Raw genomic sequence first — 56,101 nt, 5'->3', positions numbered from 1 at the left:
GACCAACAGCTGTATCTGGCGCCCGAGCAGCGGGTCAAGATCTGGTAAGTGTTGGTGCCGGTCGTGAAGCGGTGATGTAACCACAACTGTCAGCGTGCCTGCCATCATCGGACGGTCATACTGCTCAATCGGCCATCGCCCACAACGCGGCCCGTGTAGTGGGTTGCAGTGTCGGCCTGATGTCGGCCCGACATGCCTGGCGTTGTCGCCCCACGCGCGCTGTTGCCTCACCCAAACGCATCTCTCGTTGGGAGAGGGTCTTCGCTGCCGATTGCTCTTTACTGGCGTTGTCGCCCCACGCGCGCTGTTGCCTCACCCAAACGCATCTCTCGGGGGAGAGGGTCTTGGCTGCCGATTGCTCTTTACATGCAGGTCAATCACCGCGAGAGAAAACGTTGCAGGCCGCTCGCTCGGGCACGCCGCAGGTCAAATCGCTGCGTGAGACAAACTTGGTGCCGGATGCGCAGACACATCGCAGGTCATTCACTGCAGGATTGATCGGTTATTGCAGCCTTGCGAGAAGGCGCCGCAGACAAGCCCCTCTCCCACCGGGAGAGGGGTTGGGGTGAGGGTCGGTAGTCGTGGCGATGTAACCGCACCCGCAGCACCATGCAGCACTAAACCAGTACGCAAGCCACACACAAATCCCACCTGCCAAACCGCTACTCAGGCCACTGCAGCAACGTCGCCGGTTCCAACTGCATGCGCCGGCAGGCACGGGCCGATAAGCCGTCGCGCAACGCGGTGCGGAACAACGGCGACAGGCTACGCAGCAGGCGGGCGGATGCGCGTGCCTGTGCGCGCTGGGTGGTGGTGCGGCCCAGCATGTCGCTGGCCCAGCCCGGCAACAACGCAGTGCCGGCACCGAGGAACACGCCGCGCGACAGCCCTGCCGCAGGCACCGGCAGCTGGATGCTGGTGAGGATGTCGAGCACCTCGCGCGAGCGTGCGTCCATGCGCAGCTCGCCGCGCACCGACGCAAAATACGCCTCCACCGCGGCCTCGCTGGCGGGCACATCGGTCGCGCCGAGGGCTTCGGCCACGCGTCGCGCTTCGTCGTAGTAGCGGTCGGCAATTGCGTCCGGTACATCACGGCAATAGCGCCGGCAGCCCTGCAGAAACCCGTAGGCTTCGGTGACATGCACCCAGGTCAGCAGCGCAGGATCGTTGGCCTCGTACGGCACGCCGTCGGCGGTTTGGCCGCGGATATGCGAATGGATACGCCGCACGCGCGCGATCAGCTGTTCGGCTTCGGCCTGCGGCGCGTAGGTCGTGCCGGCGACGAAGTTAGTGGTGCGCCGCAGCCGACCGACCAGATCGGCTCGGAAGTTGGAGTGATCGTAGACCCCGGCCAGCGCGCGCGGGTGCAACAGTTGCAGCATCAATGCGCACAACCCGCCGGACAACATGCCGGGAAATTCGGAGTGCACGCGCCAGGTGACGCTGTCGGGCCCGAAAATGCCGGGATCGCCGAGCGGCTGATCGTATTCGATGGTGCTCTGGCCACGCGGAAACGCGCCCAGCACCCAGCGGCGGATCTGTTCGGCGGCGGGGGCAGTGAGGGTACGCAGGACGGCTGACATGCCACCATGATACGGATGCGCCTGCACGATCACGTCAGTGCGGGACTACCCTCCCACAGCTGCCTCATCCACCGGTCAGCCACAGCGACGCGCCGTCGTTCTTGTTTAGCCAGCTGCGGGGGCGCAGCGCCCGCACTTGGAGCCACCATCACCTAATAGCGCAGTCGTCAGGTGGACGCGGACGGCGCGGGCGAGCCGTCTCGTCCGCAGGGGAGTTCCGATGATGAGCACCGGCCGCGCCCACCCCGAGGCCGCGCCGTCGTTTTGGTAGCCGCGTGCCCACCCCCGCCGACGCGTCCCGATCCCCAGCCTGGCTAAGCCAAGTCACGCGCGGGATCGCCGCAGTAGCAAGTGTGCAGTGCAACAAGAGTGGCGATGCAATGCGCGCGCGATGCCATGGCATTGCAGACAAACCGCCTGAATTCAGCGTTTTGTGCGCAAGTGCGCAACTTTGCGCGGCCACAGGTTCGCCGCAGGCATTGCCATGCACAGCGAAAGTGCTAGAACTAGAGCCGTCCGACCTTGTCATGCAGCGCAAGGCGCGTCGGTCGCTCCAGGGCACCAGCAACCGCCGGTGCAGCAAGTCGTTCGTACCAGTCATCCGTTAGGAGCTTGTCATGATCGCTTTGTTTCAGGGTTTAGGCCTGCTATTGCAGGACAACGCACTCCATCGACGCTCCTTCGACGAGCAGGTCGTCTACTGGCGCGACAAGACCGACACGCAGCTCGACGAAGAGCTCGATCTGCTCAAGGTGGCCAAGAAGCAATGGGTGATCGCCTCGATCATCGGCTGGCAGGCGATTTCGCTGGTGCTGCTCGGCGTGATCACGCATCAGCTGTGGCAGAACGACTACCACCTGACCTTTAGCCGCGTGGTGATCATCTTTACCTCGTGGGCGTCGATCCTGTTCATCATGTGGTACATCGCCGATCTGTTCGATCACAGCGCCGGTTTCGAGCGCTGGTTGCGCGCCTTCAACAGCCGCGCGCGGGTGGCGCCGGATGCAGACTCGGTCGAGTGCGTTGCCGACGCGCTGGACATGACGCGTCGCTACCCGGAAGTGCTGCACTACAAGCAGGAAGTGACCTCCAAGCGCGAACTGCGCCACGAGGACATCGTCAATATGCGTGAGATGGGCCGCCTGCGCCGCTACACCGAATTGCTGCGCGACCTGGACCGCTTCGATGGCGCACCACGGTTGGTCGTCAACGCCTAAGCGACCAGCGCACCGCTGCAGCGATGGATGTTGCTGCAGCACGCCGTGGGTAGACGGTGACTACTCCAAACAAGAACGGCCGGTGCGCAGTGCACCGGCCGTTTTTTATGTCATCGGATCGTGGCGAATATTCCAGTGCGATCGGCTGGCAACGTCATCGCAGGCGGGAACCCCGCTACGATCAAGCTCCATCTGCACTATCTGCTGCGCGCAGCGGTCTCCAACCCGCATTCCGCTGACACGCCCCACTCAAGCCCGCGCCACCGCCTGCTCCACCGACGGGGTGCGCCAGCCGCTGCGGACGCCCCAGATGTAGAACACCACGCCGACTGCGGCGACCACCGCCAGGTCGGTACCGTAGCTGAGGTAGCCATGGCCGCCGAAATCGCTGCTGCCGGCCCAGGACAGCAGCGCAATGATCGGCAGGTAGCAGATCATCCAGGCCGCGCCCTTGAGATTGCGGCGCAGATCCGGCCAGCCCTGCTTGGCCTGGTAGTAGCAGTACACCGGCAGCGCCACGACCATCAGCAGGATGATCTCGCCGGTCAGCGGCCAGCGCGCCCAGTACAGCAGCTCGGTCGCCATCACGAACGCGACGCCGGCCAGCACCGGCAAGGCGGCGATGCGCAGCGGGCGATGCAGTTCCGGCGCGTGGCGACGCAGCGCCATCGCACTGATCGGCCCGGTGAGATAGGAAATGATCGTCGCCACCGAGATCACCGCCGCCAGCGTGCCCCAGCCGCGGAAGAAGAACAGGAACACGAACGACACCGCCAGGTTGAAGAACATCGCCATGCGCGGCACGCCCCACACCGGGTGCAGCTTGCCCAGCGCGGCCGGCATGGTGCCGTTCTTTTCCATGCCATAGACCATGCGCGCGGTGGTGGCGGTGTAGGTGATGCCGGTGCCGCTGGGGCTGACGAACGCATCGATGTACAGCAGCATCGCCAGCCAATGCAGGTTGACGATGATGGCCAGCTCGGCGAATGGCGAGCGGAAATCGATGCCGTGCCAGCCGGCCTTGGCCAGCAGATCCGGCGGCACCGCGCCGATATAGGCCACCTGCAGGATCACATAGACCACCGTGGCCAGCGCGATCGAGCCGAGCACCGCGAACGGAATGCTGCGGCCCGGGTTACGTGCCTCGCCGGCCAGATTCACCGGGCTCTGGAAGCCGTTGAAGCTGAAGACGATGCCTGCGGTGGCTACCGCAGTGAGCACTGCCGCCAGGTCGATCACGTGGGCATCGCCATGGATGCCGACGCTGAAGTTTTCGCTGTGGAAGCCGCTGGCGATCAAGGCCACGCCGGTCGCCGCCGGCACCACCAGCTTGAACACGGTGATCAAGGTGTTGGAGCGCGCAAACAGCTTGACGCTCCAGAAATTGAGGAAGAAATACACCAGCACCAGCACCGCCGAAATCAGCAGCCCGGGCACCGACAACTCGCCAGCTCCGCCAGGTGCCTGCACATACAGACCCTGCGCCCAGGCCCACGGCCAGGAGGCCATGTACTGCACCGAGGCTTCGGCTTCGACCGGGATGACCGAAACGATCGCGATCCAGTTCGCCCAGCCGGCGATGAAGCCCACCAACGAGCCGTGCGAGTAATGGCTGTAACGCACCATGCCGCCGGATTCGGGGAACATCGCGCCCAGTTCGGCGTAGGACAGCGCGATGGTGGTGATGATCGCCGCACCCAGAATCCAGGCCCAGACGGCGCCCGGACCGGCCAGCCCAGCCGCGCGCCAGGCGCCGAACAACCAGCCGGAACCAATGATCGAGCCCAGCCCGGTAAGCATGAGCGCAAAAGGGCCGACGTCGCGGCGCAACGAATGTTCGGACATGAAAAGCCTGACAGTGAGGGCGCCGCAAACCGGCAACAAGCCGACAATGATCGCAGAAGCGGCCGCTTGTCGTCAGTGCGTATTCAGGCTCTACGCGACGCCGCGATGCGACGGCGCGCGCACCCGTGCGCCCGTCGCAGTTGTTGCTTGCACTACGCAACACTGCCGCGCTGCCGCGCTGCCACGCTGCCACGCGCCGCGGCTTACCCGTGGCACTCGGCAGCGGGCACGCTGCGGTCCACGCAGGTGTGGGCTGCCGCCGGAAGACCGCGCAGCGCGCGAACCTGACCGGGCAGCAGCGCAAAGCTGTCCAGCGTCTTGCGCGCACACACCGGCGCCGGCGTGCCGCCGCTGGCCGTGGCGGCGGTCGTGGCAGCCGGGCACTGCTCTTCATAGATCAGGTAATGGCACTGGCCGCTGCTGCTGGCCAGGCAATGCACATTGGTCTCGGCGTCGGTGACCAAGGTTTTGCTGAAAAGCACGTCGCGGCCATCGCTGGTGGCGCGGGTGATCGAAGTGGTGCCGTTGCGTTCGTGGCAGCCGGCCAGGGCGAGCAGGCAATACACCAGGGAGGCGATCAGGCGCATGGAAGCAGTCCTTTCTTGTCGATGCGGTATGGGGGAGACGGGGGATTACATGCCGCGGAACAGGGTCATGAACGGCTGGCTGACGGTGAGCGTTTCGCTGCGCCCGCGCAGGGCCAGCCGGCCCTTGCCGGTGTCGTCGCGCACTACCGAGGCCACCGCCTTCATGTTGACGATGGTGGAGCGGTGGATCTGCTTGAACACCTGCGGGTCGAGCACATCGAGCAACTCGCGCAGCGGGGTACGCAGCAGCGCCTCAGCGCCGGCCGTCATCACCGTGGTGTATTTCTGATCGGCCTGGAAATACGCCACCTCATCCAGTGCGATCAGACGCGTCTCGCGGCCGCTGGTGGCGGTGAGCCAGGCCAGTGGTGGCGCCACGCCGGGCGCTGCCGGGCGTGCAGAGAGACGCTGCAAGAGCGCTTCCAGCAGGCTGCCGTCCGGCTGACCGGCGGCGGCGCGTTGCTGCACGCGTTGCCAGGTGGCCTGCAGACGTTCGCGGTTGATCGGCTTGAGCAGGTAGTCCACCGCACCGTGTTCGAACGCATCGATGGCGTACTGATCGTAGGCGGTGACGAACACCACCTGCGTGCGCGGGCTGACCTCGCGCATCGCGCGTGCCACCTCGATGCCGGTGAGGCCGGGCATGCGGATATCCAGAAACACCACATCCGGCTGCTGAGTGGCGATGGTCTCCAGCGCGCTGGCGCCGTCTTCGCATTCGCCGACTACCTGCAGTTGCGGGCATACCTCGGCCAGCAGCGCGAGCAAGGATTGCCGCAGCAGCGCCTCGTCTTCGGCAATCACCGCACGTAGCGCGCTCACGCCTGCACCTGCTCGGTGGTGGTGGCGGCGTCAGGCAGCGGCGGCGGGCGCGGCGCGGCCGGTTGCGCCGGCAAGGGCAGCGTGAGCGTGGCCGCCACGCCGCTGGGGAAATTGGACACGATGGCAAAGCTGGCGGTGCCGGCATAGATCAGCTGCAGCCGCTCGCGCAGATTCTTCAGCCCGATGCCGGTGCCGTGGCTATGGGTGTTGAACCCCTGGCCGTCGTCGGCCACGGTCAGCGTGGCCTGGTGCTCGTCCAGGCGGCGCGCCAGGATCCACACGGTACCGCCGCCGGGCTTGGGCTCCAGTCCATGTTTGATGGCGTTTTCCACCAGCGTCTGCAACATCATCGACGGCACCTGCAGGCCGCGCAGCTCGTACGGCACTTCCACCTGCAGCGCCAGCCGCGCGCCCATGCGGATGCGCAGGATTTCCAGATACGCCTGGGTGCGTTCGAGTTCTTCGCCCAATGTGGAAGTGGCATCGTCCGCGCTGGGCAGCGAGCGGCGCAGGTACTGGATCAAGTGGCCGATCATGATGTCGGCGCGCGGCGGATCGGTGCGCGCCAATACCTGGGCGCTGGCCAGCGTGTTGTAGAGAAAGTGCGGCTCCACCTGCGCATGCAGCAGGTTCAAGCGCGCCACGGCCAGTTCCTTCTCCATCACCGATTGCTCGGCGGCAGCCTGCTCGTCGCGACGCTGCTCACCGACCCGGCGCACCACCGCGCGATTCATCGCTTCGGCGTTCTCGAAGTTACTGCCTTCGTCCACCGCAAACAGGTCCACCCAGGCGCCGGCATCGGGCTCGCACAACACGGTGACGCTGCTGGTGCCCTGCCCCGGCGCAATCGTTACCAGCACCTGGTTATGGGTGATGGCAAAGCGCGCAAACAGATTCCAGCGCGAAGGCTTGCGGCCTGCGTATGGGTCGAAGCGGCGGATCTTGGCACGGATCAGCAGGCTGCCCGGCGCGCATTCGACATCCTGCACGCGAGGCAGCGCACGCACTGCCTCTTCCACCACAGCAAAGCTGGCCTGCGCCTCCAGCGGCACTTCGATCTGGCGGCGCTGACGCGTAGACAAGGTGTCGTGGTCCAACCGTCCGGCGATCAGGCGGACGCGCCGCACATGGGTGATCGCGCTCATCAACGCCAACGTCAACAGCACCATGCAGATCAGGCCGAAGAACGCGCCGGTAGAGCCGAACAGCTGCGCCCACATGCTGCCCGCCACCACCAGCGCGGCAGCCCAGGCGAACACGATACGCACGATCAGAAAGACGCTGGCAGACACGGTAGGGACTCGTCGGAGATGGGACGGGAGCGAGCATAGCCGGCACGTGCCGCTGCGAAAGCCCTGGGCGACGAATGGCCGTCAGCGCTACCTCAAGTGCCGGGATCGCAGGACGAAACCCGACCTGGCTGGTCGGCAGGCCAAGCCCTGCGCGGTATGCTCGACACAGGCAAGCAACAGACCGCTTGCCTGGTTGCCGTAAGGCAGGCGGCCTAGCACGCTGTCGTGCCAGGTCGGCGTGCGTTGCCATCGGGTGGCCCCGCTGTGTTGCTGCGGGACGGCGGCGCGTCTTACATCGCAGTCGGTTGACCACCCTCCACACCACCGCGCAGGAGTCGCATGCACCGCCGTCATTTTTTGCACAGCGCAGGCCTTGCGCTTGCGGCCGCTTCGACCGGCAGTTGGGCTGCCACCGGCAAGGCGGCCATTGCGCCGTCCACACCGTTGCCGCCGCCCGATGCATTGCCGATTCCCTTCGCTGCCGCGCCTGCACTGACGCCGATGCGCGCATCGGTCGATCGAATCATCGCCATCGACGGCTGCACGCGGCCGTTCCGTGCGCAGGGTCCGCGCATCGAGGCAGAACGCATCGGACGCAAGACCGTGGTGCACAACTACGGGCACGGAGGCAGCGGTTGGTCGTTGTCGTGGGGCGCGGCCGAACACACGTTGCGACTGGTGCGCGCGGCCGATGCAAACGTGCGCGAGCTGGCAGTGATCGGCTGCGGCGCGATTGGGCTGACCACGGCGGTGGCAGCGCAACGCGCCGGCCTGCGCGTGCGCATTTATGCCCGCGAGCGGCTGCCGGACGTGCGCTCGTTCTATGCCACCGGCGTGTGGTCGCCGGATTCGCGCGTCTGCACCAGCGAGTACGCCACAGCCGATTTCAAGACGCGCTGGGAAGAGATGGCGCGGATCTCGTTTCGCCGATATCAGACCCTGCTTGGCTTACCCGGCGAGCCGATCGAATGGCGCGATGGCTATGCATTGTCGGATGTGCCGTTCGATCAACCGGTCACCTCGGCCGAGGCGCACGAACCAGACTACCCGCCACTGGAGCGCACGCTGCTGCACGACCTTGGCCCGCGCTCGCAAGCACTGACTGCCGGCAACCACCCGTTCCCGGTGCCGTTCGTGCGGCGCTACAGCCAGCTGACCTTCAACATCAGCGCATATGCGCGGCTGTTGCTGCAGGATTTTCTGCAGGCGGGCGGCGAGCTTTACACGCGCAGCTTCGACGATCCGCGTCAGTTTGCCGACCTGCGCGAAAAAATCGTGATCAACGCCACCGGCTACGGCGCGCGTGCACTGCTGGGCGACGACAGCGTGATTCCGGTGCGTGGCCAGACCGCACGCCTGATCCCGCAACCGGAGGTCACCTACGGTCTGGTCTGGCGCGGCCACAATCTCAATGTGGTGCCGCGTCGCGACGGGCTGCTGGTACAGGCGCAGGGCGCCAACGACTTCAATAATGCCGATGCAACTCCCGACCGTGCCGCAACCGAAGCGGCAGTGCGCACGCTGGCGCAGTTGTTTCCGAGGACCTGAGCCAAGCGGGTCGTCGCGGTGCTATGCACGGCGCCTTGAACGCCTCACCCATCGCCGAGCGAAGCATTCAAGGCGATGGCCAGTGCGGCATCGCCGTTGACCAGCGCGTCCCAGCGCAAGTCTACGCCCTTGCGTTTTCCTTTCTCGACCAGCTTCAACCCGTCGGGGTCGATGATCAACGTATATGCCTGGTCGCCGATCTGTAGCTCACGACGTAACGGTTTATCCAGCGGGGTCATAGGACATCTCGTGCAGGCGTGTGAACTGCGTTGTAGCGCATCCGTCTATGCCGCATGCACACACGCCACCGACATGCATGCCATCGCCGATACGTTGCCTGCGCATGGCCTGTCGTTATCTCAGTAAGACGGCATCCGTAGTAATGCCGCGTCGCATCTGTACAGCCCGATGCAGGCGACCGCGATGCACGCACGCTCACGTAGAAACATCTGTCCGCCAGCTCTTGGCGTGCTCTAACGCGCGCCCACGTGAGCGATGCGTGCACGCACTCGTTACGGCACAGGCCGCCATCGCATCGGGATCACCGTTTCCACCAATCGCGCTAACACTCGCAAGACTAGCTTAGCGATCACGCGGTAGGGCCTAAGGCCAGACGCCTTGGCCGGCTGGCTAATCACGTATCAGAAAACCATCGTGCCCGCGTTTGTCGAACGCGAGCAACCAAAACGCGTTAACGCCAGGCGGCGAACGCGACATTTCAAACCTCTGACCAATAACGGGAGCCACCCATGGCGATCAAGACGATCGAAGAACTTTTCATCCACGAGCTGTCGGACATCTATAGCGCCGAAAAGCAACTCACCAAATCGCTACCGCGTCTGGCACGTGCGGCGACTGAGCCGAAATTGAAAAACGCGTTCGAAACCCATCTGGAAGAAACCCAGGGTCAGATCGAGCGGATCGACCAGGTGGTCGAGGTGCTGGGCATCAAACTCAAGCGCATCAAGTGCGCGGCGATGGAAGGCCTGGTGGAAGAAAGCCGCGAAGTGATCGATGAAATCGAAGCCGGCCCCGTGCGCGACGCCGCACTGATCGGTGGCGCACAGAAGGTGGAGCATTACGAGATCGCTTCGTACGGCACCATTGCGGCAATGGCCAAGCAACTCGGCTACACCGATGCGCTGCCGCTGCTGCTGGCCACACTGGAAGAAGAAAAGGCCACCGACGAAAAGCTGACCCTGCTTGCCGAACAAGGCGGCAACCAGAAAGCAGCCAGGACCAGCAAGGCGGCTTGATCGACTATGCGGGGCGGCGCTATTGCTGGGACGGCACTGTGGATCAAGGACAGCACCGTACCGCCAGTGGAATCGGCCCGCGCTCGATACCACGGCACGCGCGCGCTTCAGCGAGCGTGCCGTGGCCGGGTTTGCCATTTGGCGGCGTAGCACGGCCAGGGTGCGGATCGTTCGGTGTCCATCGCTCTTCGTTTGGCGATAGAAACGCTTTACTGGACGATTCAATCGCTTGGCTGGCGTCACACAGCTCTTCGAGATTGACTGCAAACGTCCGTGGGTCATACCCAGCTCGTTTCCAGTATCTGCACAAAGTCACTATCTACCAATGCATAGCGCGGACAGGCGAGCTTCCGCACGAAGGGTGCTTCCATGTCCTGACACAGCACCACCTCGCCACGCGAAACCTTCGACTCCGAAGGGCGGTTATACGAGTAGGGCCACCGCTGAAGCATCGATGGGCTTGTACCTCTGGATGCACTTGCATCTGCACGCGCAGCGCCTCCGCATCGACACGACTGCTAACCATTACCAGATCGCAGACCCAGCACACCCAGTCAGAAGAGCACGACGGATCAGTGGTCGTCGGGTGGCGATGCTGTCGGCGATGCCTCGGGGTGCGGGTCGTCGGCCAGCTGCTGGGCACGCTCTTGCTCGCCCAGCTGGTTGAGCAATTCAGTGGCGGACTGATGCGCGTTACGCAGCGTCTCCATTGGCTTGGAGGTGTCGTTGCGCAAGGCATACAACGCAAAACCCATCACGTTGAGACGGTTACGCAACTGATGCAGCAGCTCGCGCTGCCGTCCCTGCAATGCAGCGTCCGTCACTACGCGTCCTTGTCGCTCAACCGGTTGTGCAGCGTCCGCACGCTGATCCCCAACTCGCGTGCCGCCGCCTTCTTGTTGAAGCGCGTCCGTGCCAGGGCCGATTCGATCATGGCGTCCTCGGCCTGACGCATGGTCCAGCCGGCCGGAATCAACAACCCTTCTTCGTCGGCCTGCGGCACGGTCTGCTCCACATCCGGCGCAGTCAGCAGATCGCCGTCCGAGCGCAGATACAGATAGTGGATGAACGAGCGCAGCTCGCGCACGTTGCCCGGCCAGGTGTGATACGCCAGATAGCGCAGCAGCGACTTGGTCGGCAGCTTGCGCTTGCCGTATTTGACGTTGAGTTCGTTGATCACGCGCAGCCCCAGCACCCGCGCATCGCCGCGGCGTTCGCGCAGCGCCGGCACCTGAATCGGGTACTCGTTGAGACGGTAGAACAAATCCTCGCGCAGCACCGCGTGCTCGCGCTGCACATGCTGATGCGTGGCCGCAACCACGCGCGCATCCAGCGCAATCTCTTCGTTGCCGCCAATACGCATGAAACTGCGCGATTCGATCGCCCGCAGCAGATAGACCTGCAACCGCTTGGGCATTTCGCCGATCTCATCCAGAAACAGCGTGCCATCGGCGGCCTGTTCTAGGAATCCGGCGTGACGACGGTCGGCGCCGGTGAAGCTGCCGCGCTCGTGGCCGAACAGCTGGCTGGCCAGCAACTCTTCCGGAATCGCGCCGCAGTTGACCGGCACGAAGCGACCGCGACGGCCGGACACCCGGTGGATGGCACGGGCGACCAGATCCTTGCCGGTGCCGGTCTCGCCGGTCACCAGCACATTCAAATCGGTCGGCGCCACGCGCACGATGTCCTTGCGCAACAGTACGATGCTGTCGCTATTGCCAATGATGCCCAGATTGCCCTGCTGCGCCTCACGCAGGCCACCCAGCACGCGCTCCAGGCGCTCCGGCGCGAACGGCTTGGTCAAGAACTCGCTGACGCCGAACTGCTGCGCGCGGCCCTGGGTTTCATAGGCGTAATCGCCCGACACCACCACGATCTTCGGTGTGTGGTCCGGGTCCAACCGTTCGATGAGATCGAAACCGCTGCCGTCGGGCAGGCCAACGTCCACGACCAATAGATCGGGGAAATTGCTGTCCAACCAACGGCTGGCTTCGCCAAGAGTGTGAATGCCCTTGGCACGGAAGCCGCTATCGGTGGCTAACTCCACCACCTGATCGCAGAACTCCACGTCGTCGTCGATGATGGCGCAGGAAAGACGGTCCATGAGCGCTTCTGTCCGCAATGACTAGTACATGTTCAGTTGAGAATTGTGACGGCGGCGCGAAGAGTGCGCCTGCGTATCACCACGAGATTGCACGCTGCAGTCACGACCATCGTGATCGAACGGCGCCCTTCCCCCTAAGTCGAGCTCGCCGCGTCATACGCGAAGTACGCACGGCTGGGCCTGAATTTGCCAGTGCCAAGCGTCATGGTCGGGGTCGGTCGCCGCGCCGGGCATGCCGAAACGCCAAACAGTGCAAGGTTTGCCAGCACGGTTGCCGCGCATTCTTGGAGTGCGCAGCCGGGCTGAACTCAATAGATCAGTTCGCTTGTGCTGTTGCATCGCAACCGGTGGTTTGGCCGGAAGTGATGTGAGCTGATGCCGACAGCTGTATTAAACCAGTCGGCCAGTGAACGTAGTGGCCTGAGACGCGATCCACTGCCGGCGCGTGCCGTGTGGAGACGGCGTGCAGGCCATCCTCACAGCAACGTACTTTCAACGCGCAAACATTGCTCCCTGACCTAGCCGAGCGAGGTGTCTCATGCATGCAGTGTCGGTACATCGCCACGCCGATGTGCAAAACGAATTGACGTATTGGCGGGACCAGCATCGGCGTGGCCAATTGGGCTATCACTCCTTCGATGGCATCCCCGAAAGCACTGTGCGCGCCGTCTGCGATGCCTACAACGCGCAGCCGGATCTGACCGAACATCAGGCGATCAAGGCAGTGCGCGACGCACTGTGTCTGACCCCGGGTTCGACCAATGCGGCCCTTGCCGACTGGCTGGCACCACGCTGCCTGCGGCATTTACGCAGCGCGTAGTCGGCGCGCCGTTGCAGGCAACGCTTCGGCCGGCACGGATAACGGGCGCGGCAACGCGGCACTGCCACCTTGCAGTTGCGCTCGCTACGCCGGATCACCCTTTAGTGCCGCATGCGCACACGCTTGCGGTCCGCAGCATGACGAGGCGCAACGCGATAGCGCAGCGCTTTCCCGAGATGCTGACGTTGTACGTCAGCCCCGATCCACGATCACGATCACCAATGACCATCACCTTTGCCACGCCAGTGTCGCCGTGAACGTACCCACGCTCGTCCGGCACTAGGGAGATCCCTGTGGAAGCGCTGTTGTTGTCCCGCATCCAGTTCGCCTTCGTCATTTCGTTCCATGTGTTGTTCCCCGCCTTCACCATTGGCCTTGCGAATCTGCTGGGCTTTCTGGAATGGCGTTGGCTACGCACGCACGACGAGGGGTGGAAGCGGCTGTACTTTTTCTGGTTGCGCATCTTCGCCGTCTCCTTCGGCATGGGCGTGGTCAGCGGCATCGTGATGGCGTTCCAGTTCGGCGCCAACTGGCCGGAGCTCAGCCGCATTGCCGGCAGCGTGATCGGGCCGCTGCTGAGCTATGAAGTCCTCACCGCGTTTTTTCTGGAAGCGAGCTTTCTTGGCGTGATGCTGTTCGGCTGGGGTCGCGTGTCGGAGAAGCTGCACTTCTTTGCGACCTGCATGGTGGCGATCGGTACGCTGGTGTCCACCTTCTGGATCCTGTCGTCCAACAGCTGGCTGCATACGCCGCAGGGCTACGCGATGGTCAATGGCATCGTGCATCCAGTGAGCTGGATGCAGATCATCTTCAACCCATCGTTTCCGTATCGGCTTGCGCATATGGCGCTGGGCTCGTTCATCACCACCTGCTTCGTGGTGGGCGGTGTGGCGGCGTATTACTTGCGCAAGGGCGTGCATCTGACCGAGGCGGCGCGCATGTTGCGGCTGTCGGTGGCCTTTGCGGCCATCGTGCTGCCTATCCAGGTCATGGTCGGCGACCAGCACGGCCTCAACACGCTCGAACATCAGCCGCTCAAAGTAGCGGCAATGGAAGCGCACTGGCATAACGAAAAAGCCGGCGCCGGCGTGCCGCTGGTGGTGTTTGCGTTGCCCAATGCCGAGGCCGAGCGCAACGACTATGAAGTCGCTATTCCGCGTCTGGGCAGCCTGATCCTGACCCACAGCACCGATGGCGAGATCACCCCGCTGACCTCGGTGCCGCGCGATCAGCGGCCACCGGTGGCGCCGGTGTTCTTTGCGTTCCGCATCATGGTCGGCCTGGGTATGGCGATGCTGTTGCTGTCGTGGATTTCCGCCATCGCCTGGTGGCGCGGCCGACTGCATGCAAAAGCGCTGATCCTGGCCTGGAACGTGATGCTGCCGGCCGGCTTTATCGCCCTGGTCGCCGGCTGGTTCGTCACCGAGATCGGGCGACAGCCGTGGGTGGTGTATGGACTGCTGCGCACCGCCGACGCGGTGGGCCCGCAATCGACAGCCACCGTGGCGGTGTCGCTGCTGGTGTATGTGCTGGGCTACGCGTTCGTGTTCGGTTTCGGCATCTTCTATTTGACCAAGCTGGTCCGCGCCGGCCCGCAGCCCAGTCACGACGGCCCGGACGTGGCCGGCGGCGAACACACCCCAGCACGCCCGTTGTCGGCAGCAGACACCGCGTTGGAGCAGGAGAACGCACCGTGGAACTAAGTTACTGGTTGCCGGTGGCGTGGTTCGGCGTCATCGGCTTTGGCGTGCTGATGTACGTGGTGCTCGATGGCTTTGTGTTGGGGTTGGGCATGCTGGCGCCGTTCGCACGCGACGAGCAGGAAGTGGACCTGATGATGAACACCGCCGCGCCGATCTGGGACGGCAACGAGACCTGGCTGGTGCTCGGTGGCGCAGGCTTGTTCGCGGCATTTCCAGCGGCGTACGCGGTGATCCTGTCCGGGCTGTATCTGCCGGTGCTGTTGATGGTGATGGCGCTGGTGTTCCGCGGCGTGGCCTTCGAGTTCCGCTTCAAGGCGCATCGCTCGCGACGGCTGTGGACGCTGTCGTTCATCGCTGGATCGATCCTTACCGCATTCGCGCAAGGCATCATTCTGGGCGCGCTGGTGGAAGGCATGGCGTTGGAGAATGGGCGCTATATCGGCGGAGTATTCGGCTGGTTCAGCCCGTTCACCATGCTCACCGGTGCGGCCTTGGTGTTTGGCTATGCGCTGCTCGGCAGCACCTGGCTGATCCTCAAGACCGAGGGGCGCACGCACACCCTGGCGCGTCAATTGACCAAGCCGCTGGTCGGTGTGGTGGTGACTTTCTTGGTGCTGGTCAGCGCGTGGCTGCCGTTCCTGAGTTCGCACGTGATGGCGCGCTGGTTTGCGCATGGCAACTTCTGGTGGTTGTCGCCCATTCCGGTGGTGACCGCGGCAGTGGCAGTGGCGCTGTGGCGCAGCAGCGACAGCTCACGCAGCGATGCATCGCCGTTCTTGCTGACGCTGGCGATCTTCGTGCTGGGCTTTATCGGGCTGGTGCTGGGCATGTGGCCGTATCTGGTACCGCCGAGCTACACCATCTGGCAGGCGGCCGCGCCACCGTCGTCGCAGATCTTTCCGATGGTTGGCCTGGTCGTGCTGTTGCCGCTGGTGTTGGGATATACGGTGTGGTCGTATCGCGTGTTCCGCGGCAAGATCGCGGCGGATGTGGGCTATCACCATTGAGCCTGCTCCAGCGCTGCGCGGCGTGGAGTGCGGGCATGACATCGCAACGCGGCAGATAGCACAACGTCAGCATTTGCGGGCGTTGTGCTATCCAATTGCGAGAAATCTCAGCTCTTTTCCGATCCATCCGGTCGTTCGTAATCGTGCTCCGGGTCGGCCTTGTTCACGTCACGGTCCTCGTCGGGCATGTCGTGCACTTTCCAGTCCGCATCTTCGTTGCGTCTTTCCTGCGGCGTAAATGGCTTGCTCTGATCGGCGTCAGGGCCCCATGGTTTTTTCGGTTCGGTCCCCATCTGCATCTCCTGCGTCACGGTGTGATGTCACGCTAGGCAAAGGCACATTGCAGTGCGGTGAACGACGTTGTGTGATGGCGTGAAGTGCTCTCTAGCGGGTCCGCCTAGTATCTGCGCAGGGGCTTGCCACCACCATCATCCGCCGGTTTGCGAATGTGGCGCCTCGACTGGTTTGGATTGTGGCGAGTCCTTCTGGCGCAGCCAGATCGTCAAGACCACCAGTGAAAACACCGCCAGAAATTCGCTTTGCCAGTTTTGCATCGACTCGAACCAGAACCCGGCATCGGTGAAATGGTCGAGCATGCTGATCGGTGGCAGGCCCTTCTGTGCACGTTCCAGCAGCTCCAGCCGCCAGCTGCCGATCAGATGCAACACAAAACTCATCAGGAACAGGATGCCAAACGCGATCGCCAGCGAATGCTGGTACAGGCGCAGCCACAGTCCACCGGCACGTACCGGCCACGGCGCAGGGCCTGGCTTGATCGACGTGTGCTCTTGACCGGGGTCGAGCGGGCGCGATTCCGCGGACCCCACCTGACGCAATTTGACCGTCAGCAACACGTACATGCCCATCTGCAAAAATTCGCTTTCCCAATTCTCGAACAACGCAGACATGAAGTGCGGGCTGTGCAGATAGGCAGCCAGCTGCAGCGTCGGCAATCCATGCTCGCGCAGCTCCGTGTTGTAGGCGTGGAGCCCGGCATAGATCTGGCAGCCGATGAAAAACAAGGTCAGCGCAAGCAGACACAACGACAGCCCGTTACGGCGCAAAAACATGGTGGGTCTCCTGACAATTCGCTCAGTATCGAATGCAGTGAGCAAGAACACATGAAGTTCGCAACGACGCGCACGCCGATCAATGCAACGCCGTAACCGAACAGATAGCTGCGCCACCCACGCGTGGGTCGCCAGCACACGCGCTGCCGACATCGCCTAGTCCTGATGTTTACGTTTGCATGCTCACACTGGCTTTCACCGCAGCACTCGCGCGCTGCACGTCAGCGAACCCAATGTCAGGAGACGATCATGCCCGTACCCAATTACCCGCGTCCGCCATTCAAGCCCCAGCAGCAAAGCTTCCCGGGCCGCACCGAAAAGATGGACCCACGCCCGGACCACGGCGAAGACAGTTATGTCGGACATGGGCAATTGAAGGGCAAGCGTGCGTTGATCACCGGTGGCGACAGCGGCATCGGTGCGGCCGTTGCGATCGCCTATGCACGCGAAGGCGCCGATGTGGCCATCGCATTTCTGCCTGATGAGCAGGAAGATGCCGCCAAGATCGGAGCACTGATCGAGAAAGCCGGCGTCAAGGCATTGCTGGTGGGGTGCGATATCAGCGACCCTAGTCAGGCAGCCGCATTGATCGACAAGGTCAACAGCACCTTCGGCGGCCTGGATATCCTGGTCAACAATGCCGGCTATCAGAAATATTTCCAAAACTTCGAAGACATTACGTTGGACGAGTGGCGCAAGACCTTCGACACCAACGTACACGCCGTTTTCAATCTGGTGCAACTGTCTGCGCCCTTGATGAAAGATGGTGGTTCCATCATCAACACTGCATCGGTGCAATCGAAGAAGCCGACCCCCAACATCCTGCCTTACGCGGCCACCAAGGGTGCCTTGGCCAATCTCACCATCGGCCTAGCCGGTGTACTTGCCGAAAAGAAGATCCGCGTCAACGCAGTGCTGCCCGGCCCGATCTGGACGCCATTCATTCCCTCCGGCATGGACGAAGAATCGGTGGAGAATTTCGGAGCGCAGACACCGATGGGACGTCCCGGGCAGCCGGTGGAATTAGCCTCGGCCTACGTCATGCTCGCAGCCGACACGGCCAGCTACACATCGGGCACGCTCCTGACGATCTCCGGCGGCGCTGTCACGCTTTAACGCGCGTTATGTGATCGCGCCCGCGCCATCCGTAGGGGATGCGGGTTTGTTCGACCGAGATAGGGTTGCCGCTTGCTTGGAATCAAGCCGGCACCTGCGCGACAGCATGAAAAACATACTGTTCGGCTTGCCTATTCAATCCAACGCAAGACCGCACTGCGTCGGTTGCGCCAGGTGACTACAGTGCGCAATCGCGCACCATACTTCAGTCAAAAAGACAGGCAGCTTTGGCTGCCTGTCTTATCTACGTTGCGCGATGATCAACTTGGAGTTCAACGTTCGCGCCCACCAGACACATCACCCAGTATTCAAGGCGCCCGCCTGAGTCCCTGGTCAAACATCACGTTGTTGCTGGCACTAGAGCGGCTAGCAGAGTGTCACTGACTTATGTCAGATGGGCGTAGAAAGTACTTTCAAAATCGGTTGTACGAGTGGTACATGCCTCATTGAGCGGCGATCATGTCCACCTGCCGGCAGCGCAGCCGTTTATTAGCTGCTCTGCACTACTGCTAGCTGATCTCAGTGCGGCTGGGTCTGCTTCGCGCTGAGTGCCTTGGCATGGTCCAAATGCTCGGCGATGGTTTCGCGCGTGCGCTGCAGCTCCTTACCCAGATCGCTGGAGCCCGGCTCGCTGCTCAATTGTTTATCCAGCAGTTCCAGTGCCTGCGCGTGGCTGCGCACGGCACTTTGCAGATACTGCGTTTCGAATGCCTGCCCGTGCAACGCTTGCAGCTGGTCGCGTGCGCTCTTCGAACGCGCAGATGCGGCCTGCCCCAGCGGACCGCTGCGGTCTGGTGCGAAACGGCTGAGGTCGGTCAATGCAGCGCTATGTGCTTCATCCATCTTGCGTGCGAAATCCAGCAGCTCGCCTTCGACGCCCTTGACCACGGCCAGCTGCGCTAGCGTGCGCTCCTGCTCGTTGAAGATGGCCAGCGCGCCCAGCGCCTGCTGGCGGTCGCGTGCATCACCAACACTGGCGCGCAGCGGGTCGCCATGCGGCGGCGTGGTCCCGATGGAGGATTGCGCGGTTTGGCGATCCTCGCGTGCGCCCTGCTCGACTTGCGTGTCCGCTGCCAGACCCTGACTACGCTGCCAAGCCTTATATGCCACATAACCCACGGCGCCGGCCGTCACCATCTTGAAAAGTCCCATGCCTGTCTCCTGAGTGATCGCACGTGGCGATCATGAATTGTCGGGGTTGCATCACCGCATCCGCGTTGCAACGCAGTGCTGCGCGTGAAATCAGACTGCGAGCGCGCGGGTTATCCAGACGTGACATGCGCATCAACGCGATGTCGTCGAGCAAGCGCGTGCACACCGTGCGCACGCACCGTGCTGACTGGCTTAACGGCCAGATGCAAACACTGCTCTGCATTGCCGCGCCCCGTCGGCCTTCAGGAGATCCACATGCTTGCCCTCAACTACCACGGCTCACGCGACGTGCGGGTAGAAACCGTACCGGACCCGGTTCTGGTCGAACGCGATGATTTGATCTTGCGCGTCACCGCCACGGCAATTTGCGGCTCGGATCTGCATCTGTACCGCGGCAAGATTCCGGACCTGCGCCATGGCGATATTCTCGGCCACGAGTTCATGGGCATCGTTGAAGAGGTCGGCCCGGACGTTACCGCAGTCACGCCGGGCGACCGCGTAGTGATTCCGTTCGTGGTGGCGTGTGGGCGCTGCTTCCACTGCATGCTGCAAGAATTTTCTGCGTGCGAAACTACCAATACCGGCAAGGGCGCCGCGCTGAATCACAAAGACATGCGCCCGCCTGCGGCTTTGTTTGGTTTCAGCCATCTCTACGGCGGCTTGTCTGGCGGGCAGGCCGAATTTGTTCGTGTGCCCAAGGCCAACATCGGGCCGCTGGTGGTGCCGGATGCGCTGCATGACGAACAAGTGTTGTTCCTGTCCGACATCTTGCCCACCGGGTACCAGGCTGTCGTCGATGCGGGCGTCAAGCAGGGCTCCACGGTGGCGATCTTCGGCGCCGGCCCGGTGGGCCTGATGGCTGCAGCGTGCTGCCGCATGCTGGGCGCAGAACGCATCTTCATGGTCGACCGGCATGCGTACCGTCTGGACTTCGCATCCAAGGCCTACGGCGTGATCCCGATCAACTTCGACGAGATCGACGACCCGGCAGACGTGATCGTGTCGCAGACCGACGGCCGTGGCGTGGATGCCAGCATCGAGGCGGTGGGCTTTGAGGCCGAAGGCAGTGCAATCGAAACTGCGCTCACCAACCTCAAACTGGAGGGCAGCAGCGGTGTGGCGATCCGCCAATGCATCGCGGCTACACGGCGCTGCGGCGTGGTCAGCGTGCCCGGCGTGTATGCCGGATTTATTCACGCTTTTATGCTGGGCGATGCCTTCGACAAGGGGCTGAGCTTCAAGATGGGCCAGACGCACGTGCAAAAACATATGCCGTCTCTGCTGGAGCGTATCGGCAACGGTGAGCTCAAGCCCAATGCCATCATTTCGCACCGCATGCCGCTGGCCGATGCAGCGCAGGGCTACGCATTGTTTGACAAGAAGCAGGATGACTGTCGCAAGGTGGTCCTGACGCCTTAAGCGTCGTATCCAACTACATGAACCAGGAAGGCCCGGTCAGTGACCGGGCCTTCCTGGTTTTGATCGCCACCAGCGTTCATCACTCCTCGGCAGCTGGGGTGTCGTAATCGCCGCGCTCAGTCCAGCGGTTTGGCCGGCACGAACGGCGATACCGGGTCGCTGGCCGGGAAGGTTTCTTCCACCGCCTCGTCCTGCAGCGCGTCCTGCTTCTGCTTGGCGCTGTGGTCCTGGTCGTGACCTGCGGGCTGGTCGTGCGCGGATGGAGGCTGCCTGGATGTGTTCATTGCGGTACTCCTGATGCGTGCTACGGAAACCACCACGCTACGGCGCGCCATCAATGGCAGGGGTGAAACCCGTCTTCGCACCGGCGTGACAAAGGCAACGCGGCGCGGGCCTATTCTTCAGGCCAGTTGCTCAGCGACCGGGACGACCAAGGTCAGCACAGCGAGTCACCTGCATCGATCAAGCGGCGCGTCCAGGCGCCAATGCTGCCAGTCATCTCGGTGCATCCGCGCTTTGCCGAGTCGCGGGCGTGCGTTGCTGCCGGCGGGCAACTCGCCGAGACGCGCCGCTCAGCCCGCACGTCCCTTGGTGCGCGTTCATAGCGGGCCCTGCGGGCGCCGGTTCACATCCGACCGCGTGCAGGGTGTATGGTGCAACTGCGGCCGGAGCCCGGTGTCGCCTTCACTTCAATCTGGCCTTTTCCATCAAGAATCTCTGCGAACGCTGCGATGCCGTCTGTTGCCGGCTCACCGTCATGGTCGATCCAACCGACCGTATCCCCGAGCATCTGACCAGCGTGACACCGCAAGGCTGGCACGTAATGGCGCGCGATGAGGAAGGTTGGTGCGTGGCGATCGATTCCGCGCGCATGTGCTGCTCGATCTATGAAACGCGCCCGGCGATCTGTCGGCGTTTTGTCATGTCCGGCCCGTACTGCCGCGACGTGCGTGCCACCTACGACGATCAGCGCCGGCGGGGCATCCCCTTGACGCTCTACAACGCATGAGGATTCGCGATGAATAACTCCCGCCGCCAGTCGATGACCGTGAGCAACCAACCGGGCAAGCCGCGTTTGTCCGAACAGCGTCTGGCTGCCGACCTGGAAGCGTTTCAGCAATCCGGTGGCGCGATCGAGCGCCTGGGCGACACGCCGCTGCGCCGTGAGAAGAAGCGCGGCGCGCCAGACAATGCCGTGGTCACACCGGCCAAGGCGCCCGCCGACGCGGAGTAAGCATCACCTGCCAAGCGCGCGGTATTGCGTTTGCCTTTAACGCCGCGCATTCGCTGCGGATGTCGCACCACATGCACACCCGCGAATCCTTGAGTCAGTGAATCGACCGCGCCTTGTCTAGCGCCCGGCTGCCGTATGCACGCGACCGCACCATAGCGAACGCGCTGAGCGTTCTCCGCCTCGCCAACAATGTGTGTCCTACGCAGAAAGCGGCGCACTCGGCCGGCGCTAGCGTCATCACGCCAACGCCGTCTTCGCACACCCGTCGGGCAGGTCTACGTCCTTGCCTGCAGCGGCTTGCTGCCGCCGTATCGCCAGATAGCGACGCCATTGCGCACCCAGCGCTGCACACACTTCATCTGCCGCCAGCGCCCCATGCACGCAAGCCAGATTGAGCTCACGGTGCCAATGAATGCCGGATTGGCCGCCCGGCCAGGGCGTCATGCGATACCCCGCCGGCAGCATCACGCCCGGCAATGACGTGCCACATAGCATCTGCCCATCGTGCGGGCCACCGACCAGATGCACACGCACGCCTTCGACTGTTTCGCTCACACCTTGGCTCCTCAACAAGGTGCCGGATCACCGCATCCGGCACGGGTTGGGGGCACTGCTGCACTGGCGGGCAACGCAGGCGCGTCGCATCTCCACTGCCCAGCGCATTGCGATAGCGCCCCGACCGACACTGCGTGATCAGCGAAGATCACGAACGTGCCATCGATGCGCCAACCGTAAAAATGCGCACAGCAGGCGTGCGTGAAAACGACAGAAAGATGAGGTGAGCACGCGGATCCTCACGCATGCGACGGTGGCACAACGTGCACGGTGCAGTGGCGGCAGCCGCACGCCAGCACCAGACCGCGAGAGGCAGTTACAGCAGCTGCGCGCGATCGATGGCGCCGAGCCCTTGTGCCAGTGAGGCCATTTCGTTGGCCAGATTGATCATGTTGCCGCCGGCCTGCGCCGCCACGCCCATGATGCGTTGATAAGCGTCCCAGAAGTCCGGTCCACTGCCATAGGCGTCGTGGAACCCTTGCAGCTCCAAGACCAGCAGATCGGACACTTGCATGTCGGAGTGGTCCATTGCGTTCCTCGTTGGGGTGTTCCCCGGCCGGCAGCTTATACCCGTTCACCTTACAAAACAGAAGTAATTCGGTGACAGTGCGCGACAACCTGAATTGGTTAGAGAGACACGTACAGAGGCAGCTGGAACAGTGTATCCATCGCGCCCAGGCTCGCCCAACGGCACGGTTTTTATGCTGCGTAGATCAGTGCACAGCTCAACTGCACGGTCGTGCTCGTTAGTGTGCGATCACAGGCAAGAGGTCGTCAGAGACGCACATGACAGGTGATCTTGCGCTGCCCGACCTGCATCCGTATCGATGCGAAAAACTTCCAATCAGAGCGACTAACACCACATCGCGAGCAGTCGTCAGGTGGTTGCGGATGGCGCGCTCAGAACCGCAGTGTATGAGGGCCACATGCGCACCGAGCACGGGCCGCGCATGCCTGGCGATGAGCACCTTAAGTTTTGTTAGCAGCACGCAGTGTCAGGTGCGCTCAATCGCACGCACAGCAGCTAGCACATGGATGCATGCGTCCGCGGCTTGATGCATCGCCTCCATCGCCAACCCAACGCGCGATGGCTCGCTGACGGGCATTGGCGCCGGTGCATACACCGGCCGGCGCCACACCGCCTTTTTACTGCTGCACTTACCCCGCTCTGCGCGGCAGCTGCGCCAGCAGCTTGTCCAGCGTGATCGGATAGTCGCGCACGCGGATACCGGTGGCGTTGTAGATCGCATTGGCCAGCGCCGGCGCCACGCCGGTCAAGCCCAACTCGCCCACGCCCTTGGCCTTCAATGGCGACATGGTGGGGTCCACCTCGTCGATGAAATGCGCCTCCAGATGCGGAATATCCGCATGCACCGGCACTTCGTAGCCGGCCAGGTCGTGATTGACGAACAGGCCCAGCCGCGTATCCACCGCCATCTCTTCCATCAACGCCGCGCCCACGCCCATCACCATGCCGCCGATCACCTGGCTGCGCGCGGTCTTGGGATTGAGGATGCGTCCGGCGGCGCAGACCGCCAGCAGCCGGCGCACGCGGATTTCGCCGGTGTCGGCATCCACCGCCACCTGCGCAAAGTGCGCGCCGAAGGTCTGCTGCGCGTACTGCTGCTTGAGCGTGCCGTATTCCATGGCGTCCTCGGCCACCAGCTCGCCATGCTCGGCGGCCTGCGCCAGCGGGATGGCGCGGCCGCCCACATGCACCATGCCATCGGCAAACCGGGCCTGGTCTGCGGCAATGCCCAGGCGCTGCGCCACTGTCTCGCGCAGCTGCATGCAGGCGGCATACACGCCGGCAGTGACCGACGCAGCGCCCTGCTGCCCGCCCGAACCGGGCGTTTCCGGAAAGCTCGAATCGCCCAGCCGCACCACCACCTGCTGCAGCGGCACGCCGAGCAGTTCGGCTGCGGTCTGCGCCACGACGGTGTAACTGCCGGTACCGATATCGGTCATGTCGGTTTCGATGGTCAGCGTGCCACTGCGGTCCAGTCGCGCACGCGCGCCGGCCTTGGAGATCGGCGCGCCGCGAATGGCGCTGGCCATGCCCATGCCGATCAGCCACCGGCCATCGCGCACGCTGGCGGGGGTGGGATTGCGTTGCGACCAGCCGAAGCGCTGCGCGCCGCTGCGCAGGCAGGCCACGAACGGCCGCGTGGAGAACGGGCGCTGCGGCTGTTCCGGGTCCACCTGGGTGTCGTTGACGATGCGCAGCTGCACCGGATCCATGCCCACGCGTTCGGCCAGTTCGTCCATCGCCACTTCCAGCGCCATCATCCCCGGCGCCTCGCCGGGTGCGCGCATGGCGTTGCCTTCGGCCAGATCCAGCACCGCCAGCCGAACCGCAGTCATCCGGTTGGCACCGGCATACAGCGCACGGGTGGACAAGGTGGCGGGCTCGCTGCGACCGCCGCGCAGATTGCCCGACCAACTCTCATGCCCGATCGCGGTCAGCCGGCCGTCGGCGGTGGCGCCCAGGCGCAGGCGTTGGATGGTGGCGGGCCGGTGAATGGTGCTGTTGAACATCAGCGGACGCTGCAGGGCCAGCTTGACCGGCCGTGCGGTGATACGCGCGGCCAGCGCGGCCAGCACCAGATCCGCCTGCGCGGTGCCCTTGCCGCCGAAGCCACCACCAATGAACGGAGACAGCAGCCGGATGCGCTCCTTCGGCACGCCCAGTACCTTGCCCAGATCGCGCGTGCCCCAGTTCATCTGCTGGATGGCGGTGTGGCAGATCAGCTGCTCGCCTTCCCAGCGCGCGATGGTGGCGTGCGGTTCCAGCATCGCGTGTGCCTGGTCGGGGGTGCGGTAGGTGGCATCCACGGTGAACGGCGCGGCGGCATAGGCGGCGGCGAAATCGCCTTGTGCGGTCTGTGGCGGCCCACCGAACGGGGCCTGCGGCGCCACCGGGGCGCTGGCCTGCTGGGCGGCCAGGTCGTACTGCCCGCGCTCGCGCGCGTAACGCACCCGCACCAGCGCCGCACCCGCACGGGCCTGCTCGAAGGTGTCGGCCACCACCACGGCCACCGCCTGGTGGTAGTGGTCCACCTGCGGCGCTGCCAGAAACCGCTGCACGTAGAACTCGCCGGTGCCCAATGTGGGCACGTTCTGGTAGGTGAGCACAGCGATCACCCCGGCCGCCGCCCGTGCGGCGGCGGTGTCCATCTCGGTGATACGGCCCTTGCCGATCGCCGCGCCGACGATGTAGCCGTACGCCATCTGCCCGGGCTGGTCGTGCCATTCATAGGCGTAGCGGGCCTGCCCGGTCACCTTGAGCGGCCCGTCCACGCGGTCGACCGGTTGGCCCAGCACCTTGAGTTGGTCGCTGGGGTTGGGTCCTGCGGGAGTGTCGAACTTCATGCGGATGCTCCTGAGGGGTGCGGGCGGCCTGCGCCGCAGCGGCAGGTCTGCGATGGCGCCAGATCCGGCGATAGCGAGTGCCTGGGCGCGATGGCTAGTGCCTGGCGCGCGACGACAGCCCTGCATGGCGGGCGCCGGCTGCTCTGCTGTGGTTGTAGCAAACCCGCGCGCCGCGCGATGCCATGTAGGCGGCATGCGGTCATGAATGTCATTCATGAATCGGCGCAAGCGCAGGCGCCGCAACCGTCTCACCTGACGCTGCCGGCTCGACCGATTGCAGCGGCCGTCTGCGCTGACAACGCTCCGGCCAGTCACCTCCCGCCAGAGCCCGACTCCCGAATGACACCCTGACCGCAGTTCTGCCCAACCATGAACGTCACCAGCCACCGCAGCGCACGCCCGGTGTCGCCGGCCGACCCGCTGTCATTCCCGTGTAAAATGCGCGGTCTTTGACCGGAACAATGGCGAAAGCTGCTCCACGGGCGCCCCTCTCGGGCCCGGCGTTCATTCGCCTGCTCGCACGCCTCAGCGATGTCCGCGTCGCCCAGTCCAACCATGCGCTGGCCGACCGGCTGAGCCAGTGGATCGACTGGACACGCGCCGTGGCCGTGTCCAAGGCGCTGGATGGCAAGCTGCCCGAGACCGACGACCTGCCAGAACCGCGTCCGCTCGATGCCGACGCCTGCGCCCGCGTGCGCGCCGGCCTTGCGACCAGCAGCGTGGCCGATCTGGATGCGCTGGTCGCGCGGTTGCGCAGCGAAGCGCGCGCTACGACGGACACGGAGGCAGCGCCGCCCGTGCCCGACTACGCGCCGTTCCGGCAGCACTACCTGGCGATGCAACGTGCCATGCGCACCGCCACCGGCGATCTGCGTGGGCGGCTGCGCGACCTGCTGGCGCTGGTGTCCAGCGACATGGCACGGCTGGCCGAAGTGGATGCGGTGATGGAGCTGACCTTGAGCCCGCGCGAGCAGACCTTGTTGAACACCGTGCCGGGCCTGCTGGGCACGCATTTCGACCGCCTGCGCGAGGCCGCGTACGCGCACAGCGCGCCAACCGATCAGGAGATCGCGCCGCGCGCGGTGTCCGATGGCTGGCTGGATGTATTTCGCAAAGACATGCAGAGCGTGTTGCTCGCCGAACTGGATGTTCGTTTTCACCCGATCGAAGGCCTGCTTGCAGCGCTTCGTACCCGCTAACTGGGACGTCATGTTCAAAACTCTTGTACACGTGTGTGTGTTTCTTGTCGGCCTGTTGGCGGTTTGTTGGGTCGGGCTCGGCTATCTGGGTAACAACCCGTTGGGTGCCTGCGTCGCGGCGCTGATCGGCGCGTGTTATCTCGCCGGTGCGCTGGAGCTGTATCGCTATCGTCAGGCCAGCGCCACGCTGGATACCGCAGTGACCGGGCTCACCGCCGCGCCGTCGGCGCTGGACGCGTGGCTGGAGCAGCTGCACCCGAGCCTGCGCAATGCGGTGCGTCTGCGCATCCAGGGTGCGCGTGTGGCGTTGCCGGCGCCGGTGCTGACGTCGTATCTGGTCGGTCTGCTGGTGTTGCTGGGCATGCTCGGCACCCTGCTCGGCATGATGGCCACGCTCAAGGGCACCGGGTTTGCGCTGCAAAGCGCCACCGACCTGCAGGCCATTCGCGGCTCGCTGGCGGCACCGGTGGAAGGCCTGGCATTCGCCTTCGGCACCTCCATCGCCGGTGTTGCCACCTCGGCCATGCTGGGCCTGTTGTCGGCGCTGTGCCGCCGCGAGCGGCTGCAGGCCGTGCAGCGGCTGGATCTGAAGATCGCGTCCGAATTGCATCCGCATTCGGACGCGCACCAGCGCGGTGAAGTGTTCAAGCTGCAGCAGCAACAAAGCGCGTTGATGCCGGCATTGATCGATCGCCTGCAGGCATTGATGGGCAGCATCGAGCAGCAGAGCATTGCCGCCGACGAACGTCTGGCCGCACAGCAGGCCGAGTTCCATGCCAGAACCGAAGCCGCCTACACGCGGCTGGCCACCTCGATGGAGCAATCGCTGCAGGCCGGCGTTGCAGACAGCGCGCGCGCGGTTGGCGCGGCGTTGCAGCCGGCGATGGAGACCACCATGGCCAGCATCGCGCGCGACACCGCCGCGCTGCACGCGCAGCTGACCCAGGCTGTGCAACAGCAGCTGGACGGCATCAGCAGCGGATTCGATCGCAGTGCCAGCAGCGCCGCGCAACAGTGGACCACCGCGCTTGCCGCGCAGGAACACGCACAGCTGGCGCTCGACACGCAGCTGCAGACCACGCTGACGCAGATCGCCCAGCACACCACTGCATTGCAGGAGGGCGTGAGCACAGCGGTGCAGCAGCAACTGCATGGCCTCGACACCGGCTTCAAGGACAGCGCACGCACTGCGGCCGAGCACTGGCAGGCCGCACTGGCCGCGCAGGAGCGTACGCAGCAGGCGCTCATCGAGCAGATGCAGGCCATGCTGGCGCAGGTCGAGCAACGCAGCACCGCCCTGCAGGACAGCGTCGGCACCGCCGTGCAGCAACAGTTGCGCGCACTCGATGACGGCTTTGCGCGCAGCACCGCCGCCAACGCCGACACCTGGGCGTCGGTGCTTGCCGAACAACAACGCACCACCCAGTCGCTCGGTACGCAGTTGCAGGCCACGCTGGAACAGCTTGCCGAGCAGACCACCACCTTGCAGCATGGCGTGCAGCAGGCGGTGCAGCAGCAGCTGGACGGCTTGACCAGCGGCTTTGAGACCAGCACCGCCGCCACCGCAGCCACCTGGACCGCTGCGGTGACCGAACAGCAGCGCGCCAATCACACGCTCACGCACGACTTGCAGAACGCACTGACGCAGTTCGCCAGCACCTTCGATGCGCGTTCGAACGCGCTGGTGGATGCGGTGTCCAAGCGCATGGAGCAGTCCAGCAGCGAGACCGCCACTGCCTGGAGCGACGCGCTGGCACAACAGCAAGACGCCAGTGCCGCGTTGGCCACCCAGCACCAGAACGCGCTGGCCGCCGCAACCGCCAGCTTCGATACGCATGCCGCGGACCTTGTCGGCACCTTGCAGCACTCGCACACCGAGTTGCAGGCCGCGCTGGAAGCGCGCGATGCGCAGCGTCTTGCAGTGTGGAGCGATCGCTTCACCGCGATGAGCGCCACCTTGGCCAAGCAGTGGGAACAGACCGGCGAGCGCGTCACCCAGCAACAGCAGGCCATCTGCGACACCCTGGCCAGCACCGCCAGCGAACTGTCCACGCAGGCGCAGGCGCAAACCAGCGCCACGATTGCCGAGGTCTCGCGCCTGATGCAGATCGCCTCCGAAGCGCCCAAGGCCGCGGCCGATGTGGTGGCCGAGCTGCGCCAGAACCTGTCGGAAAGCATGGTGCGCGACACCGCCATGCTGGAAGAACGCAGCCGCCTGTTGGCCACGCTGGACACCTTGCTCAACGCGGTCAATCACGCCTCCACCGAACAACGCGAAGCCGTCGATGCGCTGGTCACCACCTCGGCAGATCTGCTGCAGCGCGTGGGCAGCCAACTCACCGAACAGATCGGCAGCGAAACCGGCAAGCTCGGCGCGGTGGCCGCGCACGTCAGTGGCAGCGCGGTGGAAGTGGCCAGCCTCGGCGAAGCCTTCGGCATGGCGGTGCAGTTGTTCAGCAGCTCCACCGGCGAGCTCAACGAACGTCTGCAACACGTGGCCACCGCACTGGATGCTTCGCTGGCGCGCAGCGACGACCAGCTGGCGTATTACGTGGCGCAGGCGCGTGAAGTGGTCGACCTCAGCATGCTGTCGCAGAAGCAGATCATCGAAGAACTGCGCCAGCTTGAGGGCCGCCGCAGCGATGCCGGCGCAGCGGAGCCGGCATGAGCGACGAGATCGAAAGCGATGGCGAATCGGGCACCCCGATCTGGGCCGCATTCGGCGACCTGATGTCGGTGCTGCTGGGCGCGTTCGTGCTGATCCTGGTCGGGGTGATCGGCGTGCAGCTACAGTTGTCCAGCCGTCTCGATCAGGAGGTCAAACAGCGCCAGGCCGAAGCGCAGCGCCGCAAGACCCTGGAACAGGCGCTGGCCGCGCCGCTGGCTGCCGGCCGCGTCACCCTGGTCGATGGTCGCATCGGCATTCGCGGCAACGTGCTGTTTGCGTTCAACTCCGATCAACTGCAGCCGGAAGGACGCGAAGTGTTGAAGTCGCTTGCGGCGCCATTGGCGCAGTACCTGAGCGCGCGCGAGGAACTGCTGATGGTCAGCGGCTTTACCGACGACCGCCCGGTGCTGGGCGGCAACCGCCGCTACGCCGACAACTGGGAATTGTCCGCGCAACGCGCACTCACCGTGACCCGTGCACTGATCGCCGAAGGCGTGCCGGCCGCGTCGGTGTTCGCTGCGGCGTTCGGCGCGCAGCAACCGGTGGACTCCAACGCAGACGAAGCGCGCCGCGCCAAGAATCGCCGTGTGGAGATCGCCCCGATCGCGCGCCCGTCCGGTGCGCAGCGCGCCGCGCCCACGCAGTCCGCCGCTACACGATGAGCACACCGGCATCCGCACGCGCGCGCCTGGAGCGTTGGCGCAGCCAGGGCGCCGATCGGCTGGACCCGGTGCGCTTCCATCTCATGCAGACCCTGGCGACGCGTGCCGAAACGCAGGCCGATGCAGTGCGTGCGGTGCTGGAACAAACGCTTGCCGGCCTGGTCGATGCGTATGCAGCCACTATCAAGAAAACTGCGCGCGGCACGAAGGCCGGCGTTGCGTCGCAGCCAACGCAGCGTAGCCCGCTCGGTGCCCTGACCGACCAGCTGGCAGGCCACGCCGCGTTGATGGAGGTGGACAGCAGAAAGACCGCGGCCACCGATGCGCAGCTGTTTCCGGAGCTGCCGGCGCTGGACGATTTCCGCCGCACCTGGACCACGGTGCGCACCGCCAGCCAGGTGCGTCAATCGCTGCAGGACGCCCCCAAGGATGCCGGCCCGCTCAATTCCAGCGTGCTGGTGCATCGCTGCATCACCCTGATGCGCGAACGCTCGCCCGGCTATCTGCAGCACTTCCTCGGCTATGTCGATGCGTTGTCGTGGCTGGAGCAGATGCAACACGGCGGCGTGCTGGCCGACGAAACGGCCGCACCACTTGCCCCCGGCAAGAAGCGCAGCCGTAGTGGCACGTCGAAGCGGCGCAGCGCTGGGTGATTGCGGTGCTTGCGTCATTCACTGTGCAAGGTATTTACCCACCACCACATGTCGTGCGGCGCTGCTGCGCTAGCGTCAAAACATCTTGATCGAGCCGCCGACGCTGCATCGTCTACGTGGCTGATAGAGACACCGACCGATCAAGAGATCGCATCGAGCTGCATCGTCAGGCCCCGGCATACCTTCCACGACGCGCAACGCAGACGCACGTCCTGGCGACTACTGGGAGCGGTTAAAAAACTGATCGGGCCATCGTCCGGTGAGTGTGGACCGCATACTCAGAAGCAGAGCCTGCGAGTGGCGCATGCCGCACCGAGCACCAGCCGCGCCTGCCTGGCGGTAGGCGCAGTTGTTTCGTTAGCCGCGCTTAGCTGCCCTGCGGCGCAGGCTTGACGGCAGCATCGAAACGCGGCGCACGCGGGAAGTCGTCGCGTGTAAACGGCCGGTCGCGGAACAGGTACCCGTAATAGAACGTACGCAATGCCTGGTGATAGGCGCGAATGCGATCCTGATAGGCCAGCTGCGCCTGCAGATCGGTGTGCGCCAAGCGCGTGAGCGCGGCCTGCACTGCCACCGGCGGCAACACACTGGCCACGCGCCGCGCGAGCGCTTCGCGGCGCAGCAAGCCCTGCCGATAGGCGGCGACCTGCGGGGCGACCTGCTGATCGCCGTTTTCGTGGAAGGCGAAATACCACTTGTAGTGAAACGCATCGGTCAACGGCGGCGAATCCGCCCACTGCGGATTGCCTGCGTAGAACCGCTGCAACGTGGCCTGGCGTGGAATATCCCAGGCATGGTTCACCGCCTCGCGTTGCAGCCGCGCAATTTCGGTGCCCTGATTGACCGGTACTGCCTGATTGATCGCCACATGCGCCAAGGCCGGCGCCACCAGCGCCAGCACCACCCAACAGGTGGCCAGCGCTGTCGCATGCGCGGCCGGCCGCCAACGGATGCGACCCACCACCACCGCCAGCAGCACCCAGAACAGCAGATAGGCGCAGGTCAGCGCCAGTATTGCCAGTTGCTGCAGCAGCGGCACCGCATTGAGACTTGCAGCGATTGCGAACGGCACGCACAAACAGGCCAGCACCGCCACCGCACGCACCACCACGCGGCGCACCAGCAAGGCGGTGCCCGCGCCTGGCAATGCCGCCAACATGCGCGCACGCCCGGCCTCGCGCTCGCCGGAGCGCAGATCGAACAGCAACGCGATCACGAACAGCGGTAACAGAAACACCAGTACAAAGGCGTAATCGAAACGCCCGGCCAGCGCCAGCTCGGGGTTATAACTGTCGCCATCATAAATCTGCGCTTCCAGACCCAGCGCGCGTATCCGCAAGATGTACGGCGCCACATCGCGCATGCCCACTGCGGCGAAGGCCAATGGCGATGGCGTGTCCCAGGTCGGGTGGAAACTGTAGTACGCCGCGCTGCCGGCATCGTTGGAGCGCGCGACATACGCTTCCACTGCCGCGCTGTCTTCCTGTTGCAGCGCTGCGATGCGTGCGATGTTGGCGCGTTGCGCGTCGATGACGTGCTGCCCGGAGAGCAGGCTGCACACCGTCAGCAGGGTGAGCAGCAGCAACCCGGCCACGGCCGCGCGTGCGCGTAGCAACAACAACGCTTCGTATTTCCACAGCACCATCAGCGTGCCACTCCCACGCGCCGCCCGGCGGCCAGCAATATGCACAAGACGGCCAGCATCCACGCCGCGATCAGACCCAGCGGAGCACCTGCCGCGCCTACGACGTCGGCATTGGACGCCGGGGTAAAGGTAAAGACCGGAATGCGCTGCCAATGCGCCGACGCAATGCGCTTGCGTTGATCGGCACCGGCATCCTGCGCGGTGTCGTCGGCAATGCTCACTGCATCGGCCTGCAGCTGATTGAGCTGTTGCACCAGCGTGTAACGGTACCGCTCGGCCTGTACGAGAAAGCGTTCGTGCGCACGCAGATCGGTTTCCGCCAGAGTCATCGAAATCTCGCGCAACGCTACCGTCGGGCTCAGCAAGGCAAACGTGCGCACCAGCAGGTTCTGCTGCTGCTGGATGCGTGCATCGCGCGCCGCGTAGCGTTCGAACAGGCTGGCGGTGAGCCGCTCGCCTTCCAGTGCCAGCAACCCTTTGTAATTGACCGGCAGGTCTTCCACCCGTTGCACGCCGTAACGCGCCAGCACCTGTTGTTTGAACTGCGCAAAGTGCGGGTCGTCCGGGTTGTGGCTGTCGCCGAGCGTGCGCAGGTCGCGCTGGATCGCCACATCGGTTTCCAACCGTGTGGGCAGCCGGTACGCCGCACTGGCCACATCCGGCGCCACGCGCGGCACCAGCAGGGCCAGCCACACCCACAACGCCAGCGACACCAGCAGCGCATCGCGGCCGCGCCGGCACAGCATCGACACCGCCAACACCAAGCCACACCACACCAGCAGATACACGCCATAGGCCAGCACCAGCAGCGCGACCAGCACCGCCTGGCCCGGCAACAACGCGATCGGTATCAGGCCGACCAAGGCCGGCAACAGACAGACGCCGGCCACGGCGGCCAGCGCGAGATATTTGCCGCCAAGCAGTTGCCGGCGCGTGGCGCCCTGCAGCAGCAACACGCGCAGCGTGCCGGTCTCCTGTTCGCGGGCCACCGCGCCATACCCCAGAAACACCAGCATCAACGGTGCCAGCACCTGCAGCACGAAGGCCGGTGTCAGTTGACCGAAGCGCACCAGCAGCGAGCTCTGACGCACATCGCCAAAGTTGGCGGTGTTCTGACGATGGCCTTCCAGAAACATGCTGTTGCCGGTGAAGGCATCCACGCCCGAATCGAACGCGGCCAGTGCCGGCAACGGGCGATAGATGAAATGACCGTAATGCACCACCCGATGTGGGTGACGGTCCGGCTGCGCGTCGAAGGCCTGCTGCGCGGCCTGTTGCTGACGCGCACGGAATTCGGTGACCTCACGCTGGTGATGCGCGGCGGTCAAAGCCGCCACCAAGGTCAGCAGCATCAGCAACACTACGCCGATGGCGGCGGAGCGATTGCGGGCCATGAAACGCAGCTCTTCGCGCGCGACCAACCACACAGGACTCATGCATGCACGCTCATGCAGCGCGTTCCTGCGGCCGTGCAAAGCGTGCGTGCAAGGTGCGCACATCGAAGCCGCTGTCGCCGGCGCCGAGGTCTTCGACGATGCGGCCGTCTTCGAGAAATCCAATCCGGTCGGCCACGTCCACAGCACCCAGCAGATCGTGCGTGACCATCAGCACCGCGCCGCCGCGCTCGCGCACGCCGCTGACCAGATGGTTGAAGTCGGCAATGGCGCGCGGGTCCAGACCGGAGGTCGGCTCATCCAGCAACAGCACCGGCACCTGCCGCAGCGTGGCCACGGCAATCGCCACCTTCTGGCGCATGCCTTTGGAAAACCCAGCCAGGCGCTGGCTCCAGGCTTCGCGTTGCAAGCCTGCGGCCGCGAACGCCTGGCCGATGTCGGCCTGGCTGCAGCGCTGCCCGGCGAGCGCAAGCAAGTAGTCGGCATTTTCCAGCGCGCTCAGATGCTCGTAGAGCGCGACGTTTTCCGGCAGATACGCCAACCGCGCGCGTGCCTTGCCAGGCGCGGCGACCGGGTCGATGCCGTCTACCCGCACGCTGCCGGAGACGGGTTTGACGAAGCCCAGCAGCGCCGACAGCGTGGAGGATTTGCCGGCGCCGTTGCCGCCGAGCAGCGCGTACACGCTGCCAGGCGCGATGTGCAGATTCAGCCCTTTCACCACCGCGCGCCCGGCATAGGCGACGTGCAGATCGTGGATGGAAATCGCGGCGTTTGGCTGCAGGTTTGGGAGCATGGCGTGGGGTGGGCGAGCAAAGTGATACGTTATCACATAGCTCAGATTACTTGAGTTTGTGGCTGCTGGACTGCGTTGACGCGCATGTCGGCAACCTTATTTGAGGATGGTTCGGCGTCACGCGTAACAAGCGTTGCATGAGCGGGCTTATTGCAGCGTTGGGGCTTTGCGATAGCGGCGCTCAAAGCGCTTATCTGCGAGCGATTGTCTGCTGGCCGACGGCCTCTTACCACTGACCTTCTCCCAGTGCAGAGGGAGCTTGGCTGTGATTGCTTCGGGGGAATCTGTTGTGCGTGCGTGCTCGCAAAGTGAGTCGGATATGCCGTCCGTGAGATTCCAGCTGCAGTGCCGCTGCCTTGAGGGCGCCGACATATTTGTTACAATATTACGCAAACAGCACCGCGCTGCGCTCGCATTTCCAGGCATCGTCATAGCCGCCATGCAACGCGCTTGGTCAAGGCCGACACGCTTGATCAGGACAGCCGCTGTCCATCGAGCCCAATGTCCTTGCGCAGACCGCTACACCCGTCTCGCGCGTCATCACTGCAGCCTCTACCAACGGAATCACGACGCCCCACATGAGCCCCGATCCACGTACGACCGCTGTGCATCCTCCTTTGTTCGACGCACGGGCATCGCAACCGAGCACGTGCCCTGCGGTCAATCGCGCTACGCGCCGCATCAACGCTGCCTCCGCCACCGTCCTGGTCGCAGCGCTATTCAGTGCCGCACAGCTCGGCGCGCAGCCCATCGATACCACCGCGCTGCTACCGCCGGTGCGCGCGTGGCAGGGTGCAAGCGAAGCATTGATTGCCGGGCCAGGCGATCCGTGGCGCACTCCGGTGGAACGCAGCGATTTTGCGAGCACGCCCAGCTATGCGCAGACGCGCGAATGGCTGGAGCGCCTGGTCGCCGCCTCGCCGGTGTTGACGCTGGAAGTGTTCGGCAAAACGGGCGAAGGGCGCGAGTTGCTGCTGGTCCGTGCGCACAAGGGCAAGCCCGGGAAGCCGGTGGTGTTGGCGCAGGCCGGCATCCATGGCGGCGAGATCGACGGCAAGGACGCGGGATTGATGCTGCTGCGCGATATCGCACAGCGCGGCAAGGACCACCTGCTCGACGATGTGGATTTTGTCTTCGTGCCGATCCTCAATATCGACGGCCACGAACAGCGCGGCCCGCTGATTGGTGCAGCACTGCGTGGCCCGCAACAGATGGGCTGGAACAGCACCACGCGCGGCCTCAACCTCAATCGCGACTATCTCGCGCTGGAAGCGCCGGAAACGCGTGCGATGGTGGCGCTGCTGCACGCACTCGACCCGGCGTTGTATCTGGATCTGCACGTCAGCGATGGGCTGGATCATCAATATGACATCACCTTTACCTACGCCGGTTGGGGTACCTACGCGCGCTCACGTGCCACCGCCGACTGGCTGCAGCAGCGCTTCACGCCGGTGGTCAGCGACGCACTGCGCAAGCTAGGCCACTCCCCCGCCATCTACCCCAGCCTGGTCGACAAGGACAACCCGCGCTCCGGGCTGCGCCACGCGCCGGAAGGCCCGCGCTACTCCACCGGCTACGGTGACTTCGCCGGCATTCCCACCGTGCTGGTGGAAAATCACCACCTGAAGTCGTATCGGCAACGCGTGCTCGGCGATTACGTGCTGCTGGAAGCGGCGCTGCAGTTGGTTGGCCGGGATGCGCACACCATCGCGGCAGCCAAGCAGGCAGATCGCGCGGCGCGGCCGCAGGAGTTGATGGTGGCATGGGAACGCCTGCCGCAGCCGATAGCGCAGGTACCGTTCAAGGGAGTGAGCTATACCCGTGCGCTGTCGCCGGTTTCCGGTCGCCAGGAGCTGCGCTGGGAAGGCCGCGATGAAACTTGGACGATGCCGGTGATTGGCTACCGGCAAACGCAGGCGGTGCAGTATCCACTGGCGTGGTGGATTCCACCGGGCAACGACGACGTGGTGGACCTGCTCAAGGCCCACGGCATCCGCCACGAGCGTCTGTCGCAGCCACGCACACGCATGGTGCAGCAGATCCGCATCCTCAAGGACACCGACACGCAACAACCGCATCCAAGCCGCGTGGAAGAAACCTTCCCGGCGGGGAGCGTTCGCGTGCCAGCCGATCAACCGATGCGCATGTTGGCCGCTGCATTGCTCGAACCGCAGAGCAGCGATTCGCTACTGGTCAGTGGGCGCTTCCGCAATGCCGGCAGTCCCGACAGCGGGTTGTATGGCACCGAGCTGGTGACTTTCACCGAAGGGCTGCTGCAACACGACGCCGCACTGCGCGCCGAATTCGAACGCAAGCTCGCCAGTGATACCGGATTCCGCGCCGATGGCGATGCACGCCTGCAATGGATCTACGCGCGATCGCCGTTCGCGGCGATCAGCGGCTGGCGTTATCCGGTCCGACGCGAACTGGCAGAGTAAGACAATGGGATTGGTCGTGCGTTGAACTGGCTGCGTCGTGCGCAGCGCACGATTGCGTCTCTACGGTGCGTGCGTGTTCTCACGATGGGGCGCGTGCGTCCGGGCCTGCGTCGCTGTGTGCAAGTTGCAGATGAGGTCAAATCATCGCCTCGACATGTCGACTGTTGAGACGGAACGTCAGTCGTAGGAAGTGAGCTTGAACGCATAAACCAGCGGCACCTGCATCAGACCCGCCAGTTCGGAGGCCCCGCCCAATATTTCATGAGACATGAGGCAGCGCCTGCCCCGCGCCATCGCTCTTGCGTAAACCGAACGCATCACGCGCGACTTAACGCAACCTCGGGCGCGCCACATGCACATGCGCGGCCATCAGCTCGATCACCCAATCGATGAACACCCGCAGTTTGGCGCTGACGTGGCGATTGGGCGCAAACGCGATCGACAAGGGCATCGGCTCCAGCTGCCAGTCTTCGAACACCGGTACCAGCTCGCCGTTGGCCACGTGTGCGGCGGCCATATACACCGGCAGCCACAACACGCCCATGCCGGCCAGCCCGGCGGCGAGATAGGCATTGCCGTCGTCGGCGGCAACGACATGCCGGCCGTGTACGGTCACTGCTTCCTCGCCACGCTGCATCGCGTAGGGCACGGTGGTGGTGGTGCCCCAGCGCATGAAACCGACGCAGCGGTGGCGGGTGTTTTCCAGTTCCGAAGGATGCGCAGGCGTGCCCAGCCGTTGCAGATAACTCGGCGCTGCATACACGCCGGTCTGCAGATCACCCACCCGCCGCGCGATCAACGACTGATCGGCGATGGTGCCGCCGCGCACCACGCAATCCACGTTCTCGCCGATCAGATCCACGCGCCGGTCGCTGACGCCCATATCCAGCTGGATATCCGGATAGCGCGCATGAAACGCCGGCACCGCCGGCATCAGGATCAAGCGTGCAAACGGGCTGGGCACATCCACACGCAAGCGTCCGCGCGGTAGCGTCGATGCATCGGACAAGCTGGTTTCGGCATCGTCCATGTCCGCCAACAGGCGTACCACGCGCTCGTAATAGGCGGCGCCGTCGGCGGTCACGTGCACCCTGCGGGTGGTGCGGTTGAGCAGCGTCACCCGCAACCGCGCTTCGAGTTGCTGCACCAGATGCGTCACGCTGGCCCGGCTCATCTCCAGCGTGTCTGCCGCCTTGGTGAAACTGCCGGCCTCAACCACACGCGCAAACGCCTGCATCGCATCAAACCGATCCATCGCCACTCCTGCGCCAAGATTAGTTGGATTCTACAAACAGTGTTGCTCAAGGCTACGGATTTATCGCGCGCGACCAGGCGCTTAGGGTGGGCGTCCGTTCTGTCGCACTTTGAAGGAGAGTTCCATGGCCACACGTGACGTTGTTTTTCCGCAAGGCCGCCACGCGCTGTACGAGCGTCATCGGTATTCGCCCGCGGTGCGTGCCGATGGCTTGATGTTCGTCGCCGGCCAGGTCGGCAGCCGCGACGACGGCTCGCCCGAGCCGGAGCTGGACGCAGAGATTGCGCGTGCGTTCGCCAATCTCGATGCCATCCTCAGCGCCGCCGGCTGCACATCGCAGGACGTGGTCGATGTCACCTGGTTCATGGTGAACCCCGAGATCGTGTTCGATGCGGCGTGGGACCGCTGGGCCAGCTACTGGGGCCCGGCGCCCTACCCCGCCGTCACCGCCGTCGGTGTGACCTGGCTGGCCGGCTTCCGCTTCGAGATCAAGGTGGTGGTCAAGTTGCCGACTTCCGGTCAGTAAGCTCGTCCAACGCGCGCTGCGGTCGGATCTGCAGCAATCGCGCTCGGTTGATGGCCGCAGCGGTACTGGCGAAAACGGATGAGTGCCGTTGATCGACTGGTGGAAAAAGCCATGGCCGCAGCACGCGCGATGGAAAAGCAGTCCGGCACGTTGACGCAGTTCCAGCTGGAGCCTGCAAGCGGACAGCACCTGGAAAGAAACGTCGCATAGCGCATCGACCACTCGAACGGCGTGTCTCACGACACGCGCAAATGCCCCTCTTTCGCACGGACTGCGGAAGGGGGGTTTTTTGTGTCCGCCGGCGCGACGATGTGGTGATGCGGCGCCGTTGCCAGGCGAAGCGCGCGTACTTGGTGCGTCGATGACCTTCGCGGTGTGGAAACCGATCGTGTCCACGCACCAGAGGGTACGGACGCCACTGCCGACTCTCGGCGTCCGTAGCTACCCAGACGTCAATCGCGGCGTGCTTGTCGGTGCGCTGTGTGAAGTGTGAAGTGTGATCCAGTCGCGTCTGCAGGTGCTCCAGGCATAACCGAAGGCTTATCGCGTGCGCGATGTATGCACGGAAATGTGTGATCTCTATCGCACCTTCATCGAAAAAAATGGTGCAAGTGCACATTCCTCACGCTTACGTCACCAACGAGAAACATTTGCATGCGATAGCTGTTGTGCTCGCTAAAGACCGAGCCAACCTGTCCCCCGACCAGCGCACTTTCCGCTGAACGTCGATCTGCTCAATGAGCAATCGGCGGTGGCGTTGTGCGTCCGAACGATTCCTAGGAGATTCACTCCCATGCGCTTCAGGACCCTGCTTGCCGTTCTGCTACTCACCGGTTTCAGTGCCGCAGCCCAGGCACAAGTCGTCACCCTCAACAAGGGCGGTTACACGCTGCGCTACGACTGCACCAACCACACCGCGCTGCGCTACGAATACGTACTGCAAGCCGACACCGGATCGGCCGCGCGTCCATCCAGTTTCAATCTGGACACCGAGCTGCCCAGCGGTTGCGGCGGACAGACCACTGCGGCGTCGTATGCCAGCGTGCGCAGCGGCTACGACCGCGGCCACCTGGTGACCTCCAACCACATGGATTACAACGCGACCTACATCCGTCGCGCCAATCTGATGTCCAACATCGTGCCGCAGGTGTCCAGCTTCAATCAGGGCATCTGGGTGCGCGCAGAGAACGTGGCCGAGTGCTACCGCGATATCGCCAGCGTGCAGGTCTACGGCGGGGTGATCTATAGCGACACCAGCAACGACTATTTTCTGAGCAGCCACGGCATTCGCACACCGGATTTCTTCTGGAAGACCATCATCACCGCCAACCCCGGCGGCGGCACGCGCGCCATCAGCTGGCTGATTCCCAACAGCGCCAATCTGGGTTCGCTGGACAGCTACATCGTCAGCATCGACGAGCTTGAAGACCTATACGGTGCCAGCACCATCGGCATCACCGCACCGGCCGCCGTCAAGGCGATGCTGCCCGCCACCACCTGGCCGCAGCCGAGCAACTGCGACCTGGGCTGAGTCGCCTACGCAGGCAGCAACGGCCCAGCCCGGCGGCATCGAGCTGGGTCGTTGCAACTGGTCGCGGCTGTGCGTGTGGCAGCTTGCGTACTGAGCCGACAGGTTCTTGCGAGGTTGTACCACGCGGATGTGCGCAGTGCTGTGCGGCACTGCCATCGCTGCGGTTTCGTCGCCTCTGTTGGCGATCACTCTCTGTAGCATGTTGCCGCGTGCACGCTAGTGCGCGGCGTCGAGACCATCAAACCAGTCCGCATATGGCGTGTTCTTGACCAAATGCCGAGTGAGGTCGTCGGCACCGTCTGTCCACCATACCGGGCCGCGCTCTCCCAAGGCGATCTTGGCGGCATCGACCTCGGCGCGTGCGCGCGCCAGCTGCTGCGCGTCGTCGTGACGCTTGGCTGCCTTGACCGCACGACGTGCATCCATCAGCTCGGCGACCAACCTCGCGCGCACCGCTGCGCTCAGCTGTGGATCGGATGTGCGCCACAACCGGCCACGTACGATCAGGTAGCGCCCGTCGGGCGTGGTGAGCGGCGCTTTGGCCGTGCTCACGGCTGCCTTATCGGGCACATGCAAGCTACCGCATCACGGCACACGCCGATCACGCCACCGGCGCAAAGCGCGGACGCATCACGCCATCCACGTCCACCTGTTGCATGAACATCGCGTACGGCCGCACCCACAGGCCGATTTCGCTGTCCAGCGGCCGATACAGCACCAGCGGCTCCAGGGTTTCACTGCTGCGCACAACACCCAGCACCTCGTAGCGACCGCCCTTGAAGTGGCGATACTCGCCCAGTGCGATTGTCGGTAATGGCGGCAACGTTTCCATGGCACTCAACAGTCTGGAAGGCTGTGCAGTGTAGGTCGGACGCTGCGTGCTTACGAGTGAGCTCGATGCGCACATGGCGGTTGCCGTATCCGCGTCCCATGCTGCACTGGGGATGCCAGCGGGGCGCCACAGACGGCGAGAGGCCGATGGCGGCGTCTGGACCATCGCAGCAAGATGCATCCGCAACAGCGGGCGGCGACATCAGCAAAGTAGTGCTTCTCATCGATCACGCCCCCGCTGCACGTGTGCACGACGCGGTGCAGCACCACGCCGTGCAGCACCACCCGCCCAGACCTATTGGTCTTCGTCGCGATCGCCATCGATGTTGTCGTCGTCATCGATCTCGCTGTCCTGCGCGGGGCCATCCTGCAGCAGATCATCGTTCTTGCCGGGCGCCTTGATCCCGGCGGGCGGGCTGGGATCGTCGATCCGGACGTTATCGTTCTCTTGAGTGCGCATGCGCGTCTCCTGTAGCAGAAAGCCGTACAGCCACCCTCCTCCCGACACCGTGACGCGCACGTGTGGCTTGCGCACGGCGGCATGAGCGGCGTGCAGCGTTAGCGCGGGCCGGCGAAGGCGCCGGCGCTTCCCTGCACACAACGGTGGGCGGGCGCGAGAAGCCGGAGGGGCACACGGCCGATATCGATTGCGATGTCACCACGTTGGGGCGGCTCACCGCGCTGTGGCTTTAGAGCCGCTGACAAAACGTTGCGAGCAGTCGTCAGGGGGATGTGGACGGCACGCTCAGAACCGGCGTGTACGCATATCTATACCGTAGCGAGCACCGGCAACGCCTCCTGGCGTTGAGCGCAGTCGTGTCGTTAGCCGCTGTTAAATAACCGAGTCAGCCTGCAACACAACGGTCTTGCATCCGTCCGCTGTCAGCAGCCGTAGGTACAGAACGCCCATCGGAGAACCTCCCCATGCCGAGCCTGCTCTGTGACCTGGAAGACCTGCTCGCCGCCTGGAAGGCGGAAGCGCACACCTTTGACGCCTGCAACATGCCGGCCTCCGCACTTGCCCTGCGCGACTGCCACCGCCGGCTCACCGCGTTGATGGCTGCGCATGCGCTTGCGCCACACCCATCAGACACAGCCGCGATAGCCAGCGAACGAGCCAACTCGCCAGCTGCCGTGTAGTGACACCCGCGTAGGCGTAGGCGCACGCGCGTCGCGGTGCACGCACTGGCCGGCGCGTGTCGCGTGGTCGTAGATGCCGCGCATCGCAGCACTGGTCGACGCAATCCAGCACTCACGCGAGCGCACCGGGTTCGTCCCATGGCGTCAGTCGTCGCCGCTGGCCCGTTCGCCCATCAACTCGCGCTCGCGCTTTTCCAGCTCTTCGGCGTAGCGCTTGCGCACGAAGCCTTCGGACAACACGCCCAGCACCCGGCGGTCGGTATCGATCACCGCCAGCTCGTCGGCCTGCGTCGCATCGAAGACCTTCATGATCGCCACGATGTCGGTGTCTGCCAGCAACGCCGCATCGCGATGTCTGGCGTAGTCGCTGACCGGCGCATCCGGTTGCACGTTGTCGGCATACAGCACCGCCAGCGGCACCACGCCGGCATAGTGCCCGGCCGCATCTTCCAGCACCACGCGCTGGGTAGAGCCCAGCGGAAAACGCCGCCGAAACTCGCCAACGCTGATGTCGTGCGCGGTGTGGTTGGCGTCCTTGCGCATCATCTTGCCGGCCGACAGATTGCGGACCCAGCCCACGTCGCGTGCGCTGCGGATGTTTTCGCCACGCAGATGCAGCCGCCAGGTCGAGAACGAATAACCAAACACCTGACGCACTACCGTATTGGCCACCAGCACTGCCGCCATCACCGCGCTGGCCAGCACAAAGTCGTGCGTGCCCTCCAGGATCAGCATCGCCATGGTCATCGGTGCACCCACGATCGCCGCCGCCAGTGCGGCCATACCGACCAACGCGGCGCTGGTCGCGTCTACCACTGCCGCGCCTACCAACAGGTTCACGGCCACTGCGAACAGGCTGCCGACCAACGAGCCCATGAACAGGGACGCAAAGAACAAGCCGCCACGGAAGCCGAAACCCAGCGAAATGCCGGAAGCAATGCACTTGAGCACCAACAGCGTGGCCAGTACCTGCAAGGTGGTGCTGCTGGTCATATCCAGGTGCAACGCGCCGTGGCCGGAGGACAACACCTGTGGCGAGTACATCGCCAATGGAATCAGCAGCAACCCGCCGATGACCGGGCGGCCCCATAGCGGCAGATTGATGCGCCCCACGCTGCGTTCGATGCCGGCCACCAGGCGCATCACGGCGATGCCGATCAACGCGCACACCAACCCCAGCGCAACGTAGATCGCGTAGTCGCGTGGCTGCAACTGGTACGCCACCGCCGCCGGTAACGAATACGGCGCTGCGCCCAGCGCGCTGGCCATGAACGCGCCGGCCAATGCCGCAGCTGCCACCGGTGCCAACGCCGATGGCGTGTAGGCGCCGATCACGATCTCGAACGCGTAGAACGCACCCGCCAGCGGCGCACCGAAGGCGCCGGCAATGGCACCCGCCGCACCGGCACCGACCAGAGTGCGCATGTCCGCGCGGCGCACCCGCAGGATGCGACCGAGCTGCGAGCCGGCCCCGGATCCCATTTGCGTATACGCCGCCTCCAACCCGACCGATGCGCCGAAGCCGTTGGACAAAAAGGTCTGCACCGCAACGATCAGGTTATCGCGCATCGACATGCGCCCGCCGTGCAGCGCATTGGCTTCCACCGCATCCACCAGCGGCCGCTTGCGCCGTCGCGCCATCAACGCCACCAGGCCCACCAGCAGCCCGCCCAGCGGCAGCACCAGCAATTGCGTGGGCGTGATCGAGGTTGCCGTGCTGAGCCGCGCATCCGGCCCCAACCCGTACAACCAGGCCTGCAACGCGTGCGCGATCCCGGCCTGCAGCACCATCAATGCGGCAGCGACCAATCCCACCAGCGCAGCCAGCCCGATAAACCACAGGTCGTTGGCACGCAACTGCCGGCGCAACCACTCGACGGGTCGGCGCAGCTGCGCGGCAGTGGACGACTGCGCAGGAAAGATATTGTGAGACTGTGGCTGCATGGCACCAGGGGTTCGCTGGATCGGCACGTCGCCAGTAGCGACCTCAACCGTGAAAATTAGAGTGGTTAACAAAACGACTGCGCAGCCGCCGAGCGGGTGTGGTGGTTGCTCGGAATCGGCATGTATCACTCGTACACTGCAGTTCTGCGTGCGCCGTCCACACCCACCTGACGGCGACTCGCTACATTTTTGCCGCTCTTAGTGTGCATCAGCTTCGCTGACCTGACGCAATCTGGCAGCCACAGCGCCCCTGAATGCTGCGCGCTGGATGCGCGATGGCCTGTGCCACATGCGGGGTTGCTACAGTCGGCGGTGGCACCGAGTGACTGCAGTCCCTCGCCATACCCCGCAGCAGTAGCCGATACACGATAAGGAGCCTCGATGTTCAACCTGCTGCTGGTAGTGATCGCGATCGAAGGCGTTCTGTCGATCAGCTGGAACCGCATGTACTTCGGATGGGGATTGCCGGTGTTCCGGCGCCGGATTCCGGCAAGCCGTCAGGCACTGGACTGTTTTTCATTGGCGCAGGTGGAACATGCGCTCGATCAGTCGCGCTGGCCGGAACTGAGATTCCATCCGTTGTCCGAGCATGTCTACGCGTTTCGCGAGACGTTTCTGGTGATCATCGGCCCGATGTACCCACCGATCATGCGCGGGCACATCGCGGTCGACCGCAGGCACCGCGAAATCACTATCACCGGCTACTGCAACTGGACCATGGTGTATATCGTGGCTGGGATTCTGGTTCCCGCAGTCATCATCAAGCCAGGCGTAACGCTGATGTTCTTGGCGCTGCTCATGGTGGTCTATCTGCTGCAACGCAGACGGTTTATCGGTGTGGAAACAACCGTACAGACGCTACTGCAGACCAACACCACTCCGCTCATCCCACGCTTCCCCGACGGGTCCAGGCGCGCATCGCCAGAATGACAGCCGCCGCGCGCCACGCGTTGCGGTGCATCACTCCACCGGGCACAGCGGCTTTTCGTCGGGCCGCAGCGTGAGCACACGCACGCCGGTACGCGTCACCGCCACCGTGTGCTCGAACTGCGCCGACAACTTGCCATCGCGGGTGTACACCGGCCACTGGTCAGGCTGCGAACGGATCGCTGCGCGGCCCTGATTGATCATCGGCTCGATGGTGAACACCATGCCTTCCTGCAGCGTCAGGCCGGTTCCTGCGTGGCCGTGATGCAGGATCTGCGGTTCTTCGTGCATCTCGCGCCCGATGCCATGCCCGCAGTACTCCTTGACCACGCTATAGCCGTGATCGCGCGCATGCCGCGCAATGGCCTGCCCGATATCGCCCAGGCGCGCACCGGGCCGTACCACAGCGATGCCTTTCCACATCGCCTGATAGGCGGTCTGCACCAGCCGCCGCGCCGGATAGGCAACCTCGCCCACCAGATACGTGGTACTGGAATCCGCAATAAAACCGTTCTTTTCCAGCGTGATATCCAGATTGACGATCTGCCCGCTGCGCAGCACATCGTCGGCCGACGGCTCACCGTGGCAAACCACATCGTCGATCGACGCGTTGAGCACGAATTCGAACCCGTACTGCCCCTTGCTTGCAGGCCGTGCGTCCAGCGCATCCACAATCATGCGCTCGACAAAGGCATTGAGCTCCAACGTGCTGCGCCCTTCCAGCGGCAGCCGATCCAGCGCATGAAACACCTGCGCAAGCAGCTGCCCGGAGATCGCCATCAGTGCGATCTCATCCGGCGACTTGATCATGCGCGCCCTGGTTTTGCCGCGGGCGGCTTCAAGGCTTGCGGCCGCACTCCCGCCGCGCGCAGCTCCTGCGCCACGATGTCCTGGAACGAGGATTCCGGATGCATCTCGCACAACATGCCGACCTTGATCCAGAAAGTGGCCTGCGCATTGATCGACCGGCTGGTGACGGTACACGCGCGCCGCAGTTGATCGTGCAGGTCGTCATCGATATTGACGATGCCCATGGTGGCTCCCGGCTTTGAATATACACATCGTATACGAACCGTATATTCGACGACAAGCCGCGCGACGGGATGAGCAGCCCGTGCGGCAGGGTTCGGTACGCATCGGCGGTGGCCTGAGGGCGCTCACCCGTAGAGCCCTGCATGCCGACGCAGGATCAGACCTGGGGCTGGCGCACGCGCACTTTGCCGACGCCCTACAGTAGCGCCGGCCACAGCATGAAATGCGCAACGGCAGAGAGTGTTGCAATCACCACGAACACGATGCATGGCAACACCGCGTCGAACACGAAGGTCATGCCCAGCACACAACCGAACAGATACTCGGCGCGGTAAGCACGGGCGACCGCGGCACAAAGCAGAATCGTCACCAGCACGCCAAATGCCGCCGACGCATCGCCTTGCCGCATCGCGTGCGCACAGCTGACATAGAATCTGCAGTATGAGACGGCGGCGGACACCTCTACGCACATTTGCCTGGTTAGCCATCATGGCTGCCATGCTGATGGCCGTAGCACCGGTTGTCTCACGCTTGGCGCAGGCGGCTGCCGTCGCACCTCCCATCGTCAGCGAGCTTTGCCACCACGGCGAGACAGCAGTTGCGGCGATTACCGAAGCGGCCACACCCACTGCACACGCACGGGGCGGCGCGCCAATCGGCAGCGACCACACCCAGCAACACGATGCATGCGATTACTGCGCACTGGCGGCGCGCATGCTGCCGGTGCTACTTGCCGTATGGTTGCCGCTTGCTGCGCCCGCTCCGCCGGTGTTCGCCTCGCCCGATACGCTGCCGATCGATACCGGGCGATTCCGCTACGCGCACGCTCCACGCGGGCCGCCGGCCAGCGCTTAAACGTCCAACCGACAGGGATGGCATCGGCGGCACTCGTCGCCGTCCACGTGTCGCTGCCCCGCGCGTCCGACCACACCACCGCGGTGCCTGGCTGCCTTGTGTTGCACACGGGCTCCAGCACAGGTGGCAGCACTCGCGCACCTGTTTCTTATTCGATACCGGCACCCGTCACGGGAGCCGCTTGCCTGGATATGTCCATGCACACCGACCTGCCCCACCCGCACCGCCTTTCCATGGCGCTGCGCAGCGCCATGGCCGCGCCACTGCTCTGCACTGCGTTCTATGCAATCGCACAGGACACGCCCAACACGCTGTCCACCATCTTCGTCAGCCAGGACCAAGCCGTGCGCGACACACCTGCATCGACCGGCACGTCGCTGGGGCTTAGCCCGTTCCAGACACCGGCCAGCCTGGACGTCATCACCCGCGATCAACTCGATGCACGCGGCGACAGCAACATCACCGACGCCATTACCCGCGCCGGTGCCATCAGTGCCATGGCGCATCCAGGCAACGGGCTGAGCGCGCTCTCCACCCGCGGCTTTACCGACAGCGCATCGGTCATGCGCCTATATGACGGCCTGCGCCAATACGGCGGCGTGGGCGTCACTTTTCCATTCGACACCTGGTCCATCGAACGCATCGAAGTCCTGCGTGGGCCGGCCTCGGTGATCTATGGCGATGGCGCCATTGGCGGCGTCGTCAACATCATCCCGAAAATGCCGAGCGCCGGTGCCATTCAAAACGACATCCAGGCCACTCTCGGGACCCAGGACACCGCACGCCTGGCCTTCGGCAGCGGCGGTGGCCTGACCGATGCCCTGTCCTACCGCATGGATGTCAGCGGCAATACCACCGGCGGTTGGGTAGACCGTGGCCGCGCCGCAGATGCCACTTTTTCCGGCGCACTGCGCTGGCAGATCGCCCCCACCTTGCACACCACCCTGCGTTACGCCTACGGCTATCAGACCCCGATGCGCTACTTCGGCACGCCACTGGTGGATGGACGCCAGCTACCCGCGCTGCGCCATAAGAATTACAACATCGGCGATGGCGTCATCCGCTTCCGCGACCAGTGGACCCAGCTGGATACGGTGTGGACGCCCACCGCCGCACTCACGCTCACCATGCGCCTGTACCACATCGACAGTCAGCGCGATTGGCGCAACGCCGAAGCCTATCTTTACGACTCCGCCACGCGCTTGATCGACCGCTCCGACAACACGGCCATCGGTCACGACCAACAACAGACCGGGCTTACCGCCAATAGCGTCGTGCGAGGACGCGTGGGAGGGTTCGACAACACGTTCTCGTTCGGTGTCGATGCCAATGACAGCCGCTTTCAGCACACCAACAACACCTATGTCGGCAGCGCCGGTCCGGTGGACCCGTACGCACCGGTGCCCGGGCGTTTCAGCAGCGACATTCCCACCATTCCCCGGTATCGCAACAGTGCCCGGCAGTACGCGTTGTTCCTGGAAAACCGGCTCGCACTGAGCACGGCCTGGTCGGTGCACGGCGGGATGCGCTATGACCACACCACGCTCGATCGGCAGAACCTTGTCGCCGGTACGCAGGCCTTCAGCACCACGTTTTCCAACGTTGGCTGGCGTATCGGCACGGTCTACGATCTGCAGCCCGGCTTGGCGCTGTACGCGCAATATGCGCGCGCCGCAGACCCGGTCGGCGGCTTGCTGATGCTCAGCCCGGCCAACAGCCGCTTTGCGATGTCGCAAGGCCGGCAAACCGAGGTGGGCCTGAAACAGGCATTTGCGCAAGGACGCGGCGAATGGACGCTGGCCGCGTATCACATCCGCAAATCCGACTTACTCACCCGCGACCCCATCGACCCCGATCTGCGCGTGCAGGTCGGTGCACAAAGCACGCGCGGCATCGAAGCAGCGCTCTCGCTCGCCACCCACAACGGCTGGCAACTGGATCTCAACGCAACCGCATTACGCGCCCGCTACGACGACTTCACCGAGGCCACCGGTGCCCCTGCAGTTGCCATCTCGCGGGCAGGCAACGTCCCGCCCAATGTCGCCGCACGGCTCGCCAATGCATGGCTCAGCTGGAACTTTCAGCCCGATTGGACAGCCGCCGCGGGCCTGCGTTATGTGGGCACGCGCTATGCCGATACCGCCAACGCGCTGGCACTACCCGGCTACACCGCCACCGATGTATCGCTACGCTGGCAGGTGCGTCAGGACACGGCACTGACGGCACGCATCTATAACCTGTTCGATAAGGCGTACTTCACCACCGCGTACTACACCGAAACGCAGTGGCTATACGGCCCGGATCGACGCTTGGAGTTCACCGTGAACCATCGCTTCTAGGCAACCTGTCGCGCAGCGTGTGGCTGTAGTCCAGCCACACGCTGTTTGCGGGTTTCGATCGATGTACCACGTTGCTCGCTGCTTTGGGTTTGCAGCTGCCCACGCATCAACCGTTGGAATCACACGACGACACCGCCCGCATCTGTAGACCATGCCGTGGCGCTTGTGCCAAACGCTTGCTCAAGGTCTGGCAAGCGGGCAGACCGCTGCAATCTCCCGCATGCTCATTGCCACGCCATCCTTCGGTTGCGTCACCGCAACAGTGTCTGCTGGCAGCGATTCGCCCCATTCGCGCAGCGCATCGAAGACGCCATGCAGCCCTTCACCCAATGGCGTGAGTTCGTACACCACGCGCGGCGGCGTCTGCGCATACGCGGTGCGCGCCACCAGACCGGAGGCCTCAAAGCGCCGCAGGTGACTGGTCAATGTATGTGCGCTGATGCCCTGCAATAGCTGTCTGAGTTCGGTGAACCGGCGCGGCCCCGCAAGCAGCTCGCGCACGATCAACGACGCCCATGGCCCCTCCAGCAACCGGAAAAAACGCGCGACACCACAACACGGAGTTGTTGACCTTTCCATCGGCTGGCTGATCCTGGCAGTGAACGACCCCTGGCTGCCAGCACGCCGCCGTGCTGGCACATCGATTCCCAACGACGCTGCCTAGTGCATATGCTGGTCATGCGATTCGGCATCGGGCGCCGATGCGCCGATGGGACGAACGTCGAAGTGCACCTCGACGCGCGGCGCATGCTCGAACACCAGCGTAGCCACCACCGGCTTGCCCTGTTCGAATGGCGCGTGCGGTGCAATGAACATCAGATGCGTGCCGCCGCTACCCAGCACCACGTCTTTGCCTGGCGGCAAGACCAGCCCCTGTTCCAGATGGCGCATCTTCATCACACCCGCATCCATCGTCATCTCATGGATTTCCACCTGTGCACTGGCCGGCGATTCCACCGCCACCAGGCGATCAGGCGTTGCCGACTGATTACGCAAGGTGAGGTAGCCGCCCGCTACCGGCGCCCCCGGCGGCGTTGCGCGCGACCACGCGCCGCTCGCCACCACCACAGGCGCTGCAGCCGGCGCTGCGGTCGACGCAGGTGCCACAACAGCGGGCGCAGGGTTGGCCTCGGGCGCAGGTGCGCGCTCGCAGGCCACCATCGACAAGGCAGACAATGCACTCACCATCAGCAGATGCAATTTCATTTCGTTCTCCTTGGGTCGAGCCCGTGCGTACGCCACAGCGCTTTGCATCGCGGTCATCGACGTTGAAATTCGGGAAGCCGGCAGGTCGCTCTTACGTCAGTTAGAGCACTTGCCGGATATCGTGCACAACCGAGTCCACCGTCTGCTCGTGGGCCAGGCCCACGCGCAGCTGTCCGTCGCGATCAAAAAGAAAACTGCGGGTGGAGTGATCGATGGTGTACGTCGGCCCCATCGGCACTTTTGCATAGCTCACTTTCAGATTGCCTGCCGCCACCCGGATGTCGCCCTCGCTACCGGTCAAGCCGATAAAGTCCGGATCGAATGCCTTCACGTAGGTCCTGAGTACGTTTGGCTTATCGCGTTGCGGGTCCAGCGTGGCAAACGCGAATTGCACCTTCGCCGCATCCGCACCCAGCTTGCGCTTGACCTGCGCCGCACGCGCCAGCGTCGTCGGGCACACATCCGGGCAATGGGTGAAGCCGAAGAACAACACCAACGCCTTGCCACGAAAACTGCGCAATGGCCGTGGCGTGCCTTCGGTGTCGTAAAGGTAAAAATCCATTCCGCGCGCCATCGCGCTGAGGTCTGCGCCATTGGGAGCGGACCCGCCGCCCAATTGCCCACATCCGGCCAATACGCAGACCAGACACCCCAGCATTAGGTGCGACAGTCGTCGCTTCCACACAGATCGCATTGCTTGCATCATCCTGATTCCCATCCATTAAGAGCGGCCTTGCGCATGCCGTTCTATCGCGCGCCATTGATTGCGAATCGGCAGCAATCGCAGCCCTTGCTGCACACATTCGTCCGCCGTGTCATTCACCGGCGCTGCTACGGTTGTACGCCAACTGCCTGGTCGCAGTGCTCCGCGTTCGGTACGCCATCGCTCGAAGCAATCCGACTCGGCTGTTGCGGCTCGCCTGCAGTCAGCCGGCGCAACTGGGCAGGGGTAATCAACGCCAGTGTCGGCACCAGCGTCAAAAGAGCAAGGCAAGGCGTCGCCGCCGCGCGGGGCGGCAAAGCAAAGTAGGTCATCTACACGCTCCAGAACATCCAACATCACACCCGCTGACAGGTGCGGCTCTCCATCCGATGTTTCAGGCAAACAGCGGTGGTCCGCGTGGCGCATGTGCCAACCAGCGTGCGGCTGATGGAGCCTCAGCGGCAAGACGCTCAACTGCACGCCGGCCCCGACGGAGCGCAAACAGCACGCACACCATCAGCAGCCAGGGCAGCAGCCGCGCGGCGAGCAGGCAGTAATCGCAGGCAAACGCATGGCCCCCATCGGTGTAGTGCAGATCGTGTTCGGCGCTCGGCCACCGCTTGGCTGTACCGGCCTGGGCGTCTGCCGACAGCTGCGCGGCATGTGCATTGCCACCGACGGCATCGGCCGCCTCGCCAGCTGGCCAGGGCTGACTGTGGCAAAGCGGCCCGTCCAGAACGCCGGAGGCGTTCTCGAGCGTGCGGCTGACCAAGGGCGCGACCAACAGCAATAGCAGCGCCAGGCAAGCCAGGCGCTGCATCATGCTGAACAAGGGCGAGGGACGGAAGCGCACCCGCAAAGTGTAATGAAAAAACCGCACGCCACCTGCGACCCTTCGTCGCAGCCGGACACCTGGGTTCGCGCGGCGGTGCGCACTGCATGCGCTGCGCACCACATCCGGACCAGGCGCATCCCGCACGGCAATCGGTCTGCACCATCAGCACCGGGCGCCACGCGCGCGCCGTTGTCTCACTGACCCTGCAGATACTCCTGCGTGGATCGCACTGCCGCATAGCCAAACTGAAACGCCGCCATCATTGTCGCGTGCACGTGGGCCGCAGGCACCTTGGTGCCATCGAAGTCCAGGTCCATCGTGGCGCAGGCATCGTGCAGCACTGTCACCGTATAGCCCATGTCGGCGGCGGCGCGTACGCAGGCATCCACGCACATGTGGCTCATCGCGCCGACAATCACCACGTCCGTCACACCGTGTTGCTGTAGCTGCTGCGCAAGCTGCGTCTCGCGAAAGGCGTTGACGTGCTGCTTGACGATGACCACTTCGCCATCTTGTGGCGCAACTGTGTCATGGGTCTGCGCGCCCTGCGAACCGGCCACGAGGAACGGGGCACCCACAGCCGCCTCATGACGCACATGCAACACCGGAACGCCCGTGTCGCGCGCATTGGCGATCACCGACAACGCATTTGCTGCGGCCAGTTCGATGCCGGTCAATGGCAGTTTCCCGCCGGGGAAATAATCGTTCTGCAGATCGATGACGATGACGGCCTTGGTCATGGTGTTTCTCGCGTTGAATGCCATGCATCAGCATGCGCCTGCCTGGTGATCACGACGAGTGGCACCGCCGACATCACCGGGCCGTTAGCGACATCCCACCGCCGCTCGACGTGCTGGAGACGCGCGTCGAAGAAGAAAGTGGCCGGTAAGCTCAGGTCGCCCTGGCACTGCTTGCACCCGCAAACCGCTGCCGATAGTCGCTGGGCGACAGTCCAAGAATGCGTTTGAACACCTTGCGAAACGCCGCCGCATCCTGGTAACCGACGTCCCACGCAATCGCATCGATAGTCATGGCATTTTCTTCCAGCAAGGCACGCGCCCGGCCGATCCGCAGCCGCTGGCAATACTCCGTGCTGGTCATGCCGGTCGCCTTCTGGAACCGGCGCAAGAACGTGCGTGCCTCCAGCCCCGCGTGTGCGGCCAGAAGGGTCAGCGCCACATCCTGCGCACCGGTCTCCTGCAGCCAGTGCTGCACCCGCAGGATGGCCGCGTCGCCATGCGTCAAACGTGGCGAAAACACACTGTAATAGCGCTGCTGCCGGCCCGGCGGGTCGACCAGCAGCACGCGTGCGGTTTCCAGCATGACCGCCGGCCCCAGCAGGCGATCCACCAGCCGCAGACCTAGATCGGTCCACGACATCACGCCGCCGGCGGACATGACATCGCCCTCGTCGATGAGCATCTCGTCCGAATCGACCCGGACCGCCGGAAAACGCTGCTGCAATGCGTCTGCATGCAGCCAGTGCGTGGTCATGCGACGTCCATCCATCACGCCGGTGCCGGCCAGCAAAAACGCACCCGCACACACCGAGCACAGCATGACATCTTGGGCATGTTGCGCGCGCAGCCAGCCAATCAGGCTGCCATTGCGCTCCTCATCGGGCGCATCGCCCAGACTTGGCGGCAGGATCAACGCACACAGGCGCGCACCAACGTGTGTATCGCTCTCACCTACACGCGACGGCGCAACGCTGGGCGTTGCCTGCTGCCAATGCGTGACCTGGATCGATGCGCCCTCGGCTGCACCGCTCGCGCCTGCAAGCCGGTTAGCCACCGCAAACAGATCGGTAAGGCCAAGCACGGCCGCCTGCTGCGCATCGGCATACAGCACCACACCAACCTCGACCCTTTGCCTGGATATCATCTCGTTCTCCACGCCGACTTGCATTCAGCAGCGCGCCATTAGTGCAGTTGAAGTAACCGAAGTACGCCGTCCATGCTCCTGCGCCACAGCTTCCCTCTCACGTCCACAGGAGTATGCCAATGACTTACATCATCCATGGTGCCACCGGCGCACAAGGCGCCCCGCTGCTCAATGTGCTGTTGCAGGCCGGCAAGCAGGCCGTGGCCGCAGTGCGCAACGCCGGGGCGGTCACCGGCCCTTCGGTGCAGATCGATAATGGCTCCGTCCAATCATTGACCGATGCCTATCGCGGCGCGCAGGGCGTCTTCATACACCTGCCTCAGGCGCCCGAGGACGTGCGCGTGGCCTACGCCACCAATATCGTCCAGGCCATCGACGCCGCAAAGCCCGCGCGCGTGCTGATCTCCACCAGCGGCAGCATCGTCGATGAACCGGACAACGCATTGCAGGCAGCCCCCGACTCGGCCATCGCCCTCCTGATCGATGGCGTGCAGCGCAGCGGCGTCTCCAGCGCCGTCATCGCCCCACGCCTGTATCTGGAAAACCTGCTGCTGCCCATGGTCATCGGCGGCGTGCACGCCAACGGCGTCCTCGGTTATCCGATACGGGAAGATTTCCCGGTGTCCTGGAGCTCGCACCTGGACATCGCCGACGTTGCTGCCCTGCTGTTCGATCAGCCTGCCATCACCGGCGTGGTCGGCGTCGGCCAGCTACCAGGCCTGCTGGGCGCAGACCTTGCTGCAGCAATGGCCAAGCACTTCAAGCGCGATGTGCACTTTCAACCCGTGCAACCCGAAGCATTCGGCGAGCAATTGCAGCCCCTGCTCGGCCCCGCTGCGATGGCCGTCGCCGGGTTCTACCAAGCCCTTTGGCAAACCCCTGCCAACACCATCAACCCCGCCACCAGCGCCCAGCAATTGCTTGGCAGCACACCACGCAGCGTTGAGCAGTGGTTAAAGGATCTGCTCGGCTAACGATGACGGCTAGTGCAGTGACTACCCGGCTGAGCCGGCGGCGCAGCACAGGCATCGCTTAAGCCTGTGTTGCGCCGGGAACTGCGTGATCGTGAGCGCTAATCAATGGCTGCCTATAGAAGGCTGCGCATTCTTAAGCATTGCGGCCGAGCCGCGGCACGGGCGGGGACGTTCATACCTGCCGGTACAGCAGCATTGCCGCGCCTGCCTCGTAGCTGCACACAGCAGTGTGTGCTTCGTGCAGCCCGAAGTCCGGGCTACGCCTCAGAAGTTGTGAGGTCTGGCTCAACCGCAGTGCAAGTTCCCTCGAAGGTGTCCGAGCTTTCATCGTCATGGATCCACTGTGCCGATCTATAAAAATCGTGGGCACATACATGCCATTGAACTTGAACGCAGCTTGGATCCGGTCCGGCGTGATGCTTATCGGCACTACACCTGACGAAATCGCTTGCATCGCCTGGTGGCCTACCAGGATTTAAACCTGGAACCAAAGGATTATGAGTTTGTCGTCGACGCGCCATGCCCAAGAAAATCAAGCGCAAGGTAACGTAATTAACAGAAAAAAATTAAGCTGCGACAGCAGCTTCGCGCAGCTTGGCGAAGGCGTGCAAAACTCAGCTCTATACTGATTGAGTACCGCCAAAGGACTAATCAATGCCAATCCAACCCGAGGCGTTTGTCACCTCACGCGCCACCGATCTCCCAACGGGTTCAGTCTTGACGAGCGGCGGCAATTGGTTCGCCCATGCCAACATCGCGGCGCGGCGCGGGATGCGACAACAGAGCGCAGCTGTGGCCCTGACTGTCAACGGAATCATCCAGAATTATCACGCATGAGAACCGCCTCTCACTGGCTCCTCCTGCGACGGCCGGCATTACGTAATTACGAGGTACGTAACATTTTACGAAATCAATTGACTGGCTTGACCGAATCACTGCCGACCCACTTGCATGGTTGGAGAAGA

Annotated in this window: 56 protein-coding genes, 3 other RNA genes and 2 pseudogenes (2 of these 61 cut by a window edge); 26 read left to right on the top strand and 35 right to left on the bottom strand. The window is 64.1% G+C overall.

The window, feature by feature from the left end:
- On the top strand, positions 1–48 hold the final stretch of the coding sequence (locus VC212_RS18470; protein ID WP_055847851.1) for a M13 family metallopeptidase. 2,022 nt of this gene lie to the left of the window's left edge; only the last 48 of its 2,070 coding nucleotides appear in the window; its start codon lies off the left edge, out of view; the stop codon is at positions 46–48.
- A gap of 614 nt (positions 49–662) precedes the next feature.
- Here the strand turns inward: VC212_RS18470 and VC212_RS18465 are convergent.
- Positions 663–1,583 carry an oxygenase MpaB family protein gene (locus tag VC212_RS18465; protein WP_055850228.1) on the bottom strand — a complete coding sequence of 307 codons (921 nt, stop codon included), beginning with the start codon at positions 1,581–1,583 and terminating at the stop codon, positions 663–665.
- A gap of 527 nt (positions 1,584–2,110) precedes the next feature.
- Here VC212_RS18465 and VC212_RS18460 point away from each other — a divergent pair.
- A pseudogene (locus tag VC212_RS18460) lies at positions 2,111–2,800 on the top strand (hypothetical protein).
- A 249-nt stretch (positions 2,801–3,049) separates the two neighbouring features.
- On the opposite strand, the gene VC212_RS18455 reads toward VC212_RS18460, so the two are convergent.
- The 4 genes from VC212_RS18455 to VC212_RS18440 form a co-directional block, all read right to left on the bottom strand.
- Positions 3,050–4,645 carry an APC family permease gene (locus VC212_RS18455; RefSeq protein WP_055847846.1) on the bottom strand — a complete coding sequence of 532 codons (1,596 nt, stop codon included), beginning with the start codon at positions 4,643–4,645 and terminating at the stop codon, positions 3,050–3,052.
- 203 nt (positions 4,646–4,848) lie between these two features.
- Entirely contained in the window at positions 4,849–5,232 is a 384-nt protein-coding gene (locus VC212_RS18450) for a hypothetical protein (RefSeq protein WP_311239087.1), read from the bottom strand.
- 45 nt (positions 5,233–5,277) lie between these two features.
- The gene (locus VC212_RS18445; protein WP_115514000.1) at positions 5,278–6,054 is read right to left on the bottom strand and encodes a LytTR family DNA-binding domain-containing protein; all 777 of its coding nucleotides are present in this window, start codon (positions 6,052–6,054) and stop codon (positions 5,278–5,280) included.
- The gene (locus VC212_RS18440) at positions 6,051–7,346 is read right to left on the bottom strand and encodes a histidine kinase (protein WP_323515020.1); all 1,296 of its coding nucleotides are present in this window, start codon (positions 7,344–7,346) and stop codon (positions 6,051–6,053) included. The genes VC212_RS18445 and VC212_RS18440 overlap by 4 nt, the downstream gene beginning before the upstream one ends.
- Positions 7,347–7,685: 339 nt before the next feature.
- Here VC212_RS18440 and VC212_RS18435 point away from each other — a divergent pair, with 339 nt between their 5' ends.
- The gene (locus tag VC212_RS18435) at positions 7,686–8,894 is read left to right on the top strand and encodes an FAD-dependent oxidoreductase (RefSeq protein WP_323515021.1); all 1,209 of its coding nucleotides are present in this window, start codon (positions 7,686–7,688) and stop codon (positions 8,892–8,894) included.
- Between the two features lie 44 nt (positions 8,895–8,938).
- Here the strand turns inward: VC212_RS18435 and VC212_RS18430 are convergent, their stop codons facing one another.
- Positions 8,939–9,133, bottom strand: coding sequence for a hypothetical protein (locus tag VC212_RS18430; protein WP_115554685.1), 195 nt, complete (start codon positions 9,131–9,133; stop codon positions 8,939–8,941).
- 510 nt (positions 9,134–9,643) lie between these two features.
- On the opposite strand from VC212_RS18430, the gene VC212_RS18425 reads away from it, so the two are divergent.
- Positions 9,644–10,150, top strand: coding sequence for a ferritin-like domain-containing protein (locus tag VC212_RS18425; protein WP_115554686.1), 507 nt, complete (start codon positions 9,644–9,646; stop codon positions 10,148–10,150).
- Positions 10,151–10,722: 572 nt separating this feature from the next.
- Here VC212_RS18425 and VC212_RS18420 read toward each other — a convergent pair.
- A complete protein-coding gene (locus VC212_RS18420) occupies positions 10,723–10,905 on the bottom strand; it encodes a hypothetical protein (protein WP_323515105.1) in 183 nt (60 codons plus the stop codon).
- A 68-nt stretch (positions 10,906–10,973) separates the two neighbouring features.
- Positions 10,974–12,254: a sigma-54 dependent transcriptional regulator gene (locus tag VC212_RS18415; protein WP_115554688.1), complete on the bottom strand. Its 1,281-nt coding sequence runs from the start codon at positions 12,252–12,254 to the stop codon at positions 10,974–10,976.
- 538 nt (positions 12,255–12,792) lie between these two features.
- Here VC212_RS18415 and VC212_RS18410 point away from each other — a divergent pair.
- The 3 genes from VC212_RS18410 (at position 12,793) to cydB (ending at position 15,784) form a co-directional block, all read left to right on the top strand.
- Positions 12,793–13,074 (top strand): hypothetical protein, encoded by a 282-nt coding sequence (locus VC212_RS18410; RefSeq protein WP_115529003.1) that lies wholly within the window; start codon positions 12,793–12,795, stop codon positions 13,072–13,074.
- Between the two features lie 293 nt (positions 13,075–13,367).
- Positions 13,368–14,777, top strand: coding sequence for a cytochrome ubiquinol oxidase subunit I (locus VC212_RS18405; RefSeq protein WP_323515022.1), 1,410 nt, complete (start codon positions 13,368–13,370; stop codon positions 14,775–14,777).
- Entirely contained in the window at positions 14,768–15,784 is a 1,017-nt protein-coding gene (cydB, locus tag VC212_RS18400) for a cytochrome d ubiquinol oxidase subunit II (RefSeq protein ID WP_323515023.1), read from the top strand. Before VC212_RS18405 ends, cydB begins: the two co-directional genes overlap by 10 nt.
- 107 nt (positions 15,785–15,891) lie before the next feature.
- On the opposite strand, the gene VC212_RS18395 is transcribed toward cydB, so the two are convergent.
- Positions 15,892–16,077, bottom strand: a complete 186-nt coding sequence (locus VC212_RS18395; RefSeq protein WP_323515025.1) for a hypothetical protein — start codon at positions 16,075–16,077, stop codon at positions 15,892–15,894.
- Positions 16,078–16,212: 135 nt separating this feature from the next.
- Positions 16,213–16,854 carry a DUF6766 family protein gene (locus tag VC212_RS18390; protein ID WP_323515026.1) on the bottom strand — a complete coding sequence of 214 codons (642 nt, stop codon included), beginning with the start codon at positions 16,852–16,854 and terminating at the stop codon, positions 16,213–16,215.
- Positions 16,855–17,103: 249 nt separating this feature from the next.
- Between VC212_RS18390 and VC212_RS18385 the strand changes: the two genes are divergently transcribed.
- Positions 17,104–17,970, top strand: coding sequence for an SDR family oxidoreductase (locus VC212_RS18385; RefSeq protein ID WP_323515027.1), 867 nt, complete (start codon positions 17,104–17,106; stop codon positions 17,968–17,970).
- A 519-nt stretch (positions 17,971–18,489) separates the two neighbouring features.
- Here the strand turns inward: VC212_RS18385 and VC212_RS18380 are convergent.
- Positions 18,490–19,122, bottom strand: coding sequence for a DUF4142 domain-containing protein (locus tag VC212_RS18380; RefSeq protein ID WP_323515028.1), 633 nt, complete (start codon positions 19,120–19,122; stop codon positions 18,490–18,492).
- Positions 19,123–19,377: 255 nt separating this feature from the next.
- Here VC212_RS18380 and VC212_RS18375 point away from each other — a divergent pair, with 255 nt between their 5' ends.
- Complete coding sequence (locus VC212_RS18375; RefSeq protein WP_323515029.1) at positions 19,378–20,541, top strand: zinc-dependent alcohol dehydrogenase; 1,164 nt, start codon at positions 19,378–19,380, stop codon at positions 20,539–20,541.
- Positions 20,542–20,657: 116 nt separating this feature from the next.
- On the opposite strand, the gene VC212_RS18370 is transcribed toward VC212_RS18375, so the two are convergent.
- A complete protein-coding gene (locus tag VC212_RS18370) occupies positions 20,658–20,825 on the bottom strand; it encodes a hypothetical protein (protein WP_323515030.1) in 168 nt (55 codons plus the stop codon).
- A 473-nt stretch (positions 20,826–21,298) separates the two neighbouring features.
- Here VC212_RS18370 and VC212_RS18365 point away from each other — a divergent pair, with 473 nt between their 5' ends.
- Positions 21,299–21,550: a YkgJ family cysteine cluster protein gene (locus VC212_RS18365; RefSeq protein WP_055847802.1), complete on the top strand. Its 252-nt coding sequence runs from the start codon at positions 21,299–21,301 to the stop codon at positions 21,548–21,550.
- Between the two features lie 9 nt (positions 21,551–21,559).
- Entirely contained in the window at positions 21,560–21,775 is a 216-nt protein-coding gene (locus VC212_RS18360; protein ID WP_055847800.1) for a hypothetical protein, read from the top strand.
- Positions 21,776–22,012: 237 nt separating this feature from the next.
- On the opposite strand, the gene VC212_RS18355 is transcribed toward VC212_RS18360, so the two are convergent.
- The 4 genes from VC212_RS18355 to paoC form a co-directional block, all read right to left on the bottom strand.
- Positions 22,013–22,330, bottom strand: coding sequence for a hypothetical protein (locus tag VC212_RS18355; RefSeq protein WP_323515031.1), 318 nt, complete (start codon positions 22,328–22,330; stop codon positions 22,013–22,015).
- 316 nt (positions 22,331–22,646) lie between these two features.
- A complete protein-coding gene (locus VC212_RS18350; protein WP_055847794.1) occupies positions 22,647–22,859 on the bottom strand; it encodes a hypothetical protein in 213 nt (70 codons plus the stop codon).
- Between the two features lie 322 nt (positions 22,860–23,181).
- A non-coding RNA gene (locus tag VC212_RS18345) (sX9 sRNA) lies at positions 23,182–23,258 on the bottom strand.
- A 230-nt stretch (positions 23,259–23,488) separates the two neighbouring features.
- Positions 23,489–25,702: an aldehyde oxidoreductase molybdenum-binding subunit PaoC gene (gene paoC, locus VC212_RS18340; protein ID WP_323515032.1), complete on the bottom strand. Its 2,214-nt coding sequence runs from the start codon at positions 25,700–25,702 to the stop codon at positions 23,489–23,491.
- Positions 25,703–26,163: 461 nt separating this feature from the next.
- Here paoC and VC212_RS18335 point away from each other — a divergent pair, with 461 nt between their 5' ends.
- Genes VC212_RS18335 through VC212_RS18320 form a run of 4 tightly spaced genes read left to right on the top strand, consistent with a single transcriptional unit; the run spans position 26,164 to position 30,884 of the window.
- Positions 26,164–26,901 (top strand): DUF3348 domain-containing protein, encoded by a 738-nt coding sequence (locus VC212_RS18335; protein ID WP_323515033.1) that lies wholly within the window; start codon positions 26,164–26,166, stop codon positions 26,899–26,901.
- A 10-nt stretch (positions 26,902–26,911) separates the two neighbouring features.
- Complete coding sequence (locus VC212_RS18330) at positions 26,912–29,569, top strand: DUF802 domain-containing protein (protein WP_323515034.1); 2,658 nt, start codon at positions 26,912–26,914, stop codon at positions 29,567–29,569.
- The gene (locus tag VC212_RS18325) at positions 29,566–30,231 is read left to right on the top strand and encodes an OmpA family protein (protein WP_115529014.1); all 666 of its coding nucleotides are present in this window, start codon (positions 29,566–29,568) and stop codon (positions 30,229–30,231) included. Before VC212_RS18330 ends, VC212_RS18325 begins: the two co-directional genes overlap by 4 nt.
- The gene (locus VC212_RS18320; protein WP_323515035.1) at positions 30,228–30,884 is read left to right on the top strand and encodes a DUF2894 domain-containing protein; all 657 of its coding nucleotides are present in this window, start codon (positions 30,228–30,230) and stop codon (positions 30,882–30,884) included. Before VC212_RS18325 ends, VC212_RS18320 begins: the two co-directional genes overlap by 4 nt.
- Before the next feature lie 367 nt (positions 30,885–31,251).
- Here VC212_RS18320 and VC212_RS18315 read toward each other — a convergent pair whose 3' ends face one another.
- The 3 genes from VC212_RS18315 to VC212_RS18305 are packed head-to-tail and all read right to left on the bottom strand — an operon-like array spanning position 31,252 to position 34,716.
- Positions 31,252–32,529 (bottom strand): DUF3526 domain-containing protein, encoded by a 1,278-nt coding sequence (locus VC212_RS18315; protein WP_323515036.1) that lies wholly within the window; start codon positions 32,527–32,529, stop codon positions 31,252–31,254.
- Positions 32,529–33,965 carry a DUF3526 domain-containing protein gene (locus tag VC212_RS18310; RefSeq protein ID WP_323515038.1) on the bottom strand — a complete coding sequence of 479 codons (1,437 nt, stop codon included), beginning with the start codon at positions 33,963–33,965 and terminating at the stop codon, positions 32,529–32,531. Before VC212_RS18310 ends, VC212_RS18315 begins: the two co-directional genes overlap by 1 nt.
- A gap of 10 nt (positions 33,966–33,975) precedes the next feature.
- On the bottom strand, positions 33,976–34,716 hold the full coding sequence (locus tag VC212_RS18305; protein WP_323515039.1) for an ABC transporter ATP-binding protein: 741 nt from the start codon (positions 34,714–34,716) through the stop codon (positions 33,976–33,978).
- A 578-nt stretch (positions 34,717–35,294) separates the two neighbouring features.
- Here VC212_RS18305 and VC212_RS18300 point away from each other — a divergent pair.
- A complete protein-coding gene (locus VC212_RS18300) occupies positions 35,295–37,154 on the top strand; it encodes a M14 family metallopeptidase (protein WP_323515040.1) in 1,860 nt (619 codons plus the stop codon).
- 328 nt (positions 37,155–37,482) lie between these two features.
- Here VC212_RS18300 and VC212_RS18295 read toward each other — a convergent pair whose 3' ends face one another.
- On the bottom strand, positions 37,483–38,409 hold the full coding sequence (locus VC212_RS18295; RefSeq protein ID WP_323515041.1) for a LysR substrate-binding domain-containing protein: 927 nt from the start codon (positions 38,407–38,409) through the stop codon (positions 37,483–37,485).
- A 124-nt stretch (positions 38,410–38,533) separates the two neighbouring features.
- Between VC212_RS18295 and VC212_RS18290 the strand changes: the two genes are divergently transcribed.
- From VC212_RS18290 to VC212_RS18280, 3 genes are all read left to right on the top strand, one after another.
- A complete protein-coding gene (locus VC212_RS18290) occupies positions 38,534–38,935 on the top strand; it encodes a Rid family hydrolase (RefSeq protein ID WP_323515042.1) in 402 nt (133 codons plus the stop codon).
- A 78-nt stretch (positions 38,936–39,013) separates the two neighbouring features.
- Entirely contained in the window at positions 39,014–39,145 is a 132-nt protein-coding gene (locus VC212_RS18285; protein ID WP_323515108.1) for a hypothetical protein, read from the top strand.
- A gap of 583 nt (positions 39,146–39,728) precedes the next feature.
- The gene (locus tag VC212_RS18280) at positions 39,729–40,466 is read left to right on the top strand and encodes a DNA/RNA non-specific endonuclease (protein ID WP_323515043.1); all 738 of its coding nucleotides are present in this window, start codon (positions 39,729–39,731) and stop codon (positions 40,464–40,466) included.
- A 216-nt stretch (positions 40,467–40,682) separates the two neighbouring features.
- Here VC212_RS18280 and VC212_RS18275 read toward each other — a convergent pair whose 3' ends face one another.
- From VC212_RS18275 to VC212_RS18260, 4 genes are all read right to left on the bottom strand, one after another.
- Positions 40,683–41,018, bottom strand: coding sequence for a hypothetical protein (locus tag VC212_RS18275; RefSeq protein ID WP_115529022.1), 336 nt, complete (start codon positions 41,016–41,018; stop codon positions 40,683–40,685).
- Between the two features lie 49 nt (positions 41,019–41,067).
- Entirely contained in the window at positions 41,068–41,298 is a 231-nt protein-coding gene (locus tag VC212_RS18270) for a DUF1653 domain-containing protein (protein ID WP_055847756.1), read from the bottom strand.
- A gap of 294 nt (positions 41,299–41,592) precedes the next feature.
- Positions 41,593–41,757 (bottom strand): hypothetical protein, encoded by a 165-nt coding sequence (locus VC212_RS18265; protein WP_323515044.1) that lies wholly within the window; start codon positions 41,755–41,757, stop codon positions 41,593–41,595.
- Between the two features lie 236 nt (positions 41,758–41,993).
- Positions 41,994–42,063: non-coding RNA, sX9 sRNA (locus VC212_RS18260), on the bottom strand.
- A gap of 158 nt (positions 42,064–42,221) precedes the next feature.
- On the opposite strand from VC212_RS18260, the gene VC212_RS18255 reads away from it, so the two are divergent.
- Positions 42,222–42,437 carry a hypothetical protein gene (locus tag VC212_RS18255; RefSeq protein ID WP_323515046.1) on the top strand — a complete coding sequence of 72 codons (216 nt, stop codon included), beginning with the start codon at positions 42,222–42,224 and terminating at the stop codon, positions 42,435–42,437.
- Between the two features lie 144 nt (positions 42,438–42,581).
- Here the strand turns inward: VC212_RS18255 and VC212_RS18250 are convergent, their stop codons facing one another.
- Entirely contained in the window at positions 42,582–44,381 is a 1,800-nt protein-coding gene (locus VC212_RS18250; RefSeq protein ID WP_323515048.1) for a chloride channel protein, read from the bottom strand.
- A 120-nt stretch (positions 44,382–44,501) separates the two neighbouring features.
- Here VC212_RS18250 and VC212_RS18245 point away from each other — a divergent pair.
- Together VC212_RS18245 and VC212_RS18240 are read left to right on the top strand one after the other, a co-directional pair.
- A non-coding RNA gene (locus VC212_RS18245) (sX9 sRNA) lies at positions 44,502–44,575 on the top strand.
- A gap of 187 nt (positions 44,576–44,762) precedes the next feature.
- Positions 44,763–45,311, top strand: coding sequence for a hypothetical protein (locus VC212_RS18240; RefSeq protein WP_323515049.1), 549 nt, complete (start codon positions 44,763–44,765; stop codon positions 45,309–45,311).
- A 30-nt stretch (positions 45,312–45,341) separates the two neighbouring features.
- Here the strand turns inward: VC212_RS18240 and map are convergent, their stop codons facing one another.
- The 3 genes from map to VC212_RS18225 form a co-directional block, all read right to left on the bottom strand.
- Entirely contained in the window at positions 45,342–46,118 is a 777-nt protein-coding gene (map, locus tag VC212_RS18235; RefSeq protein ID WP_323515050.1) for a type I methionyl aminopeptidase, read from the bottom strand.
- Complete coding sequence (locus VC212_RS18230; protein ID WP_055847742.1) at positions 46,115–46,342, bottom strand: ParD-like family protein; 228 nt, start codon at positions 46,340–46,342, stop codon at positions 46,115–46,117. Before VC212_RS18230 ends, map begins: the two co-directional genes overlap by 4 nt.
- A 194-nt stretch (positions 46,343–46,536) precedes the next feature.
- Positions 46,537–46,800: a hypothetical protein gene (locus VC212_RS18225; RefSeq protein WP_323515052.1), complete on the bottom strand. Its 264-nt coding sequence runs from the start codon at positions 46,798–46,800 to the stop codon at positions 46,537–46,539.
- On the opposite strand from VC212_RS18225, the gene VC212_RS18220 reads away from it, so the two are divergent.
- Together VC212_RS18220 and VC212_RS18215 are read left to right on the top strand one after the other, a co-directional pair.
- The gene (locus tag VC212_RS18220) at positions 46,782–47,195 is read left to right on the top strand and encodes a DUF2946 domain-containing protein (RefSeq protein ID WP_323515053.1); all 414 of its coding nucleotides are present in this window, start codon (positions 46,782–46,784) and stop codon (positions 47,193–47,195) included. The genes VC212_RS18225 and VC212_RS18220 overlap by 19 nt on opposite strands.
- Positions 47,196–47,386: 191 nt before the next feature.
- Positions 47,387–49,534 carry a TonB-dependent receptor gene (locus VC212_RS18215; protein ID WP_323515054.1) on the top strand — a complete coding sequence of 716 codons (2,148 nt, stop codon included), beginning with the start codon at positions 47,387–47,389 and terminating at the stop codon, positions 49,532–49,534.
- Between the two features lie 180 nt (positions 49,535–49,714).
- Here the strand turns inward: VC212_RS18215 and VC212_RS18210 are convergent, their stop codons facing one another.
- The 7 genes from VC212_RS18210 to VC212_RS18180 form a co-directional block, all read right to left on the bottom strand.
- Positions 49,715–50,113, bottom strand: a complete 399-nt coding sequence (locus VC212_RS18210; RefSeq protein WP_115514036.1) for a helix-turn-helix domain-containing protein — start codon at positions 50,111–50,113, stop codon at positions 49,715–49,717.
- Between the two features lie 81 nt (positions 50,114–50,194).
- Positions 50,195–50,740, bottom strand: coding sequence for a copper chaperone PCu(A)C (locus tag VC212_RS18205; RefSeq protein ID WP_115514037.1), 546 nt, complete (start codon positions 50,738–50,740; stop codon positions 50,195–50,197).
- A gap of 100 nt (positions 50,741–50,840) precedes the next feature.
- Positions 50,841–51,302 carry an SCO family protein gene (locus VC212_RS18200; protein WP_236699221.1) on the bottom strand — a complete coding sequence of 154 codons (462 nt, stop codon included), beginning with the start codon at positions 51,300–51,302 and terminating at the stop codon, positions 50,841–50,843.
- A gap of 269 nt (positions 51,303–51,571) precedes the next feature.
- Positions 51,572–51,775 (bottom strand): hypothetical protein, encoded by a 204-nt coding sequence (locus tag VC212_RS18195; protein ID WP_323526517.1) that lies wholly within the window; start codon positions 51,773–51,775, stop codon positions 51,572–51,574.
- 62 nt (positions 51,776–51,837) lie between these two features.
- Positions 51,838–52,323 carry a DUF2946 family protein gene (locus tag VC212_RS18190; protein WP_323515055.1) on the bottom strand — a complete coding sequence of 162 codons (486 nt, stop codon included), beginning with the start codon at positions 52,321–52,323 and terminating at the stop codon, positions 51,838–51,840.
- Between the two features lie 149 nt (positions 52,324–52,472).
- Entirely contained in the window at positions 52,473–53,018 is a 546-nt protein-coding gene (locus VC212_RS18185; protein ID WP_323515056.1) for a cysteine hydrolase family protein, read from the bottom strand.
- 151 nt (positions 53,019–53,169) lie between these two features.
- Complete coding sequence (locus VC212_RS18180; RefSeq protein WP_323515058.1) at positions 53,170–54,162, bottom strand: GlxA family transcriptional regulator; 993 nt, start codon at positions 54,160–54,162, stop codon at positions 53,170–53,172.
- Positions 54,163–54,281: 119 nt separating this feature from the next.
- Here VC212_RS18180 and VC212_RS18175 point away from each other — a divergent pair, with 119 nt between their 5' ends.
- Both VC212_RS18175 and VC212_RS18170 read left to right on the top strand, forming a co-directional pair.
- On the top strand, positions 54,282–55,136 hold the full coding sequence (locus tag VC212_RS18175) for an NmrA family NAD(P)-binding protein (RefSeq protein WP_323515059.1): 855 nt from the start codon (positions 54,282–54,284) through the stop codon (positions 55,134–55,136).
- A 949-nt stretch (positions 55,137–56,085) separates the two neighbouring features.
- A pseudogene (locus tag VC212_RS18170) lies at positions 56,086–56,101 on the top strand (IS5/IS1182 family transposase) (its annotated part continues 86 nt past the right edge of the window); the annotation flags it as partial.

This window comes from Xanthomonas sp. WHRI 8932A, assembly GCF_035012785.1.
In the GTDB taxonomy this organism is placed as follows: Bacteria; Pseudomonadota; Gammaproteobacteria; order Xanthomonadales; family Xanthomonadaceae; genus Xanthomonas.
Note: the sequence above shows the minus strand (reverse complement) of the source record. Positions and strands in the feature narration are given on the sequence as shown.

Coding starts and splice junctions, on each gene's coding strand:
- VC212_RS18390 (WP_323515026.1), bottom strand. CDS start 16,854: ATGTTTTTGCGCCGTAACGGGCTGTCGTTGTGTCTGCTTGCGCTGACC.
- VC212_RS18185 (WP_323515056.1), bottom strand. CDS start 53,018: ATGACCAAGGCCGTCATCGTCATCGATCTGCAGAACGATTATTTCCCC.
- VC212_RS18280 (WP_323515043.1), top strand. CDS start 39,729: ATGCGCTTCAGGACCCTGCTTGCCGTTCTGCTACTCACCGGTTTCAGT.
- VC212_RS18310 (WP_323515038.1), bottom strand. CDS start 33,965: ATGAGTCCTGTGTGGTTGGTCGCGCGCGAAGAGCTGCGTTTCATGGCC.
- VC212_RS18360 (WP_055847800.1), top strand. CDS start 21,560: ATGAATAACTCCCGCCGCCAGTCGATGACCGTGAGCAACCAACCGGGC.
- VC212_RS18325 (WP_115529014.1), top strand. CDS start 29,566: ATGAGCGACGAGATCGAAAGCGATGGCGAATCGGGCACCCCGATCTGG.
- VC212_RS18435 (WP_323515021.1), top strand. CDS start 7,686: ATGCACCGCCGTCATTTTTTGCACAGCGCAGGCCTTGCGCTTGCGGCC.
- VC212_RS18315 (WP_323515036.1), bottom strand. CDS start 32,529: ATGGTGCTGTGGAAATACGAAGCGTTGTTGTTGCTACGCGCACGCGCG.
- VC212_RS18180 (WP_323515058.1), bottom strand. CDS start 54,162: ATGATATCCAGGCAAAGGGTCGAGGTTGGTGTGGTGCTGTATGCCGAT.
- VC212_RS18450 (WP_311239087.1), bottom strand. CDS start 5,232: ATGCGCCTGATCGCCTCCCTGGTGTATTGCCTGCTCGCCCTGGCCGGC.
- VC212_RS18290 (WP_323515042.1), top strand. CDS start 38,534: ATGGCCACACGTGACGTTGTTTTTCCGCAAGGCCGCCACGCGCTGTAC.
- VC212_RS18350 (WP_055847794.1), bottom strand. CDS start 22,859: ATGGACCACTCCGACATGCAAGTGTCCGATCTGCTGGTCTTGGAGCTG.
- VC212_RS18395 (WP_323515025.1), bottom strand. CDS start 16,077: ATGGGGACCGAACCGAAAAAACCATGGGGCCCTGACGCCGATCAGAGC.
- VC212_RS18205 (WP_115514037.1), bottom strand. CDS start 50,740: ATGAAATTGCATCTGCTGATGGTGAGTGCATTGTCTGCCTTGTCGATG.
- VC212_RS18240 (WP_323515049.1), top strand. CDS start 44,763: ATGTTCAACCTGCTGCTGGTAGTGATCGCGATCGAAGGCGTTCTGTCG.
- VC212_RS18195 (WP_323526517.1), bottom strand. CDS start 51,775: ATGACCTACTTTGCTTTGCCGCCCCGCGCGGCGGCGACGCCTTGCCTT.
- VC212_RS18305 (WP_323515039.1), bottom strand. CDS start 34,716: ATGCTCCCAAACCTGCAGCCAAACGCCGCGATTTCCATCCACGATCTG.
- VC212_RS18320 (WP_323515035.1), top strand. CDS start 30,228: ATGAGCACACCGGCATCCGCACGCGCGCGCCTGGAGCGTTGGCGCAGC.
- VC212_RS18175 (WP_323515059.1), top strand. CDS start 54,282: ATGACTTACATCATCCATGGTGCCACCGGCGCACAAGGCGCCCCGCTG.
- VC212_RS18420 (WP_323515105.1), bottom strand. CDS start 10,905: ATGGGTTTTGCGTTGTATGCCTTGCGCAACGACACCTCCAAGCCAATG.
- VC212_RS18375 (WP_323515029.1), top strand. CDS start 19,378: ATGCTTGCCCTCAACTACCACGGCTCACGCGACGTGCGGGTAGAAACC.
- VC212_RS18285 (WP_323515108.1), top strand. CDS start 39,014: ATGAGTGCCGTTGATCGACTGGTGGAAAAAGCCATGGCCGCAGCACGC.
- VC212_RS18250 (WP_323515048.1), bottom strand. CDS start 44,381: ATGCAGCCACAGTCTCACAATATCTTTCCTGCGCAGTCGTCCACTGCC.
- VC212_RS18365 (WP_055847802.1), top strand. CDS start 21,299: ATGGTCGATCCAACCGACCGTATCCCCGAGCATCTGACCAGCGTGACA.
- VC212_RS18430 (WP_115554685.1), bottom strand. CDS start 9,133: ATGACCCCGCTGGATAAACCGTTACGTCGTGAGCTACAGATCGGCGAC.
- VC212_RS18265 (WP_323515044.1), bottom strand. CDS start 41,757: ATGCGCACTCAAGAGAACGATAACGTCCGGATCGACGATCCCAGCCCG.
- VC212_RS18330 (WP_323515034.1), top strand. CDS start 26,912: ATGTTCAAAACTCTTGTACACGTGTGTGTGTTTCTTGTCGGCCTGTTG.
- map (WP_323515050.1), bottom strand. CDS start 46,118: ATGATCAAGTCGCCGGATGAGATCGCACTGATGGCGATCTCCGGGCAG.
- VC212_RS18230 (WP_055847742.1), bottom strand. CDS start 46,342: ATGGGCATCGTCAATATCGATGACGACCTGCACGATCAACTGCGGCGC.
- paoC (WP_323515032.1), bottom strand. CDS start 25,702: ATGAAGTTCGACACTCCCGCAGGACCCAACCCCAGCGACCAACTCAAG.
- VC212_RS18410 (WP_115529003.1), top strand. CDS start 12,793: ATGCATGCAGTGTCGGTACATCGCCACGCCGATGTGCAAAACGAATTG.
- VC212_RS18335 (WP_323515033.1), top strand. CDS start 26,164: ATGGCGAAAGCTGCTCCACGGGCGCCCCTCTCGGGCCCGGCGTTCATT.
- VC212_RS18210 (WP_115514036.1), bottom strand. CDS start 50,113: ATGGAAAGGTCAACAACTCCGTGTTGTGGTGTCGCGCGTTTTTTCCGG.
- VC212_RS18385 (WP_323515027.1), top strand. CDS start 17,104: ATGCCCGTACCCAATTACCCGCGTCCGCCATTCAAGCCCCAGCAGCAA.
- VC212_RS18300 (WP_323515040.1), top strand. CDS start 35,295: ATGAGCCCCGATCCACGTACGACCGCTGTGCATCCTCCTTTGTTCGAC.
- VC212_RS18415 (WP_115554688.1), bottom strand. CDS start 12,254: ATGGACCGTCTTTCCTGCGCCATCATCGACGACGACGTGGAGTTCTGC.
- VC212_RS18380 (WP_323515028.1), bottom strand. CDS start 19,122: ATGGGACTTTTCAAGATGGTGACGGCCGGCGCCGTGGGTTATGTGGCA.
- VC212_RS18200 (WP_236699221.1), bottom strand. CDS start 51,302: ATGGATTTTTACCTTTACGACACCGAAGGCACGCCACGGCCATTGCGC.
- VC212_RS18255 (WP_323515046.1), top strand. CDS start 42,222: ATGCCGAGCCTGCTCTGTGACCTGGAAGACCTGCTCGCCGCCTGGAAG.
- VC212_RS18465 (WP_055850228.1), bottom strand. CDS start 1,583: ATGTCAGCCGTCCTGCGTACCCTCACTGCCCCCGCCGCCGAACAGATC.
- VC212_RS18295 (WP_323515041.1), bottom strand. CDS start 38,409: ATGGATCGGTTTGATGCGATGCAGGCGTTTGCGCGTGTGGTTGAGGCC.
- VC212_RS18270 (WP_055847756.1), bottom strand. CDS start 41,298: ATGGAAACGTTGCCGCCATTACCGACAATCGCACTGGGCGAGTATCGC.
- VC212_RS18220 (WP_323515053.1), top strand. CDS start 46,782: ATGAGACGGCGGCGGACACCTCTACGCACATTTGCCTGGTTAGCCATC.
- VC212_RS18425 (WP_115554686.1), top strand. CDS start 9,644: ATGGCGATCAAGACGATCGAAGAACTTTTCATCCACGAGCTGTCGGAC.
- VC212_RS18215 (WP_323515054.1), top strand. CDS start 47,387: ATGTCCATGCACACCGACCTGCCCCACCCGCACCGCCTTTCCATGGCG.
- VC212_RS18370 (WP_323515030.1), bottom strand. CDS start 20,825: ATGAACACATCCAGGCAGCCTCCATCCGCGCACGACCAGCCCGCAGGT.
- VC212_RS18455 (WP_055847846.1), bottom strand. CDS start 4,645: ATGTCCGAACATTCGTTGCGCCGCGACGTCGGCCCTTTTGCGCTCATG.